Raw genomic sequence first — 50,293 nt, 5'->3', positions numbered from 1 at the left:
CGGGATGCCGATGGGCTCACCGGGCATGGAAATGCCGGGCATGAAGGCCCAGGCCTATGACGTGATCGCGTTCGGGCCGAGCGGCCGCAGGGTGTTCGCCCGCCATTGAAAAGGGGAGGCGCGAACGCCTCCCCTCCCAGCTTACTTCTTCTGCATGCCCGACATGTCGTGACCGGCGTGCTCGCCGTGCTTCATGTCCTTCATGTCGGCGCAGCAATCCTTCTTCGCGCCGTCCTTGTCCTTGCAGCAGTCGGCGCCATCCTTGCAGCACTCCTTCCCCGCGCAGCAGTCAGCGGCGGCAAAGGCCGTGGCGGGAACGAGCGTGAGCGCGATAGCCGCGCCGATGAACTTGATGGTCTTCATGTGTAATTTTCCTCAAATGCACTGATTGATCGGAATCCACGTCGATCAGGCGGTTCGAGGAGGTGGCGGTGCAGGACCGCCCGAGCGACCAACAAGGGCATGAGGCTCGGGTGCGGGCGGATCCGTCCGCACGGCGAGCTGCGGCGCGGGAGACGTGTGAACGTCGAGGGCCGTTGCGATGCAGGCTCCTACGCAGTCCACCGGAGGGGTCTTTTTTACGGGCGTGAGCGGCGCGCGATCGCAATCGGCCATTCCGGCATGCGCCTGCGAAGGCGGCGCAGCCTGCGCCATGGCCTCGCACATCGGGCCCATCCGCACGAGCAGCATCGCGCCCAGCAGGAGCAGCGCAAATGTGCGGACGAGGCGGCCGAAGCTCATGCAGCCCTTCTAGCTTGCGCCGGGCCGCCGCACCAGATCAGTGCGCGACGCCCAGCACCATCCAGATCGCCATGGCGACCATCATCACGTTCTCGGTGAGCGACAGGAAGCCCAACGGCACATTGCTGTCACCGCCCACGCACGCGCATTTCAGCTCGCGCTTGTCGACATACACGGCCTTGATGACCGAGACCGCTCCGATCGTCCCGATCACCAGCGCGATCGGCACCGACAGCCAGGTCAGCACGCCGGCCGCCATCAGCACGCCCGCTGCGCCTTCCGCGTAGGGGTAGGTGTAGGAATAGGGCACCCAGCGCTTCGCAAGCAGATCGTAGTTGAGGAACATGCTCGAAAAGCTCTCCACGTTCTGGAGCTTGAGCATGGCCAGCACGCACATGGAGAAGGCGATGAACCACTCACCCGCGCGTACCGTGAACGGTGTGCCGAGCACGGCATAGCTGGCCGCCAGCGCCATCAATGCCGTCATCGCGAACACAACCGCGACCGGCCGGTAGGTCACCGCCGTGGGGTCGGCCACGGTCTTACCGAAAAACCGGCGCAGATCGTCGTAGCCTCCTACCCGCTCGCCACCGATGAAGGTCTGGGGTGTCGTTTTGACCCCATGCTCGGCTTTGAACGCGTCGGTTTCCTCGCGCGTGCGTAGCCAATGGTCCTCGACCTCATAACCCTGCCGGCGCAGCAGATCCTTCGCCTTGATCCCGTAGGGACAGGTGTGGGTCGGCATCACCATCCGATAGATCGTCGCCTTCTTGGGCGCGAACGTCGCCATTCGTCTTCTCCGGCCTCTGTGCCCGACCTATATGGCATCCGTACTATAGTACGGAGTCAAGGCATGACCGGCATGACGATCGCAGGGCTCGCTCGAGAAGGCGATGTGGGCGTGGAAACGATCCGCTACTACCAGCGCCGAGGTCTTCTCGACACGCCCGACAGGCCGATAAACTCCGGGTCCGGGGGCGGTATCCGCCGCTATGGCCCGGAGGATGTTCGCCGGCTGCGCTTCATCCGATCGGCCCAGGGCGCCGGCTTCACGCTGGAGCAGATCGGCGAGCTGCTGGCGCTCGACGCGACCGACGATCGCGCACGCGCACGCGAGCTTGCCAGCGAGCGGATTACGGTGCTGGACGCCAAGATCGAGGAGCTTGAGCGGGTACGCGCGTCACTGCGGCATCTCGCACACGAGTGCGGAAACGGATCAGCGGGACCGTGCCCTATTCTGGCGGCTTTCGATCACGCTTGAGCGTCAGCTCGGGCGATGGCGATGCTCGACAGATCGGTTCTGACGTCGACTGGCACGCCGGCGTGCCTGCGCTCGGAATAGCGGTCGACGAGCTGGGTTGCATATGGGCGCAGCAGGACGGTGAAGCGCACCAGCTCCTCCATTACATCGACGATACGGTCGTAATAGCTCGACGGCTTCATGCGCCCAGCTTCGTCGAACTCCTTGTAGGCCATCGCCACCGATGATTGATTGGGGATCGTGAACATCCGCATCCAGCGGCCAAGCAGGCGTAGTGTGTTGACTGCGTTGAACGATTGCGATCCGCCCGACACCTGCATCACCGCGAGCGTGCGTCCCTGCGTCGGCCGCATCCCCTTCATCTCGAGCGGCAGATGATCGATCTGCGCCTTCATGATGCCCGTGATCTGGCCGTGCCGCTCAGGGCTGCACCAGACCTGCCCCTCCGACCACATTGATAGCTCGCGTAACTCGTGAACGGCCGGGTGATCGTCTCCCGCCACTTGGTCGGGCAGCGGCAGCGTGGAAGGATCGAAGATGCGCGTGTCTGCGCCAAACAGGTGCAGCAAGCGCGCCGCTTCTTCCGCGGCTAGGCGCGAGAAGGAGCGCTCACGCAGGCTGCCGTAGAGCAGCAGGATGCGGGGAGCGGGTTCGGTCGGCCCAAGATCCGCGGCGAGGCGATGACGGATAAACGCCGGATCGAGTGCCGGCAGAACATCCAAATCGGCAAGGGTACGAAGCGGCATCAGAGGGCTTTCACGAGGTAGGTCGCGGAGGCGGGGCAGAGCGAGGTGAACTCGCGCGTGGCGGCAATAGCGGACGGTGCCGAATGGCGATCGGCGGCCGCATAGCCGAGCATGCGGAAGAACGGGGCCGCGGTCGTGGTCAGTAGATGGAGTCGCTGTACGCCCAGTGTGCAAGCTTCTTGTTCGAGCGCGGCGACCAGCGCGCGGCCGATGCCGGCGCCCCGACGATCGGGAAGGATGAGGACGGAGCGGAGCAGACGGTCGGCTCCTTCGCCTTCCAGACCACCATAGCCAATTAGGCTATCCGCATCGAACCGGAAGAACACGCGGTCAGGCTCCGCGAGATCGGTGCTGGGCAAGCCCATGGCGTCGAGGTGCCGCGACAGCTCAGCAAGGTCGCTGGCTTGGAGAAGCCTGGCGATCGGCGTCATCATGCGCCGCGAGGCCCGAGCAGGATCAAACAGGTTCCGACAAGGCAGAGGGCGGCCCCGCCGACATCCCAGCGATCGGGACGGACGCCCTCGACACTCCACAGCCAGAGCAGGGAGGCGCAGATGTAGATGCCGCCATAAGCGGCATAGGCCCGCCCCGCGGCATCACTGTCGACGCGGGTCAGAAGCCAGGCGAAAAGGATTAGGGAGGCAACGCCGGGGACCAGCCAGAGGGGCGCCCTGCCCATTCGGAGCCACGCCCAGAATGCGAAGCATCCGGCAATCTCAGCAAGCGCCGCGCCGATGTAGATCAGGGCAGTCATTCGATGGTAATCCTCAACGCCAAGGCACCGAGCGTGACCAGCAGCACCGGCACGGTCAGCGTGACACCGATCCGGAAATAATAGCCCCATCCGATCCGCACGCCTTTCTGGCCGAGAACGTGAAGCCACAGGAGCGTCGCGAGCGATCCGATCGGCGTGAGCTTGGGACCGAGGTCGCAGCCGATCACGTTGGCGTAGATCATCGCCTCCTTGACCGTGCCCGTGGCATGGGCCGCATCGATCGACAGCGCGCCCACCAGCACGGTCGGCATGTTGTTCATCACCGAGGAGAAAACGGCTGCGATCACGCCTGTTCCCAAGGCGGCACTCCAGACACCGCCTTGTGCCGTCCGATCGAGGAGCGCAGCCAGATGATCGGTCAGGCCGGCGTTCCGCAGGCCATAGACCACCAGGTACATGCCGAGCGAGAAGATCACGACCTGCCACGGTGCGCCGCGCAGCACCTTCCGCGTCTCTATCACGTGCCCACGTCCGGCGATTACCAGCAGAAGGATCGCGCCGGCAGCGGCAACGGCGCTGACGGGCACGCCAAGCGGTTCGAGCAGGAAGAAGCCGGCAAGCAGCAAAGCGAGAACGATCCATCCGGCGCGGAAGGTCGCGGCGTCATGGATCGCTTCTCGGGGCGTACGTAGCGCCCCCACATCGTAAGCTCTTGGTATGTCACCTCGAAAGAACAGTAGCAGCGCGCCCAACGTGGCGGCGATCGACACTAGATCGACCGGCACCATCACGGACGCATAATCGCCGAAGCCGATGCCGAAGAAGTCGGCCGACACGATGTTGACGAGGTTCGACACGACCAACGGCAGACTGGCCGTGTCGGCGATGAACCCCGCCGCCATGACGAACGCCAGTGTCGCCCTGTCCTTGAAGCCTAGCGCCCGCAGCATCGCGATGACGATCGGCGTCAGGATCAGCGCCGCGCCATCATTGGCGAACAGCGCAGACACCGCCGCGCCGAGCAGCACGATCAGGACAAATAGTCGGTGACCATGCCCCCTGCCCCAGCGTGCGATATGCAGCGCCGCCCATTCGAAGAACCCGGCTTCATCGAGCAACAGGCTGATGACGATGATGGCAACGAACGCGGCGGTCGCGTTCCACACGATGTTCCACACCACCGGCACGTCGGACAGCGTGACGACGCCCGCTAGCAGCGCCACGACCGCCCCTCCCATGGCGCTCCACCCAATGCCGAGGCCCTTGGGTTGCCAAATGACGAGCGCGATTGTGGCGACGAAGATCAGGACGGCCAGGAGCATCAGACGACGCGCTGGCCCGAAGCGTCCACCACTTGCTCACCGTCTTCCTTGGCAAACGCGCCGAGCTGATCGCTTGGCAGCAGATCGAGGACGGCTTCAGAGGGGCGGCACAGCTTCACGCCGAGTGGCGAGACGACCAGAGGCCGGTTGATGAGGATCGGATGCGCCATCATCGCGTCCACCAGCGCGTCGTCGGACTTCGACGTGTCACCCAGGCCCAGCTCCGCATAGGGTGTGCCCTTCTCTCGCAGGAGCTCGCGGGGCGCTATGCCGGCGCGATCGATCAGCTCGACCAGCAGGGCACGCGAGGGCGGCGTCTTCAAATACTCGACCACATGCGGTTCGATGCCGGCATTGCGGATCATGGCGAGTGCGTTGCGGGACGTGCCGCACTCGGGATTGTGGTAAATGACGATATCGACAGGCACGAAGCGTCCTTTCAGCAGCAGGGGGCGAGTTCCGCGACGAGCGGCGCGCACAGCTCGGCATTGCCGGCGCAGCAGTCCTTGACGAGGAAGAGGGTGAGCGCACGTAGGCCGTCCAGGTCAGCGCAGTAGATGATGGATCGACTGCGACGTTCGGACCGCACGAGGCCCGCGCGCGCAAGGATGCCCAGATGTGCGGACATGGTATTCTGCGGCACATCAAGCTGACGGGCTATGTCGCCGGCTGCCATACCGTTCGGTTCATGCCGCACCAGCAGGCGGAAGACATCGAGGCGTGTCGCTTGCGCGAGCGCGCTCAAAGCGGAAATGGCCGAATCGTTTTCCATATATCCAACATAGTGGATATGACGAGAGCGAGGCAACGGGTCCGGAAAAACCAGGTCCGCAACACCTTCCGGCTCGGAACAGGATTATAGGCGCGGCTCGCGCGCCTCGCCTTTCCGAGGACCAGCAGCATGATTGATTTGGACGACCCCCAAGCGGTCAAGGAAGCGTCGCGCGCTAATCGCCGCCGGCGCTTTCGCAGCTCCGCAAAGCGGGCGCGGCCTATTCCACCACCTGACAGTTAATCCGCCTTGGAGGGCGCGCGGATCAGTGCGCCCACCGCGAGAAACGTGTCAAAACCGTCCGGTTATGACACCGGCTGTCGTTCGCCGGCTGGGAAGTGACGGTAGAAGGTCGAGCGGCCGACTTGCAGCAGTTTGGCAACCTTGGCGGGGCTGTCGCCCGCCGCAAGCAGCTTGCGCGCAGTGTCGAGCATGTCTGGCGTCATCACCGATTTGCGACCCCCGCCGGTGCCACCCTTGGCACGCGCTGCCGCTAGGCCGGCGAGGGTCCGTTCTTTTATCAGCTCGCGCTCCATTTCCGCGACCGAGGCAAGGATATGGAACAGCAGCCGGCCCGATGGCGTGGACGTGTCGAACCCATCCGTCAGCGACCGGAAATCGACCTTGCGCGCCGAGAGGTCGGCCGCCAGTTCGATCAGGCCTTGGATCGAGCGGCCCAACCGATCGAGCTTCCAGATGACCAGCGTGTCGCCGGCCCGCACGAAATTGAGGGCCTCGATCAGGCCGGGCCGGTTCAGCTTTGCGCCGCTCACCTTGTCGGTGAACAGCTTTTCGCACCCAGCTCTGGTCAGCGCATCGGTTTGCAGCGTCAGGTCCTGATCGGACGTCGAGACACGCGCATAACCAACCAGCATGAGTCCCGTTATCCCAACTCGAACAGCGAATTTCGGGACTCATATTTCGGGAACATATTTTGGGAAAGCTCCGGCGTTCATCGGGCGCATTTTTATGCCGGTCCGGTCCGTCCCGTTGGAGGTTCCTTTACGGGAACGCCGATCAGGCTCTGGTTAGCTCAGTTTTGCGCGTGATAGTCCAATGCTCCAGTCGTTTGTAGACGATCACCTTGTCGCCGATCAGATCTCCATGCCGGCGACAGAAGAGGTCGAGCTGATCGCGATCGCCGACCAGTTCGACACAGATCGTCAGATGCGGATCGGCAATTTCCGAGCCGTTCTCCCGGATCGGTTCGTGATTGCTGAAGCCGTAATGGGTATTTTGCGCGACGGCGTTGATGATGCCGTCCGCCTTCGCGGTGCGAATCAGCTCGCGATAGAGCGGCTTTGCCCCCCAGAAGCGACGCGGGCCGATCTTGTCGGACGGTTTCAGATAGATGCGCAGCATCCCGACTTCGCGGTGATGGACGGTGAAACGATTGGGCATGACGGGCTTTCGACAGGAAACAGGATCAGGCGCGCGTGCGCCGGCGAGAAGCGCGGTGCGTGCGGGCATCGCGCAGGGTCGCGTCGGGTGTGAGGTGTGCGGCAGGTACCTTTGGCACAGCGACGCGCTGCGACAGGTAGATGCCGTTGTGGCCTGAGCAGAGGTAGGCGACGAAGCACGCGACTGCGATCGGCACCGCATAGGCCGCGCCGAACAACTCGATCCCCATGAACGTGCAAGCCAGCGGTGTGTTGGCCGCGCCCGCGAACAGCGCGACGAAGCCGATCGCTGCGAATAGCCCCGACGGTACTCCGAACATCGGCGCGAGCGCATTGCCGAGCGCCGCGCCGATAAAGAACAGCGGCGTGACCTCGCCCCCCTTGAAGCCCGCGCTCAGGGTCACGACGGTAAAGAGCAGCTTCAGCGCCCAGCTCCACGAGTGCGTATCGGGACCAAAGAAGCTGGCGATGGTCAGGCTGTCCGGTGTCGCGGCGAGCGTACCCAGGCCAAGATAGTCGCGGGTTCCGAGCAGCCAGACCAGCGCAATCACGGCCAGCCCGCCGATAACGGGTCGTAGTGGGCCATAGGGGATCACGCGCTTCAACCATCCGCCCAGCGCGTGATTGGCCTCGGCAAAGGTCAGCCCGGTCAGACCGAAGGCAATGCCGGCGACACCGGCCTTGGCGACGAGCAGCGCGTCGACCGGCACCAGCGCATCGACATGGTAGACGCCGTGATGAATGCCCCAGGCAAGACAGGTCCAGTCACCGACCAGCGCCGCGACCAGGCATGGCACCAGCGCGCGATACTCGACCCGACCGATCGCCAGCACCTCCAGTGCAAAGACCGCGCCCGCAATCGGCGTCCCGAAGACCGCGCCGAACCCAGCCGCGATCCCGGTCATAAGGAGGGTGCGTGTCGCTTCCGCATCCAATCTGAGCGCGCGTCCAAACCCGCTGGCAAGACTGCCGCCCAACTGCACGGCGGTGCCTTCACGTCCCGCCGATCCCCCGAACAGATGTGTCACGACCGTGCCGAAGAAGATGAGCGGAGCCATGCGCAGCGGCACGCCGCCCCCCGGTTCGTGGATTTGCTCGACGATGAGGTTGTTGCCGCCTTCGACCGAGCGCCCTGTCAGATGGTAGAGCAGTCCGACCACGAACCCGCCGATCGGCAGCAGGTAGAGCAGCCAGGGAAAGGCGAAGCGAAGCCGGGTTACGGCGTCGAGGCTCCGCAGGAAGGCCGCGCAGAGCGTTCCCACCGCTGCGGCCATCGGGACCAGGATCAAAGCCCACCGCAGTACCGACGTGGCATGGGTGCGGCGATCGCGAATGAACGCTGCCATGTTGAACTGGTCATAGAGATTGCGAAATGTCGCGCGCACGATTCCTCCTTGCTGCCTTGCGGCGCCTGGTAGGAATCATCGGCCCTTGCGAGGGCGGTTCGACCGAATGGCCCGGCGGAAATCCATCGCCGTGCCTGCGCATATGCTGTCCGACCGCGACCCGGTCAACCAACCGCAGAAGCATGAGACTATCGTTTTGGTGAGGACCGATAAAATGGCTTTGGCCACGGAATAAACCCCGACGAGCATCGTCTACGCTTTCGAGACCGATGCGCTGGAGGCTTATGCGTAGACGAGATTGGATGCTGGGTCTGACGGCTTCGGCCCTACTTACCGGCGCAGTCGCGGCCGCCCCCGCCGATGGCTACGCTACCATGATGTCTGTCGCGATGGACCGGATGATGGCGGGCATGATGGTCAAGCCGTCCGGTGACGTCGACCGCGACTTCGTGGCGATGATGCTTCCGCATCATCAGGGTGCCATCGATATGGCGGTGGCGGAGCTGCGCTACGGCCATAACGAGCAGCTCAAGCGCATCGCGCAGGAAATCATCATCGATCAGCAGCAGGAGATCGCCGCCATGAAGCTGGCGATCGGCCAGCCGCTACCGCCTTCGACGCCAGCCCCGACGCAGGGCGGCGACCACCATAGCCCTATGGAGCACTGACATGATCCGGACCATCCTGCGCTCGGCCGCCTTGCTGATGAGCGCCGCACCGGGCCTCGCCATGGCCCAGCAGGCGCCGTGGAACGCTAAGGACATGCCCGTCAGCCACCGCGACCGCGTCTATGCGTCTGAACAATTCTCCAACACGGTGTCGGTGACCGACCCGGCCGACAACCGGCTGCTCGGCGTCATCAAACTCGGCGATCCCCAGCCGATGAACTTCTCCCCGCTCTACAAGGGACAGGTGCTGGTTCACGGCCTGGGCTTCTCGCCGGACGGGAAGACCTTGGCGGTCGTGTCGATCGGATCGAACGCCGTGTCGTGGATCGACACCGCCACCAACACCGTCAAGCACACGACCTATGTCGGGCGCAGTCCGCACGAGGCGTTCTTCACGCCGGACGGCAAGGAGGTGTGGGTCACGGTCCGCGGCGAGGATTATATCGCCGTGCTCGACCCCACGACGTACAAGGAGACGGGGCGCATCAAGACGCCCGGTGGTCCGGGCATGACGATCTTCTCTCCCGATGGCCGGTACGGCTATGTCTGCTCTTCGTTCAATCCGGTATTGGCTGTGTTCGATGTCGCGACCCACGCGCAGGTCGGACAGGTGGCGCAGCCAAGCCCCTTCTGCCCCAACATCGCCGCGACGCCGGACGGCAAGCAAGTGTGGTTTACGCTGAAGGACATCGGCAAGACGGTCGCATTCGATGCTCGGCCACCCTTCGCGATCCTGAAGGTGCTGGATACCGGGCCTATCACGAACCATGTCAATTTCGCCCGCACGGCCAAGGGGCAGTTCGCGTATGTGACGGTCGGCGGAGAGAATGTGGTCAAGGTGTTCCGCACGTCCGACTTCACGCCGGTGGCAACAATTCCGGTCGGCAAGATGCCGCACGGTGTTTGGCCATCGGGCGACGGCCGGCGCGTTTATGTCGGGCTAGAGAATTCCGATGAGCTGGCCGCGATCGACACTGCCGGCAACATGGTCGTCGCTACCGTGCCGGTCGGACAGGCACCGCAGGCGATCGCCTATGTGTCGAACGCAGTTCCGACAGGCCCCGGCACCGACAATCTCCAGCCGCTCGGCACAGCGGGCAAGGCGCTGCATCTGACCATGGGGCCGATTGGCGGCAAAGGTACGGCAAGCAGCATCACCCTCTTCGACCAGGGCATCATTCAGGTCGTGCAGAGTGCCGTTACCGGTTTGCAGCCCAAGAAGCCTTACATGCTCGTACTGACCGCCAATGCGGACGGCAGCGGCGCTGTAGAGCCGCTTGCGAACTTCATGAGCAACCCGGCAGGTGCGGCGATCGTCAACGCATCGGGTCCGATCCGCCAGATCGTTCAGGGCAGCACCGCGACACCCCGGCGCTTTCTGGCGGTTGCGGAGGTGGTGAACGGCGCGCCGGGGCGCATCGTGCAGGTGCAGCGCGACTGAGATGGACCCGCTTGCCGCCGCGATCGAACCGCTGATCCCCGGGCTGCGCCGCTATGCCCGGTCGTGGTTGCGCGACCGGGTGATGGCGGATGACGTGGTGCAGGATTGCCTGGAGCGCGCGGTCGGGCGCTGGCGACAGCGACGGGGTGCGGAGGTCCGCCCGTGGGTCTATGCGATCCTGCACAATTTGTTGGTCGATCATCAGCGGCAGCATAGCCGGCGAGGTACGGCGGTTCCGCTCCACCTCGTGGACGACGCCGCGCTCGGCCGCCCGGCCGATCAGGACACAGGCCTGCACCACCGCGACCTGCTGCGCGCGCTTGATGCGTTGCCTGAAGAACAGCGAACGGTGCTGCTCCTGGTCTCGGTCGAGGGCCTGCCCTATGCGGAGGTCGCTGCCGTAGTCGGCGTGCCGCTGGGCACGGTAATGTCGCGCATATCGCGGGGGCGCGACCGTCTGGCGACCCTCCTCCGGGAGGGTGAACGGCCGCGATTGAGGAGCGTGCAATGACCAGCCCGATCGGCGAGGACGATCTGGCCGCATGGATCGATGGCAGGCTGTCGCCCGAGCGGCAGCGCCTGGTCGACGCCTATCTTGAAGGCCAGCCGGACGTGCATGCCCGTGTGCGAGAGCAGGCGGAGCAGGCGCGAGCCCTTGCATCCCTGTTCGCCCCCGTCGCGGATGAACCGATCCCGGCGACGATGCGCGTGGCAGCGATCAGGGGACGGCAACGGCAACCGCGTTGGCAGCTCGCCATCGCCGCGTCACTTCTGCTGGCGTTGGGGTTTGGCGGTGGCTGGTCGAGCGCGCGGTGGAGCGGCGAACCCCGCGCGGGCATCGCGGCGCTGGCCAACGAGGCGAGTGATAATTTCCGTGTCTATGCCGCCGACCGGATACGACCGGCGGAGATCGGCCCCGACCAGCGCGCCATGCTGATCCGATGGACCTCCGCTCGATTGGGTGAGCGCGTCACGATCCCGGACCTCAGCACGGCCGGCTATCGCTATGGCGGGGGGCGACTGGTCGCGACGCCCCACGGCCCTGCGGCACTGCTCCTCTACGACGGACCGCAAGCGTCGAAACTTGCGGTGCTGACGAGGCCCATGCAGATCGACAAGACCGCGAGCATGACCAGCACGTCCAGCGGGACCATGGGCCGGGTCACATGGGCGGTCGACGGGATCGGCTATAGTGTGGTGGGCGAGCGACCCGCGGCCGAACTGCATCCGATCGCCGATGAAGTCCGGCGTCAGGCAGATGCCGCGCTTGTGTCCTGATAGCGCCTTGCCGCCTCCCGGCGCCGACGGGCACCGGGCGGTCCAGCGCGATCACGGCTTGCGCTCGACATCCTTCCTGTCGGTCTCGGCCGGCGTCAGACGGGCTCGCTCGCGGATGCGGCGTTCCAGCGGCGCGCCGACGAACAGGACGAGCATTGCAAGGCTCACCCCGCCGATGATGAGCGGCCACACCGCCAACCCTGCTGCCGCGCCGATCGTGGCTGTCACCCAGATGCACGCGGCGGTCGCCAATCCATGCACTTCCTGACCCTGGCCGACCCGCAGCACCGCACCGGCACCGATGAAGCCGACGCCGGACAGAATGCCCTGCATCGCCCGTCCTGCGGCATCGGCGTTCACGTTCGGCAAGCCACTATGCACGATCGCCTGAACGGCGATGCAACTCGCCAGACCGACCAGACCCAGCGTCCGCAGGCCCATGATCTGCCGGTTCTCACGCGAGCGTTCCCAGCCGAGCACCATCCCGGCCGCGGTCGCCACCACCAGCCGGCCAATCGCATCGATCCAGAAAGCGACGTCCGGTGCCGCTGATGCTTCGATCATTCGACCAGCACGTGAACGTGATGCCAGGCGGTGCACAGATAGCCGGCGAAGTTCCACATCGTATCCGGCCGCTCGGGCTGTCCCTGCCCGGTCTCGTCGAAGGCACGGGCGACAAGGTGCTGGCGTCCCTTGGCAAGTGTGGCGTCAAGGATCCAGCGCCGCCAGCCCCAGCGCGTCTCCGGATCGGCGAAGGTCGCCTGTTGCCAGTCGCGACCGCCGTTCACCGACACTTCGATCCGAGAAATACGGCGGTCATAGGCAATGGCATATCCCTCAATCCGCACCTCTCCGGCGGCCAAACTCTCGCCCGCACCGGGCGAGCAGATCGCGGCGTTGAGCGGCATGGCATTGATCGTCAGACCCTGGCTCCAGTCGACGGTGTCGCTCGTCACAGCGGCGGGGAAGAGCTTGTAGTCGTGCGCCTGGATCGGTGCCTCGGAGGGCGTTTCACGCACCTCGATCCGTGTCAGCCATTTGGCGCTGCGGACCCCGGCATAGCCAGGCACCACCATGCGGAGCGGGGCGCCATGTTCGGGCGTCAGCGGCTCGCCATTCATCGCCCAGGCGAGGAGTACGTCGGGCTCCCGCGCCTTGCTCATGGCGATCGATACCCCGAACAAGGCTTCTTCACCCTCCACGTCCACCTCGTCCGCGCCGGTGAACGCCACGAACAGCTCGGACGCATCCGGCGCGCCGACCGCATCGAGCACATCGGCCAAGCGTACGCCGGTCCACTCCGCATTGCCGATCGCGCCTACGTCCCACGGATCGCCGGAGGTGTTGGCGACCTGCTGGAGATCGGTACGCCGGTTGCCGGCGCACTGGAGAACCGCCGTTACCGTGCGCGTGGCAAACGTGCTCTTCAGTTCCTGCACCGAGAAGAAGCGGCTCGCCATGCCCCTCCCGCTCACCTCGATCCGATGATTGGCGGGCAGATCCGGCACTGGCCCGTGGCTGCGCACGTAGAACAGCGCCTGCGGCGTCAGGAACCGCTCGATCAACGCACCGGGCGTCGGCTCGGCATTGTAGGGATCAGAACTGCGCTCGATCATATCGGTCATGGACGATCAAACGTCGCGGGCACGCGTAACGCTTCAAGTCTTCGAGACCATCGCAGACGAAAGGCTGCCGACCATTCCGATATCCAGATTGGAATGACCATATCAAACGGTTGGTCGTATCGATCTAAGTACGCGATATATGCTGCATGACTTTGGAGCAGCTCAGAATATTCGTCGGTGTCGCGGAGCGCGAACACGTCACCAAGGCAGCGGAGGCGCTGAACGTCACGCAGTCTGCTGCCTCCGGGGCGGTTGCGGCCCTCGAAGCGCGCTACGGCGTTCCGCTGTTCCACCGCGTCGGGCGTGGCATCCAGCTTACCGAGGCAGGCCGCGGCTTTCTGGAGGAAGCGCGCGCGGTGCTGGGGCGGGCAGCGCATGCCGAGACGATGCTCGCGGACTATGCCGGGCTCGCGCGTGGTTCGTTGCGGATCGTCGCCAGCCAGACGATCGCGAGCTATTGGTTGCCGGCAAAGCTCGCCGCCTTCCACGAACGCCACCCACAGATCGCGGTCGAGCTGGCGATCGACAACACCGAAGGCGCGGCAGCGCAGGTGTTGAGCGGCGCGGCGGAACTCGGCTTTGTCGAGGGCGAGGTGGACGAACCGGCGCTTGCCCACTGGAATGTCGGGCATGACCCAATGGTGCTGGTCGGCCGCGAGGAAGCCGAACGCATCGACGAGGCCTGGCTGCGCACTACACGCTGGATCGTCCGTGAGCAGGGATCGGGTACGCGCTCGACTTTCGAGGACGTGCTGCGAACGCGCGGGTTTGATCCGGCTCAGCTGACGATAGCGATGACGCTGCCGTCCAACGAGGCGGTGCGCACCGCCGTTGAGGCCGGTGCCGGCGTTGCCGTCTTGTCGCGATTGGTCGTCGCGCGCGCGCTCAAGGCTGGCGATCTCGTCGAGCTGCCGCTCGGGCTGCCCGACCGCGCCTTTCACGCGCTGCGCCACAAGGAACGCTATCGCACCCGCGCGGCCGACGCGCTGACGGATCTCATCAAGGAGCAGGTCGCATGACTGCCGACACGCACTCCGTTCTCAGCGGCCTCAAGCCGCTCAGCCGGCTCGATCACCCCCGCGAGATGATCCGCCAGTTCACGCCCAACTGGTTCGCCGCGACGATGGGCACGGGCATCCTTGCCCTCGCGCTGCCGCAGGTGCCCGGCATCGGGCCTTCGCTTAAACCTGTCGGCGAGGTGTTGTGGTTCTTCAATATCGCGCTCTTCGCGCTGTTCGCCGGCCTCTATGGCGCGCGCTGGGTGATGTTCGGGCACGAGGCGCGGCGCATCTTCGGGCACAACACCGTGTCGATGTTCATCGGGACCATTCCGATGGGGCTGGCGACGATCATCAACGGCTGTCTCGCCTTCGGCATCGCGCGGTTCGGAAATGGCATCGTGCCGGTCGCGCATATCCTGTGGTGGATCGACGTCGCCATGTCGCTCGCCTGCGGCGTGCTGATCCCCTACCTGATGTTTACCCGCCACGAGCACAGCCTGGACGGCATGACCGCCGTATGGCTGCTGCCGGTCGTCGCTGCCGAAGTGGCGGGCGCCAGCGGCGGGCTGCTCGCGCCGCATCTAACCGATCCCCACGCGCAGATAGTGACGCTCGCGACCTCCTATGTGCTGTGGGCCTATTCGGTGCCGGTCGCGTTTGGCATCCTCGCCATCCTCATCCTGCGCATGGCACTCCACAAGTTGCCGCATGAAAGCATGGCGGCATCTTCCTGGCTGGCGCTGGGGCCGATCGGCACGGGTGCTCTGGGCATGCTGGTGCTCGGCGCGGATGCGCCGGCGATCCTCACCGCGCACGGGCTAGCCGGCGTCGGCACCGTCGCGCAGGGGATCGGCGTTGTCGCCGGGCTCTGCCTTTGGGGTTTCGGCCTGTGGTGGCTGGCGCTCGCGACGCTTATCACCATCCGCTACTGGCGCGCGGGCGTGCCGTTCAACCTCGGCTGGTGGGGCTACACCTTCCCGCTCGGCGTCTACACCGTCGCCACCTTCCGCCTCGGCACGACGCTGAACCTTATGTTTTTCGGTATCGTCGGCACGGTGCTGACGGTTGCGCTCGCGGCGATGTGGCTGCTGGTCGGTGCCAAGACGCTAGCCGGTGCATGGTGGGGCAACCTGTTCGTCTCGCCCTGCATCGCCACCCCGAACTGATCCGCCATGATGATCGGATCAGTCGGTCCGATCACTTGCAGAATGCCCCTTCGATCCGCCAGCGTGACTGGCCACAGGAGAGCCTTGTCATGGACAATTTCGACGCCGGGCTGGCGAGTGAGACCAGCCGTCGCCGCTTCCTCAGCCATGCCGCGCTCGGCACCGCCGGCCTTGCCGCCGCGCCGGCACTGGCGCAGCAGCTCGTCGACCTGAAGCTGCCCGGCGGCAATGCCGAGCGGCCGATGACCAGCGCCTTTCCCGGCAAGGGCAGCATGATCCTCCAGCGCGTCCATCCACCCTTGCTGGAGACGCCGATGGAGGTCTTCGACAAGTCGGTGTTCACGCCCAACGACCAGTTCTTCGTCCGCTGGCACTGGGCCGACATACCGACCTCGATCGACGTCGAAAGTTTCCGCCTCAACGTCTTCGGCCACGTCAATCGGCCGCTGTCGATCAGCCTCGCTCAGCTGCTGCGCCTTCCACGGGTCGAGATGGCGGCGGTGAACCAGTGCTCGGGCAACAGCCGCGGGCTGTTCCAGCCGCGCGTCGCCGGCGCGCAATGGGGCAATGGCGCGATGGGCAACGCCAAGTGGCTCGGCGTTCGCCTGCGCGACGTGCTCGACCTCGCCGGGGTCAAGGCAGGCGCGGTGCAGGTGCGCTTCGGCGCTCTCGATCAGCCGGTCGTGGCGGGCGCTCCTGACTTCGAGAAGGCACTCGACATCGACCATGCCCGCGACGGCGAGGTCATGATCGCCTTCGGCATGAACGGCGAGCAACTGCCGCTCCTCAACGGCTTTCCCTGCCGGCTGATCGTGCCGGGCTGGTACTCGACCTATTGGGTCAAGATGCTGAACGCGATCGAGGTACTGCCCGGCCCTGACGACCAGTATTGGATGGCCAAGGCCTACAAGATCCCCGCGACACCCGGCGCGAATGTCGCGCCCGGTGCCAAGGACTTCCCGACCGTACCGATCAATCGCATGATCCCGCGTAGCTGGATGACCAGCCTGCCCGATGGTCAGGCGATCGCCTATGAAGCGTCGATCCCGGTCGGCGGCATCGCAATGGGCGGCGATTGCGGCGTCGCCAAGGTCGATGTGTCGTCGGACGGTGGCCGCACCTGGTACAGGACGACGCTCGGAGCGGACGAGGGCAGGTACAGCTTCCGGCGCTGGGACGGGCGGGTGCCGCTGAGACGCGGGCCTAACCCCATCATGGTGCGCTGCTGGAACACCAACGGTGTCGCTCAGCCGATGAAGCCGATCTGGAATCCCGGCGGGTTCATGCGCGGCAACATTGAAACCACCACCATCATCGCGGCCTGAGGAGCGAGCAAATCATGAAGACTCCGTCTCCCGGCATGATGGCTGCTGGCCTGATCGGCCTGACCGGCATCATCCTCGTCTCGATCGGCGCGCCGAGCAGCCGCAAGGCGCCCGTTCCGATCTCCGAGATGTCTGAGCCGGCACCGGCCGCCAGCGTGTCAGCGCGCGGCTTCTCGCTTGCCTCGACCAGCGTCGACCTGCCGGCCGACGACGCGACCTACCCCGACGGTCCGCACGCCGACGTCATCAATGCCAATTGCACCTCGTGCCACTCAGCCAGCATGGCGCTGACCCAGCCTGCGCTATCGGCGGATCAGTGGAAGGCGACCGTCACCAAGATGCGTGAGGTGTATAAGGCGCCAGTGGCCGAGAAGGACGTCGATGCGATCGTTGCTTATCTCACCGCTATGCCGAGCCAGAAGGTGGCACCCGCGACCGGCAAGGCGCAGGACCCGGACCCCAAAGTGGCTCCTGATGTCTCAGGTGGAACCGGCTAACCGATCTACTTCCATAATCCCGAAATACCATCCCAATCGGGACAGGCGGGCCAGAGAGCGTAGGTTTCTTAACAGCCCCCGTCGTTCTCCGCGGCTTGGGTGGTGTTAATCGGACCCCCCTCTGGGAGCCGCTGGGTGGTGTTAACCGGGCTCCCCTTACCTCCGAAGCTTCGGTGTTAATCGGACCCTTTTGCAGGGATAATTGGTCGCCGCCTTTTGGGGGGTATGCCCCCCGCCCGCTCCTCACTTCGCTCGCCCTTCATGCTGCGCGCGACTTCCCACCCAGCATCGTTCAGGACTGACCATTATCGTCCGGTTGCGGCCGGTCCGCGCGACCTCGCATTTGCATGGGTTTGCAGGTGTCAGAACCGCGTGTCGAATATGTCAGCTTGCGACAGCCTGAGGTAAAAAAGGTCTACCTTAGCAATCAGCATCACGCCGCTTCTTGTTTTTCTACATCGATCGATGTAGAAAAATCGGAAACGAGGGGTGTGCGATGCTCAAGACCATGATCCATGACAGGCCGGAAGAGGTCGATGCGGCGCTGGCGCGTCTCGGGTTGACGGCATCGCCGTTGATGCGGGCGGTTCGCGCAGGTTATTTGTCCCGAATTTCCCGTACGGCGAATGATGCACCGATCGCGGCTGGCTTCTATCATTGGAACGAGACGCTTCGGACGTTGCGTGACGAGCTGGTCGTGTTGGGATGGACGCGGGTGGATGAGCAGATGTTCTCCACCATCCTGAGTCCGGACGGCCGCATCGCCATCTCCGTGTCGTCCGGCGATGAGGCGACAGGTAGCGCACGTGGATTTCCTCGCACCAAGCGGGACAAGGGGCCGCGCACAGCTGATGTGATCCACGCTAACGTGGAGCAACTCGACCTTTTTGAAACGACCCCAGAACCGGCTCCTAAGGAGGAGGCAGAATGCCTCACCTATGTCCTGCTGTTTCATGCCGACGCTACGGAACTTCGAGCCGAGCTGTCGTTGCCGGTGAGCATGGACGAAAAGGATCATATCGATAGCTGGCGCGAGCGTATTATTTTAGGCTCCCAGCCACTCGACCCCGAAGGCGCTAGGATGCCGGCACCGGACTTTGGTCCGGACATCGACATCGACGTTCAGCGTCGCGCGTGAGGCAATGTTTTCCCCTTCGCGTCTTAGAGTGGCCCGCAAACGGCGCGGGCTGAACAAAACCCAATTGGCTGAACGTATCGGCGTCGATCTGCGCAGCGTCACAGGATATGAGCGCGGCGATTACGAACCAAGCGGTGACACGCTCGGCCGTATCGCTGTGGCACTGCGCTTTCCGGCCGCTTTCTTTGCCGGTGCCGATTTGCATGAGCCGACCAACCGCACTGCGAGCTTTCGCTCTATGGCGCGCATGGCAGCGTCGCGTCGTGAAGCCGCTCTGGCTTCTGGCGCTTTGGCGTTCCTATTAAACGATTGGATTGAAGCGCGTTTCGCGTTGCCGCAACCTGATCTGCTTGATCTTCGGGAAGAGGACCCGGAGACGGCCGCCATGGTCTTGCGTCAGCATTGGTTGCTCGGCGAGAAGCCAATCCGCAACGTCGTCCATCTGCTCGAATCCAAAGGGGTTCGAGTCTATTCGATGGCAGAGGATACGGCGGAGGTAGATGCATTCTCCCTCTGGCGGGAGGCGACGCCATTCGTGTTCCTGAACACTCAAAAGTCGGCGGAACGCAGCCGGTTCGATGCTGCGCATGAGCTTGGGCATCTCGTTCTTCATCGGCATGACGAACCAAGAGGTCGTGAGGCCGAGCAAGAGGCTAACCGATTTGCATCGGCATTTCTCATGCCTCGCGGGAGTGTCCTGGCGCACGCACCGATGATGCCGACGCTGGAGACACTTATACGCTTAAAGCATCACTGGATCGTATCCGTGGGAGCCTTGGCCTATCGGTTGCAGGCGCTTGGGCTTCTATCGGAGTGGAATTATCGCGGACTGTGCATCGATATGGGTCAGCGCGGTTACCGCACGGCGGAACCTGAAGGTGCTCAGCGAGAAATGTCTTTGGTGATCCCGAAAATCTTCGCGGCGTTGCGCGAGGATGGGATGACGAAAGCGGATGTTGCAGCGGCTCTTCATATCGAGCCGGACGAACTTGACCGCCTCGTCTTTGGGCTGGCGGTGATGGGATTGCATAGTGATGCGGTGCCATCAACGACCGCACCACGCACACCTAAGCTTCAACTGGTACGCTGACAGACAAACAGCTAGACACCATAATTAGACCTACACGGAACCGCATATGTCCTTAGGACATATGCGGTTCCGTGTGGCATGTGTCAAGAGAGATGTGGCGGCGAGGGGAGAGCGCAAAACCGTTGACTGCTAGTAGCGATATCCCTATGTCCTTAGGACATAGGGATATCGCTACGGTATGAATTTCAATGATGGCCTCGATAAAGCCCTGCTCGAGCATGATGCGCCGATCGTCACCGATTACGAGTTTTTTACCCTCGGCCGGAAGCTGTTTGAGGCCAAAGAGTGGGCCGGTGAGCCGTTAAAGCGGCTACCCGCTGGCTGGGACCAGACCCGTGCGCGGAACTCTCTCCGCCGCCTTGAAGCTCGTAAGTCCCTAACGGCAGATGCCGACTTTCACTCTGGCGTTTGGCGTGTGGTTCAGTCCACGCGGAATGGGTCGGCTGAAGAGGTGGCCTGTATCGTTGATCCCTTCTGCTACGTTTCTCACCTTTCGGCGATGCAGCGCTACGGCCTGACTGATCGTAGCCCCGAGGCGTTGCACCTCACGACGCCGGCAAGACCCGTTTGGAACATGCTGCGCGATCGGAAGATGGTTGAGGATTTTGGCGGCCCACCTGACGAGGGGCATCCCCTGCTACTGCGCTTGGGGTTCAAGGGTGAATTGCGTCGTCGACCAGTTATCCTGCACCAATCTAGCCACCCTGCAACGCCTGTAAAAATTCGCGGGGAGCAGACACGAATCACATCTATTGGACGCACCTTTGGAGACATGCTCTCTGAGCCGGCGCTGTGTGGCGGTATCCGCCATGTGATCAACATTTGGGAGCAGGAGGCCGAACAATGGGCGGACCAGATCATCGATGAGGTCGAAAAATTCGATTCCAAAATGGTGAAGGTCCGCGCAGGTTACTTGCTATCCGAGGTACTGGAGGTTGAAGATAGCCGGATCGACGGCTGGGAGCAGTTCGCCCAGCGTGGGGGGTCAAGGAAACTCGACCCGGACGCACCATATGCTCCGACCTATTCCGAACGATGGATGATTTCTCTGAATGTCTGAAATTGACGAGGCTCCCGAGGGAGAGCGAACCGAGATTGTTGATGTCGACGTGCGCGCTTGGGTGGAAGCTGCAAAGACCGACCTGGTTCGCTATCGTGACCGGCAGGTGACGGAAGTCGTCCTGGCCGCGATCGGCGTCGCGCCGAACCTGAAAGAAACCCTGGTGCTGAAAGGCGGGGCGGTCATGGCGCTTGCCTTCAAAAGCGAGCGGGTGACGGGGGATGTGGATTTCAGCGCGGACGCTGATCCCGAGACTTTTGCCCAGCTCATCGTCGAGGAGCTGAACGCACTTTTGCCGAGAACGGCGATCAGCCTCGGTTATGTCGATCTGCTATGTCGTGTGCAGGCGGTCAAAAAGATGCCGCGAGCTAAGAACTTCGAGCAATATGACTTTCCAGCATTGCTTGTGCGGATCGGCTCGGCGGTGCGGGGATCAGGAGAGGAAAAATGGCTCGACGCTGGCCAGGCTACTCGCGTTTTGGATATGGAGATCAGCTTCCGCGATCAGGTCTATGCCTTTCAAGAACTGAGCCTCACGGATGCCGGCGTTGCTGTGCGCGCGTTCACTTTGCATGAGCTGATCGCCGAGAAGTTCCGGGCCTTGCTCCAGCAGCCCATTCGGAATCGATACCGGCGTCAGGATGTCTATGACATCGCATTCCTTGCTGAGACTAATCCGCTGACCGACAGTGATCGGGCAAAGATACTCACGACGTTCGTGGATAAATGCCGTACCCGTAGCATCGAGCCTACCATAACGTCGATCGACGATCCGGAAATTACAAAGCGGGCGCAGGCTGATTGGGATACGCTCAAGCTGGAATTGTCGGACCTGCCTGCGTTCGATGAACGGTTCGCCATTGTCCGAGAACTCTATGTGTCCCTACCGTGGTAATCGCCATTAAAATTCTGGGGTGAAGAGATCGGGGCGTAAAGGCGAAATGGACCAAAGCGCACCAGACGATCTCCGGCGCATATGGAGGCAGAACCAAATTCCGGTCATTGTCCGCAAAGGCAAAGGCTACAGGCTCATTGTCAAATTGCCGCACTCCAGCAGAACCTTTGAGGACCGGCGCTTAGCACGTGCTTTCCTGCAAGTAGTCCGTCCAACGGGCCGGAGTCCGGATTGGCTCGAACGTTATAAAGGGTGGGAAGTGGCGCAAGATTGGTTCAGCGATCTCGTGAATCACATTCTTGGCAAATATTCGAAGCTCTACATCATCCAGCCCTATCGTGAGCAGGAGAAGTGCGCGTCGCAATGCATGAACGCGCAAGGGCACGAATGCCAATGTTCATGCATGGGTGCATATCATGGTGCCGGGGGGCCGGGCGCCGGGTGGTTCGAGGTGTCGGAGACATTTGCGACCCGGTGGGGCGAGTCATATCTCGCATGTCGGTTGATGGAACGAACGCCCGGTTCGCAGCCCCTTTGATCGGGCAGTCACGAGCCACCTTTCCTCACCGGCTATATATGATAATGTCCTTTATCGGATGTAGGAGGTACTTTTGCTATGATGGACGAAGCCGCCAAATTGATGGTCGATACGGCCATGGCGCTGCGGACGCCCGGGCGACCAATGCAAGGCAAGATCCGGGACCTCGATAACCTGACGGACGAGGAACTGCGTGCACTGATCAGTAACGTCGCCGGTTTCGCTAACACGGCCGGCGTGACCCTCAAGGGGGTTCATGCAGGAGGCGACCTCTATATGCGGTTGGGCGGTACAAATACCATCTACGCCAATGCCCGAAGCGAAGCAGGGGTTTTCGTGGTGCAGACAGACAATATTGGTGAGTTGGTATTCCTTTTCGAATGACAACGCAGCTTGCGCGCCTCGGGCCTACCCTCACCCTCCCTACCCTGGTCGCATCGGCCGAGGCACATGCGCAGCGGCGCTTCCTTGAGTTTTTCGCCGTGGCGATCCGTAACGCTCATACGCGCAAGGCCTACATGCGTGCCGCCAGCGACTTCCTGGTTTGGTGCGATGCTCGTCAGGTGCGGGCGCTGGCCGATATTGAGCCGCTACACGTCGCTGCATGGATCGAGGAACTAAGGAGTGCAGTGAGCGCGCCGACCGTCAAACAGAAGCTCGCTGGCATTCGGCATTTGTTTGACTGGCTGGTGATTGGCCAGGTCGTGCCGGTGAACCCGGCCGGATCGGTGCGTGGGCCGAGCCATAGTGTGAAGCGGGGCAAGACGCCGGTGCTGGCGCCTGAGGAGGCGCGCCGACTGCTCGATAGCATCGACGTGACCACGCCGGCGGGGCTGCGTGATCGAGCGTTGATCGCGTTGATGGTGTTCAGCTTCGCGCGGATTGGCGCTGCGCTCGGGATGCGGGTCGAAGACGCCTATGTGCAGGATCGGCGCCTTTGGGTGCGGCTGCACGAGAAGGGCGGCAAGCGGCATGAGATGCCTTGCCACCACAGCTTGGAGGCATACCTGTACGCCTATATCGACGGGTGCGAGCTTGGCGACGATCGCAAGGGACCGCTGTTCCGGACGATCGCGCGGGGCACGGGTCAGCTAAGCACAACCCCCCTGCCCCAAGCCAATGCGTTCCAGATGGTGAGGCGTCGCGCTTCTATCGCCGGGATCAGGACCGCGATCGGCAACCACTCGTTTCGGGCCACTGGGATAACCGCCTACCTAAAGAATGGGGGCACGTTAGAGAAGGCCGCTGCCATGGCGAACCATGCCTCTACCCGGACAACCCAGCTCTACGATCGGCGGCACGATGCGGTCAGCCTGGACGAGGTGGAGCGCGTACTGATTTAACACCCGCGAGTTGCTCCGTCGCCGCGCGGCGGGATTGAAGTAGGGCGCGGAGGCCAGTGACTGGCCCCGCTCGCTTTCAGTGGCAGGCCTGTCCTCCCTGGGTTGTGCTAATCTGCTATCCTGCATAATATCAAAAAGACATAATTGAAGGTGTGCACACGTGCAGATAATCACGCTTGCAGCTCAGAAGGGCGGCGTTGGCAAAACGACGCTAGCGGTCAATCTCGCGGTTGCGGCCCAAGCGGCCGGGATCAAAACGGCCTTGTTCGATCTTGATCCGCAGGAGAGCGCGACCGCATGGAGCGAACGGCGGACGGCCGAACTGCCCCATGTCGAACCAATCAGTGCGCGCAGGCTCAACCAGGCGATCGACGCGGCTGAGGCCAACGGTTTCGCTCTTACCATCATCGACACGCCGCCAGCTGCCGGTTCAGAGGCCGCGGCAGCGGCGCAGCGTGCTGACCTCGTCGTCATTCCGTGCCGCCCCTCGCTGATCGACTTGGACGCGATCAAGCGGACTGCGCAGCTTATCACCAGCACCGGGAGAATGGGTGTGGTCGTGCTGAACGCGGCTCCTCCAACGGCAACTACGCTGCTGGATGATGCTCGGACACTTGCCGAAGCGACCGGATTGCGTGTGGCACGCGCGGTATTGCGGGAGCGGAGTGCCTACCGAGCAGCATGGCCTTACGGTCTCGGCGTCATCGAGCATGAGCCCAAGGGTAAGGCAGCGCAAGAAGTTGCAGCCTTGCAAAAACACATATTTGATGATCTGATGCCTTGCACACCTGCAAATGTGAAGGCTTGAACATGGCAAAGCGGACTTCCTTGCTAGCCCCAGCGATGACACCCCAATCGCGTCCCGAGGCCGAGCAGGAGAATGTGTCCGCTCCCTCGGCACCGCCGGTGAACGCAACGCGATCAAGCGGCAAGCGACCTGGCAAGTACCACCTAGGAGCCTACTTTGATCCGGCCGATCCCACGGCCGAAGCCTTCAGGGTGCTGGCGGCGAGAACCAGGCGCAGCCACCAGGACCTTCTTGCCGAAGCGATCAGTGAGCTAGTCGCGAAGTATGAGGCCGATAAGCAGTTCGGTCGTTCTTGATAATGTGCACACCTGCATAAATGCAGAACGGCAGGATTGATGCTAAGTGACCAAACGTCAAAACCCTAACCCCGAGTTCGACCTTTTCATCCCGTTGATGGGCGATCTTCCGCTCAAGGATCAGCGGGAGACTATGGAACGACCGTTCTTCTCGCTCCAGAAGCGTAAGCGAGTGAAGCCGATCGAGTACAGCAGCCCGGACGGCGAGACGTGGGTGAAGATCGAGGCGATCCCGGCCTACGGCATGGCGACCATCTGGGATGCCGACATCCTCATATGGGCAGCCTCCACTCTTAATCGGATGCGGGAGCAGGGAGTAAACGACCTTCCTCGGACCCTCAAAACCACATCCTACGACCTGCTTCGAGCGATCAAGCGCGATACCAGCGGCCGAGCCTATCAGGAATTGCAAGCGGCGCTGCAACGGCTCCAGACGACCTCCATATCCACTTCGATCCGCGCTCCGAAGCGGCGTACCAAGGCCGGCTTCAACTGGCTCGACAAATGGACGCTGGAGGTGGACCCTGAGACGGACCAGCCCCGGGGCATGACCATTACCCTGTCCGATTGGGTCTATGAGGGCATCATGGGAGAGAGATCGCTTCTCACCATGCACCAGGACTACTTCCTGCTCACTGGCGGATTGGAACGCGCCCTGTACCGGATCGCGCGCAAACACGCCGGTAACCAGAAGGGCGGGTGGACATGCCGGGTGGAGGTGCTGCGCGACAAGACCGGCAGCGACAGCAAGCCTAAGGAGTTCAACCGGATGCTCCGTAAGGTGGTGGAGGCCGACCAACTCCCCGATTATGCGATGGAGCTGACGACGACGATAGATGGTAGCCCTGCTGTGCTGTTCCGTCTTCGGGGGGAGGCAGAGGCGTTGGCGTTGACAGCCAGGTTGGAGGCCGAACAGGAACGGCGGCATCGCTTCGACGCCGATCGCCGCCGCGCGACCGAGGTGGACGACCTTATGGATAGGCTCGCCGGCGGACGCTGACTATCGTGGTTTCACACACCGTCGTGAGCAGGGCACGATCCGAACCGTCTCGGAGGGAACGGTAGGAGTGCGGAATTGACAGTAATCGCGGTGCCAATAGCCAATTGATTATCGTGGGATCACACACCCAAGCATCGTGGGATCACACACCGAGCTATCGTGGGATCACACACCGAATCACGTGGGATCACACACCGGACCTATCTGGAAAGCCGCAGAAGTCCTCGCTTTTTTGGCTCATTTTTGAGCCTTAACCTTCTTAACGATTCCTATTTAACAGAATCATTTAACCGCGACACACCGCTCAACCAACGAAAGAAGGGCATGCGGAATTGGCCTACAGGCCAATGCACCTTTAATGCGTGCCGGCTAACGCCGTCACAGAGGCGGCCTATCGGCCGCAGGCTTTCCGGGAAAAGCCAAGCCGATTCGGCGGTGTGTGACTGTCAGCGTCGCGCAGATTGAGGGGCGGGAGGGGCGCTATCCCGACGCCTATCGTCTGGTTTTCCGGTGTGTGGGATCATGTCGGATCATAGAGCCCGGCGAACTCGCGCTCCGCATAGTAACGGATTTTACCGACGACGAGCGGATGCTGCCCCTGCCGCAGCAGCAGGTGATCATCGGAATTCATCCGCATGATTTCATCGGGCGTCGCCAATCGGCGGGCCGCGACGTGGCCGCTGGCGCTTTCCGAACGGGTACCGTCGCTGAAGATGCTCGCCGGGCCTGACGTGCCGAACGTCTCATATTCGATGGTGGTGTCGCCGATCGTGCGCGACAGCATGTCGGCGGTGGCAAGGTCGTTGACCCCGAACGTCTGGATCACGCCGGCATTCGACATGAACGTGCCCGCGCGCTCGCCGTAGGTCGCCTTGAGCTGGTGCATGTCCTGAAGGATCGGCCAGAGCTGCATCCCGTAACCCGCCATCAAGCCCATCGCGCGCTCTACAGGATCGAGGCGGCCAAGCGCGGCGAACTCATCGAGCATGAACAGGACCGGGCGTTCCGGCCGGGCAGGGGAGCGTGCCATGTCGGTGACCGCCTGGCTTACTAGCAGCCGCAGCCAGCGCGCATAGGTATCGAGCCGATCGGGCGGCAGGCACAGGAATACGGTGCCCGGCCGCTCTTTCAGGTCCGCGAACCGGAAGTCGGATGCCGACGTGCTGTCCACGATGCGCGGGCTGTCGAGAAAGTGGGTGTGCCGCTGGGCGGACGACAGCACGCCGGCCGCCTCGCGATCGGACTTGCCGAGTTGGCGGTTGGCGGCACGCGCGATCAGGCCGTGCGCGCCGGCGCTGGCCTGCATGTCGGTGAGCAGCGCGGCGAAGCCGGCGGGATCGCGAGTGAGCTTGTCGCGAACCGTCGCCAGCGTGGCGAGGGCAGGGAGCTCGTGGATGACGGTGTGTAGGATGATGCCGGCGATCAGCGCCTTGGCTTCCTCGTTCCAATGCGCCTCGCCCGACTGTCCCGGCGCGTCGTGGACCAGCGCGTCGGCGATCGTCTGTGCATCTTCCGCGAGGTCCGGGCTGGCGGCGTCGAGCCACGCCAGGGGGTTATAGCGGGCCGCAGGACGCCCGGAGACGCCGAAGGGGTCCAGACACCACACATCGCCCTTCCTGGCCCGTGTGCGGGCCGTGACGCGGGCATTCTCGCCCTTGGGGTCGATGCAGATCACCGAGCGGTCGAGAAGCAGCAGGTTAGGGATGATCGTGCCGACACCCTTGCCCGAGCGGGTGGGGGCCATCGTCAGCAGATGGGCCGGACCGTCATAGCGAAGCAGCTTGTTGTTACGGCCCGACCGTCCAATGACGAGATCGCCCGAGCCTTCCAGCTTCGCCAGGTCGCGCCCATCGCCGAAGCGGGCCGAACCCATCAGCGTGTTGCGGGCGCGCCCACGACGATTGAACTTCCAGATGCCGAACAGGACCAGGCCGGTGAGCAGGAACGGCACATCGGTCGCGATTTCGCCAACACCGAAAATGCCTTTGAGCCAGCTATTGCTCGCCATCAGGACGATGAAGCCGATCAGCAGCGCCCAGAGCGGGCCGATCCGCGCCGGCATCAGTGGCTCGCGCCGGCGGGAGTGATCGCCAGCGCGGGATCGGCATCGGGATGGCCGAGCAGTCTGAGAAGGATTTGGGTGGCGAGGGCAGGGGGCACCCGTTCGTCGCGCATCATGTCGAACAGTGCGTCATCCTCAGGCGTCAGCGCCATGCCTTCGATCGCGAGGTTGGCGCGGGCGTCCTCGTCGTCCTCGCGCCACATCGTGTCCTCGGCCGGGCTGCCGCGCACATAGTCGAGCGCGCGGACTTCGCTTCGCAGCGTGTCGAGGTCGATCGTTATCATTCGCCCGTCTCCCGGTCAGCTTCTTCCGCGTCGAACGCCCGCCTGCCGCGGCGCTTCCACAATGCCAGCGTGTCGCCAGCCTCGCTCCTGGCCTTGCCGACCAACTCCAGCAGCGCACCGTAGATCGTCGCGCGATCGTCGTCGGCCAGATCGACCAGCCCGGCCTTCTGGACGAGGCCACCCAGCTCGATCAGGTGGCGGGTGCGCTCGCGGCGTTGCACGACCCAGCCCCTGCTATCCGTTCGCCGTTGCCCCGCTTCCGTCCGCAGCGTCGCCGCGCGGTTCAGTCGCAGCGCCCGATCCGTCGATTGCAGCAGCGCCGCCACCCTTGCGCCCGCGCCGTTGAAAGAAGGCAGCGCCCTTCGCGCGCCATGCCTCCTTCGCGCTCGCATCCTTTGATCCGATCGCGTCGAGCAGCACGCCCGCGAGTGTTTCAGCATCGAGAGCGTCAGCACCCGTTGCGGTGACCAGCGTCCCGAGCTGTTCGATCCGCTTCGCCTTGAGCGCTTTGGCCTTGTCGCCGAGTGCCTTCAGCTCCGCATCGTAATCGCGCACCCTACGCATCGCGATCATCCTCATCGGGTTCATCCGGCGCGGCAGGAATATCCGACCACAGCAGCCCCGATGTTCCGTTTGCATCGACGCCGGGCGGAGCTTCCCCGTTCCACAGAATGCGCCAACCGTAGACCACGCCATCGTCGCTGGCATTCTCGTCCAGATCAAAGGGGTAGTCATCAAGCGTGTCGACGCTGATCCCGAGCGCTTGAGCGACATACGCATCGCGGCGTCGCTCCATCGCTTCCTCGTAGGCACGGCTCATCATGCTCTCCTTGTTCAGGCAGTTTGGCAGAGCAGACGGGGAGCGCAAGCCAAAAGCAGAAGAAGTCAGTCAGGAGATGCGTAGCAGATCGTGAGTGCGCGCTTATACGTCGTTGCCGACGTGCGCTCCAAAGTGCATGGTACTGGACGCAATGGCGATCTATCATTTCAGCGCCAAAATTATCAGTCGTGCAAACGGCTCCAGCGCCGTCGCATCCGCCGCCTATCGCTCTGCCTCCGAGTTACATGACGAGCGGCTTGGGCGGAATCACAACTTCTCGAACAAGGCCGGCGTCATCCACTCCGAGGTGATGTTGCCGCAGGGTGCACCGGAGCGTTTAAACGACCGCACCGTGCTCTGGAACGAAGTGGAGGCAGGGGAGAAGCGCAAGGATGCTCAGCTCGCCCGCGAGGTGGAGTTCTCGATCCCGCGTGAGATGAATGAAAAGCAGGGCGTCGCGCTCACCCGCGATTTCGTCGCCGAGCAGTTCGTGAAGCGCGGGATGGTCGCGGACCTCAACGTGCATTGGGACAAGGCGAGGGACGGCAGTCCGAAGCCGCACGCGCATGTCATGCTGTCGATGCGCGACGTGGGGCCGGACGGCTTTGGTCAGAAGAACCGCGACTGGAACAGCGGAGAGCTATTGCAAGGCTGGCGCGAGGCATGGGCGGCCCACGTCAACGAGCGCATGGCCGAGCTGGGGCTTGAGGCGCGGATCGATCATCGCAGCCATGCCGACCGCGGCATCGAGCTGGAGCCGCAGCATAAGATCGGCCCGGCCGGCATGCGCCGGCTCGACCGCGGCGAGGATGCCGAGCGTGCTGACGATCACCGGCGGATCGCGCGCGAGAACGGCGAGAAGATCGCGGCCGATCCGCGCATCGCGCTCGACGGCATCACCCGGCAGCAGGCGACGTTCACTACCCGCGACCTGGCCGCATTCGCGTTCCGGCATTCGGACGGCAAGGAGCAGTTCGACCAAGTGATGGCGGCGGTTCGCGCCAGCCCCGAGCTGGTGGCGCTGGGCAGGGACGGGCGTGACCAGGAGCGGTTCACCTCCCGTGACATGATCGCGACCGAGGCGCGGCTGGAGAAGGCCAGCGACGAGCTGGCGCGGCGCCAAGATCATGGCGTGTCCCACCGGCAGCGAGCCGGGGCGCTGGAGGCGGCCGAGGCGCGGGGTCTCACGCTGTCCGACGAGCAGCGCGACGCCTTCGATCATATCACCGGCCGTGACGGTCTGGCGTCGGTCGTGGGCTATGCCGGGACCGGCAAGTCCGCGATGCTGGGCGTCGCGCGCGAGGCGTGGGAGCGCGAGGGCTACCAGGTGCGCGGCGCGGCGCTGTCGGGAATCGCGGCCGAGAACCTGGAGGGCGGCTCCGGCATCACCTCCCGCACCATCGCCAGCCTTGAGCATGGCTGGGCGCAGGGACGCGACCAGCTCGGGCCCAAGGACGTGCTGGTGGTCGACGAGGCGGGCATGATCGGCACGCGCCAAATGGAGCGGGTGATGTCCCATGCCCGTGACGCCGGGGCCAAGGTGGTGCTGGTGGGCGACCCCGAGCAGCTTCAGGCGATCGAGGCGGGCGCAGCGTTCCGGTCGATCACCGAGCGGCACGGCGCGGCCGAGATTACCGAGATTCGCCGGCAGCGGGAGGACTGGCAGAAGGAAGCAACGCGGGCGCTCGCCACGGGACGGACGGCCGAGGCGCTGAATGCCTATGCCGCGCATGGCATGGTCCATGCCGCCGACACGCGCGAGGCGGCGCGGGCCGAGCTGGTGGAGGGGTGGGATCGTCAACGCCAGGCCGATCCCGACCGTTCACGGATCATCCTTACCCATACCAATGCCGAGGTGCGCGAGCTGAACGAGGAAGCGCGCGGCCGGCTTCGAGCTGGTGGCGAACTTGGCGAGGACGTGGCGTTCACGACAGACCGGGGCACCCGCGACTTCGCGGCGGGCGACCGCTTGATGTTCCTTCGGAACGAGCGGTCGCTGGGGGTCAAGAACGGCACGCTAGGCACTATCGAGCGAGCCGATCCTGGGAGCATGACGGTGCGTCTGGACGGTGGGCGTCAGGTTCAATTCGACGCGAAGGCTTATGCGGCATTCGATCACGGCTATGCAGCTACGTTCGGCAAGTCGCAGGGCGTGTCGGTAGATGACGCCCATGCGCTCGCAACACCGGGCATGGATCGTCACAGCAGCTATGTCGGCATGACGCGTCACCGCGACCGCGTGCACCTCCATTATGGTCGGGATGACTTCGCCGATCAAGGCCGTCTCGCCCTCTTGCTATCTCGCGATCGGGCAAAGGATATGGCCGGCGACTATGGTCCCGAGCGTAGTCACCAGGATCATGCCCGGGCCTTTGCCGACCGGCGCGAGATCCGGTTGCCGGAACTCGCGCGTCCGATGGTCGACAAGACGCGTGGTGGGGCAGGGGAGCGGTATCAAAGGTCGACGGCAAGTCCGCAGGGCGACCAGCGCCCGACCCGCGAAGGAGTGGTGCGGAGCTGGGCGGCCGAACACGGACGCGAGCTGGCGGACGTACAGGCACGCGCGCAACGCGCGCAGGTGCGGGCGGATGGAATGTACCGGCGACATGAGGCGGTGAGAGGTGATCATGCTCGTAAGCAGCCGCTGCCGCCCAAAGGACTGATGGCAACCTTGCGGCGTCCGTCCTACGAGGCAGCACGCGCGAGTTGGGAGAAGGCCGCGCGCGGGTTGCAGCAGCGATCCACGCAGCTCGCGAAGCGACTAGGTCAGATCAAGGAGTATCTCGGTCCCGTGACCGGGCAGCGGCGTCACCGCGGCGATGAGCTGGCGCGTGCCAGGGTTGAGCGCGCGCATCCTCACCTCAACAAGCTCTACGAAGCAGTCATGCGCGAGCGCCGCGCCGAGCGTGTCCGCCAGCAAGAGCAGGAACGCGAGCGGATCAAACAGCGAGACAAGGATCGGAGTGGTGATGGTCGGGGCCGTGGGCGATAGTCCATCTTGCGTGCCTACTAGCCACGACCGTTGCGAGGGGTGCCAGCTTCAGGTTGGCTATCTCACTGTTAGCAACCGGGCCTAAGAACTTGCGCGGCGATCGGCCGGGTGAGGTCCAAACCATCCCTGAGCATCAATCGGCCGCGTAGCGCACCAGCACCTCGAACGACCACCGATCGACCCGTTACGGGATTTCGGACGCTGATCGGAATCGTTGGCGGCATCATCGGGTAGCAAGCCTTCATGATTTGAGCCCACCAAGTAGCAGCTTGGTGGGCTCTGGTCGTGATCGGCTTTCGCTTCTCGATGATACAAGGTCCGGGCTGTTGCGCAAGGACACGAAATCAGGCGCGGCACCTTTGCTCAGGTCCTCAAAAGCACGAATTACATCGGGCCGCTCAGGAGGTAGCGCCTTGCCGCCTATGGCGTCTCGCGAGGCGTTCGTGCTTTTGAGGACCGAAGCTGGAAACGGTCATCGAAAGCACGAAGATTGACGATTTTCAGGCTGAGTTAGCGTGCGTTGAGAGCGCCCATCTCACGATTTTCGTGCTTTCGATGACCGTTGGTGTGCCACGTGGCGCATTCGGCCCTTTGAGGAGCCTTGTCCCAACAGAGAGCGACCCCTATCAAATCGGTACATGCGGCATCCAACGGATTGTCCGTTTCCCGATCAGGGAACTAGCACCGGGACCGCCTTTCAAGGCGGTCCTCGGTTTTGTAAGCGAACTGTTTCTTCAAAAGCCGCAGAAGACGCGCTATGTTGAAGGCAACATGGCCGTCCCCGCTGTTGCCTTCGGCATCAAGGGACGGCCTTCTTAGACCAGCGCTCCTGCACAGGAGGTGTGCCACGTGGCACACTAAGTCGGGTCGACACGCACCCTGATTTAGACCGGCGCGCCTCGATCGGCGCATGAGCCCAGCGTCGCCCGTTAGAAACGCTCAGTGTGAGCGGGCCTCCGCGCTCGGACCCAAGGCTTCGATGATCCTGCACTCGGCCACAGTGTTGCGGCTACAGGAGTCGATCAGCGCATCCAGCTCGCTCGCGAGCGCCGTCAGGTCAGCGATCTTTCGCGTGATGGCATCACGATGTTGGTTGGCGATCACGTCCACGGCCATACAGGATTGTTCGCGTCGATCGGCGAGCCCCATCAACTCCCGGACCTGGTCGATCGAGAAGCCGAGATCGCGCGCTCTACGGATGAAGGACAGGCGCCGCAGATGCTCGCCCTCGTAGGTCCGGTAATTTCCGGCCGACCGCGCTGGCGCCGCCAGCAAGCCGATCTGCTCGTAATAGCGGATCGTCTCGACCTTTGTGCCCGTCGCCGAAGCCAGCTTCCCGATCGTCAGTTTATCAGACACAGCGCTTGACCCTCTAGCGACTAGAGGGTGCATATAGGCTGCCAGATCGATTCTATCGAGGTGGCGAAATGGCCTGCACGAGCTGCGCGTCCGACAAGGCGGGCACCCTCAATGACCCGAAGTGGCGGCGCGCGTTGTGGATCGCGCTCGCGATCAATGGCGGCATGTTCGCGATCGAGATCGTCGCGGGGATCACGGGCGGGTCGAAGGCGCTCCAGGCCGACGCGCTCGACTTCTTCGGTGACGCTGCCAATTACGCGATCAGCCTGGGTGTCGCTGGGATGGCGATAGCCTGGCGCGCGCGTGCGGCGATGCTGAAGGGAGCGACGCTTGCCCTGCTTGGGCTCTATGTCCTGCTCGCGGCGGGGTGGGGCGCGCTCCACGGCGCTGTGCCCCATGCCGAGGTCATGGGCGTTGTGGGGATTGCGGCGCTGATCGCGAATGTCGTGGTCGCGGTGATGTTGTACCGCTTCCGGAGCGGTGACGCGAACATGCGTTCGGTGTGGATCTGCTCGCGCAACGATGCGATCGGCAATATCGCCGTGGTGCTGGCTGCAGGCGGCGTCTTCGGTCTGAACAGCGCGTGGCCCGATCTAGTGGTGGCCGCGTTGATGGCCGTGCTCGGTCTGTCGGGCGGATTCCAGATCATGCGACAGGCGCGGGCCGAACTGCGATACGCTTCCACGCCTGCCCCTTCCACTTACAGGCAGCCGTTACATGGCGTTCGCTAAGCTGCTAAGGCGAAGGCCGATGCATCGGCTTTCCGCCTTGTTCCTCTGTCTCATGCTCGTGCTGTCGCTTGGGCTGGGATCGGTCGCGCATGCGACCGAGGCGGTGGGCTGCGTCGATACCACCGCTGCCAGCTCGCTCGAACATAGTGACGGCGACGCCGACCAGGTGCCGGCTGATGCCGATAAGGCCTATCCGCACCATCATGGCGGTTGCCATGGCCATCATATCGGGGTTCCGTTCGAGGCCAAGCTCGTTGCCTCAGTGACCGGGCTCTCTGTCGCTCCTCCAGCGTGGAACCACGCCCCGATGGCACCGGTGCCTTCGGACCCAGCTCTGCGACCTCCCCAAGCCTGACAAGCGCCTAATCCGCCGGGAGCTTCCCGCGCGGCAATCCAAGTTCGTCAGGAGTTCGTCACCATGTCCCGTTTCATCGCGGCCTTATTGGCCGTGGCGTCGTGCGCGTCGATCGCGCACGCGCAATCATCCGAGCCGGCATCGCCCAGTCCCCCGCTCACGCTTGAGCGGGCGCTGGCGCTCGCCGGCGCAACCGCGCCCAGTCTCGAAGCCGCCACAGCAGGGGTCAGGGCGGCCGAGGCCGGCCGGACCGTCGCCGGCTATCGCCCCAACCCCTCGATCGTTGCCGAGACCGAAAACATCGCCGGCAGCGGCCAGTATCGGGGCCTGCGCAGTGCGGAGACGACCGCTGGCCTGGCACTTCCGATCGAGTTGGGCGGCAAAAGGTCGGCGCGGATCGCGGTCGCCGAGGCGATCGGCAACCGGGCACGGATCGGCACGGCGCTGGCCGAGGCCGATCTCCGGCTCGCCGTCACGCAGCTCTACATTCAGGCAGCAGCGGCCGAACGCCGCCTCGTCACAGCCCGCGAACAGGCCGGCATCGCCCGGGAGGCGCTCCGCGCAGCCGGTGTCCGCGTGCAGGCGGGGCGTGCATCACCGCTCGAACAGCAGCGTGCCGATGTGCTGCGTATCAATGCAGAGACGGCCGTGGAACGTGCCCAGCGGCTTGCCGAGGTGGCGCGGGACAATCTCGCTCGTCGGATCGGCCAGCCCGTGACCGGGCCGCTCGACCTCGCATGGTATGATCGTGTTGAGGGCTTTGGACCGGCACGGCCGATCGAACCCGGTGGTACGCTGGCACTGGCGGCCGCCCGTGCCGACGCGACGACGGCCGAGGCACAGGTCCGGCTCGCCCGATCGCAGCGCATTCCCGATGTGACGTTGAGCGCCAGCGCACGACGGCTCGAGGCTACCAACGACGTCGCCGCGGTGTTCGGGGTCTCCATCCCATTTCCCGTCTTCAACAACGGCAAAGCCGCCATCGCCCAGGCGCGCGCGCAGAGCGACCAGGCGCAGGCCCTGCGGCGTGCCGCCGAGCTGGACGCGGCGCAGGACATCGCGAACGCCCAGGCGGAGGTGGCCAACGCCGCCACGTCCGCACGCAATGCGAGCGGTCCGGTGCTGGCGTCGGCTGCCGAGGCTGCGCGCATTGCCCGGATCGGCTACCGCGAGGGCAAGTTCGGCCAGCTCGACTTGCTCGATGCCGAGCGGACCCTGTCCGAGACGCGCACCGCCGCGATCGACGCGCTCGCCACTTATCATGACGCAAAGGCACGCCTGGAACGGCTCGTTGCCGCCGCGCCCTCTCCTGAGGAAAACAATCAATGACGAAGAACATCATGCGGGCGCTGGCGCCCGTGACGCTGGCCCTCATCCTTGCGGGATGCGGCGGGACCGGCAGCGGCGGTGAAGCCGGGGAGAAGGCCGGAGCCGAGAAGGCCGAAGGTGCCGAGGCCAGCGAGGCCAAGGAAGGTCCAAAGCATGCCGTCATCCTCTCCGCGCAGCAGATCGCGGACGCCGGGATCGAGGTCACGCGGCCAACGGTCGGCGGGGAAGCTGGTGCGATCGAGCTTTCGGCAACGATCGAAGGCGATCCGCAAGGCGTGCAGGTGGTATCGGCATCGGTGGGCGGGCGGCTCGTCTCGCTGACCCGCAATCTCGGCCAGCCTGTCGGTCGCGGCGATCCGCTCGCCGTTATCGAGAGCCGCGAAGCGGCGTCGCTCAAAGCAGAGGTGGAGGCCGCTCGCGCGCGTGCCGCCCTCGCGCAAACGAACCTTCGTCGTGAGCAGCGCCTGTTCGCCGAGCGCGTCTCGCCGGAACAGGATCTTGTCGCGGCGCGGACCGCCGCGACCGAAGCCAGCATCGCGCTTCGCCTGGCGCAGCAGCAATTGTCCGCGACCGGCAGCGGGGGCGGTGCGCTCAACCGCATCGCAGTGCGCTCACCAATCGCCGGTCAGGTCATCGCGCGCTCGGCTACGCTCGGGCAGACCGTTGCAGCCGACGCCGAGCTTTTCCGGGTCGCCAACCTTTCCAAGGTCACGGTTGCGACCTCGCTGGTGCCCACTGATGCGGGCCGGGTGAAGCCTGGTGCCCGCGTCGAGGTAACAGCGGCGGGGCGCCGTCAGGAAGGACGCGTCACGTTCGTCTCGCCCATACTGGACGAGACGACGCGCTTGGTGCCGGTGATCGTCACCCTCGACAATGGCGGCAGCACCTGGCGCGTTGGCGAGACGGTCAATGTTTCCATCCTGGTGCCGGCAACCGGCGACCGTACAGTCGCCGTGCCGTCGGCCGCGGTCCAGATGATCGAGGACAAGTCGTTCGTCTTTGTGCGGACCCCGACGGGGTTCCGGGCGACCCCGGTGACATTGGGCCGCACCAACGGCGGCCAGGTCGTCGTGACGTCCGGGCTAACCGGTTCGGAGCGGATCGCCTCCACCAACAGCTTCACGCTCAAAGCCGAACTCGGCAAGGGCGACGGCGGGGACGAGGACTGAACCATGATCGGTCGCATCGTCACCCTCTCCGTCGAGAAGCGTTGGCTAGTCCTGCTTCTCACCGTCGCCGCTGCGCTGCTCGGGATAGGCGCGTTGCGCCAACTCCCGATCGACGCCGTTCCCGACATCACCAATAACCAGGTGCAAATCAACGTCGTCGCCCCTGCCCTTTCCCCCGACCAGATCGAGAAACAGGTCGCGTTCACGGTCGAAACCGCGCTCGCCGGCATCCCTGGCCTCGAATATACCCGTTCACTCAGCCGCAACGGCTTCGCCCAGGTCACGGCCGTCTTCACCGAGAAGACCGATATCTACTTCGCCCGTCAGCAGGTGGCGGAGCGGCTGCGGACTGCGGAGGAAGACCTTCCCGAGGGCGTAAACCCTGAAATGGGGCCGATCGCGACCGGGCTCGGCGACATCTTCATGTGGACGGTCGAGTACCGTGAACTGGATCAGGTCCATCACCGCAACGGTGAGCCCGGTCTGCAACGCGACGGCAGCTACATCACGCCGGAAGGCGATCACCTCGTCAGCGAGGCCGACAAGGCCACCTACCTGCGCACTGTCCAGGACTGGATCGTCACGCCGCAGCTCAAGAGCACGGAGGGACTGGCGGGGGTCGACTCCCTTGGCGGGTACACCAAGGAATATCTCGTCGTCCCCGACGTGCAGCGCATGGCCGCAATGCGGCTGACGCTGCAGGATCTCACCACGGCGCTGGAGCGGAACAACACCAGCGCCGGCGCCGGTGTCGTCAACCGTAACGGCGAAGGGCTCTCTGTCCGCTCCGACGGGCGCGTGCGCAACGCCGACGAGCTTGCCCGAACCGTCGTCGCCACCCGCGAGGGTGTGCCGATCCTGCTCAACCAGATCGCAACCGTTCGGACCGGCCAGGCTCTGCGCATGGGCTCCGCGTCCGAAAACGGCCATGAGGTGGTCGTCGGGACCGCCGTCATGCGGATCGGCGAGAACAGCCGTACCGTCTCGACCGGGGTCGCCGAACGGCTGACCCAGATCGGCCGCTCGCTGCCGGTCGACGTTGTCGTGAAACCGGTGATGAACCGCACCGAGCTGGTGAACTCCACCATATCGACGGTCGCCCGCAATCTCGCCGAAGGCGCGCTGTTGGTCATCGTCGTCCTGTTCGCCTTGCTCGGCAACTTCCGGGCGGCGCTGATCGCGGCTCTCGTCATCCCGATCACGATGCTGCTCACCAGCATCGGCATGTTGGAGGCGGGCGTTTCGGCCAATCTGATGAGCCTCGGCGCGCTCGACTTCGGCCTGATCGTGGACGGTGCCGTCATCATCGTCGAGAACGCATTGCGGCGCCTTGCCGAAGCCCAGCATGGCCGGGACGGCGAGCTGACGATGGAACAGCGGCTCGGGCTGGTCGCCGCGTCCGCCCGCGAGATGATCCGTCCGTCCGTTTACGGGCAGGCGATCATCATCCTGGTCTATGCGCCCTTGCTGACCTTCACCGGTGTCGAGGGGAAGATGTTCGAGCCAATGGCGCTCACCGTCATCATCGCACTCGTGTTCGCCTTCATCCTGTCGCTGACCTTTGTACCCGCGGCGATCGCCATTTGGCTCAGCAAGCGGGTGGAGGAGAAGGAAAGCCGGGCCGTGACGTTCCTTCGACAGCGCTACGAGCCGGGGCTCGATGGGGCGATGCGTCGCCCGACGCTCACCATCGGCATTGCGATCGGCGCTTTGGCGCTCGCCGGTGTCGCCTTCACCACCTTGGGGCAGGAGTTCCTGCCGCAGCTCGACGAGGGCAATATCCTCGTCCAGGCCGTGCGGATTCCGGGCACGTCGGTCGACCAAAGCCAGGCGATGCAGTTCCAGGTCGAGAAGGCATTGGCCAAGGTGCCGGAGGTCCGCTTCGCCTTCTCGCGCACGGGCACCTCCGAGATCGCATCGGACCCGATGCCAGCGAACGCCACGGACACCTTCGTTATCCTGAAGCCGAAGGCGCAGTGGCCCGATCCAGGTCTCTCCAAGGAAGAGCTTGTGGAGCGTCTGGAGAAGCGTCTCTCCACCCTCCCCGGCAACGCCTACGAGATCACCCAGCCGATCCAGATGCGGTTCAACGAGCTGATCGCGGGCGTGCGCGGCGACATCGCCATCAAGGTGTTCGGCGACGATTTTGGCGAGATGAATGCGACCGCGGACCGGATCGCCGGTATCCTTCGCCGGACCCGGGGTGCCGCAGACGTGCGGGTCGAACAGACCGAGGGCCTGCCGATGCTCGACATCCGGCCGAACCGCACCGCCATGTCGCGCGTCGGCGTAACCGCCGGCGACGTGCAAGACACGGTTGCCGCAGCCATCGGTGGCCGGCAGGCCGGCATGATCTTTGAGGGGGATCGCCGCTTCCCCGTCATGATCCGAATGGCCGAAAGCTCGCGCTCGGACCTCACGGCGGTCGCTCAGGTGCCGGTACCGACTGCCGGTGGTGGCTTCGTACCGCTGTCGACCGTCGCCGATATCGCTGTCGTCGATGGTCCCAACCAGATCAGCCGGGAGAACGGAAAGCGGCGCGTGGTGGTGCAGGCGAACGTCCGTGACCGCGACGTGGCGGGCGTCGTTGCCGATGCCCGGGCGGCAATCGACGCTCAGGTGAAGCTGCCGGCAGGGACGTACCTCGAATGGGGAGGCCAGTTCGAGAACCTTGCGTCCGCTCGGGACCGGCTCGCTATCGTGGTGCCGATCTGTTTCGTGGTCATCATGCTGCTGCTCTACGGGGCGCTCGGCTCCGTTCGGGATGCGCTGATTGTGTTCACCGGCGTCCCTCTGGCGCTGGTGGGAGGGGTGCTCGCGCTTGTGCTGCGCGGGATGCCCTTCTCCATTTCCGCGGCCGTCGGCTTCATTGCGCTATCCGGCATCGCAGTTCTCAACGGGTTGGTCATGGTGACGTCCATCCATGACCTGATGCGCGACGGCATGGATCGCGCGGCTGCGGCGCATCGAGGCGCGCTGGCCCGGCTCAGGCCTGTCGCGATGACTGCGCTTGTGGCTTCACTCGGTTTCGTACCGATGGCGCTGGGACATGGAGCGGGCGCCGAGGTGCAAAAACCGCTCGCAACCGTGGTTATTGGCGGCCTCATATCCGCGACGCTGCTCACATTGTTCGTGCTGCCGACGCTCTATGCCCGTTTCGGTAGCCGAGAGCTGCCGGTCCCGGAAAGCGATCGGCAAACTGCCGCTCCTGACGAGAAGGTGCCGGCATGAGCGAAGAGAGCTTCGACCTCGACACGGCCGAGAAGCGCCGGACGCTTTGGATAGTCCTGTTGCTCAATCTGGGCCTGGCGGCAGGCTTCGGGGTGTCCGGCGTCATGGCGGATTCCAGCGCCCTGATCGCAAACGGCTTGGACAACGCCTCCGATGGCATCGTCTACATCATCAGCTTGCTTGCCCTCTCGCGCTCACAGGCGTGGAAGCGGGGGGCCGCGGTGACATCGGGCATCCTGCTGCTGCTCTTTGCCGCGGGTGTGCTGCTCGATGCCGGGCGGCGCTATTTCTCGGGAAGCGAGCCGCTCGGCCCCACTATGATCGGGATGGCGATCATCGCGGCGGTCGTTAACGGGCTTTGCTTGTGGCTGTTGAAGCGATTGCGCGAGCCCGATGTAAATATGCGCGCTGCGACAACCTTCAGCCTCAACGACTTCGTGTCCAATGGGGGCATCATTCTAGCCGGCGCGATCGTCGTTTGGACGGGCCAGAACTGGCCTGACCTTATCGTCGGCGTCGCTGTTGCCGCTATCGCGGTGAAAGGCGGCCTCGAAATCCTGCGAGACGCTCGCTCGGACGCGGGCACGAAAGGAGCCAATCAATGAGCGCAGGCCATGACCATGGGGGGCATGCCCACGACCACACCGCTGGCGCGAATGCCCAGATGCTGAGCTGGGCGCTGGCGCTCACGACCGCCTATCTGGTTGCCGAGGTTGTTGGTGCGTTCGTCTTCAACAGCCTCGCGCTTCTATCTGACGCAGCGCATATGCTGACAGACGTGGCAGCACTGGTGATTGCGCTGCTCGCGATCCGGTTCGGACAGAAGCCGGCCGACGACAAGCGGACGTTCGGCTATAAGCGGTTCGAGATCCTGGCCGCTGCTTTCAACGCCCTGCTGCTCTTCGGTGTGGCGATCTACGTGCTGGTGGAGGCGGTGCAGCGCTTCCGCCAGCCCGAGGCGGTCCAGTCGACCGGGATGATGATCGTCGCCGCGATCGGCCTGGTGGTGAACCTCATATCGATGAAGCTGCTCACGTCGGGCAAGGACGCGAGTATGAACGTCAAGGGCGCCTACCTCGAGGTATGGGCCGACATGATCGGCTCGGTGGGCGTGATCGCCGGGGCGCTGGCCATCCGGTTTACCGGATGGACGTGGGTCGATCCAATCGTGGCGGTCGGGATCGGCTTATGGGTGCTGCCCCGAACATGGGTGCTGCTCCGGGACACGACCAACGTGTTGCTCGAGGGCGTTCCTGGAGGGATCAAGCTGCCCGAGTTGCGTGCCGGCATCGCCGGCCTGTCCGGCGTGGCTGGCGTCCACGACCTCCATGTCTGGTCGATGGCCTCGGACGACATCAACTGCACCGCACACGTCACGCTTGCCGAAGGTGCCGATGCCGATGCGGTCAGGAAGAGGGTCGCGGACATGCTCGATAGCCGGTTTGGGATCGAGCATTGTACGATCCAGACCGAGGCAGCGGCCGAGCCGTGCGAGGACACCGGACACCTGCACCCGTGAACGCGCGGTGGCCATGAGAAAGCCGCGGCGCTGGACGGAAGAAGCCGACGCAGAGCTTCGCCAGCGGATCGCCGCGAAACAGCCATTGGCGACGATCGCGAGGGAGATGGATAGAACGATGGATGGCGTTCGGGGGAGGGCGGCTGCGCTGCGGGTCGCCCTTCCGTCTCCTACGCGGCCCTGGCGTGAAACAGTGAAGCGGGGGCCTGCGCCGAAGCCGATGAAGGATCAGGCTAAAGGTGACGAATGAAGGCATCCGGCTGAGGGACGAGCCGGCGCCGCACGTACTCCTCCATGAGTGGGGGCTCACGTGGAGATCACCGATGCACGATCATATGAGCGCCGAGATGCAGGCTTGCATGGACGCCTGTCACCACTGTCACGTCACCTGCCTTTCGATGACCACGCAGCATTGCCTTCAGGTGGGCGGCGCACATGCCGCGCCCGACCACATCAAGATCATGCTCGACTGCGCGCAGATTTGCGGCACCTCACTCGACTTCATGGCCCGCGGGTCCGACCAGCATAAGCTCGTATGCGGCATCTGCGCTCAGATCTGCCGGGCTTGCGCGGAGAGCTGCCGGGGGCTCGACGGCATGGAAGAGTGCGTCGCCGCGTGCGAGCGTTGTGCCGACGCATGCGAGAAGATGGCCGCCTGATCGGTGACGGGCGGGTGGCGATCGGCCGCCCGCTCCTCACATCGCCGTTGCGGGGGGCTCGAGCATCCCCAGCCAGGCGACCAGCGCCAGGATCGTGACGGCACAGCTCGCCTCGATCGCAAGGCTGCGCCGCAGAGCACCAAGCGCGGCCCGATGATCGCCCGCGGCAATCGAGCGCTCGAAAGCCGGCGTCAGCCGGAAACGATTGAGGGAGGCCAGCCCGAGCATCGCGCCAAACAGTACCAGCTTGGCGAGGAGGAGCTGGCCGTAAAGGGTGGTCAGAAGTCTCGGTAAATTGCCGGCACCGACCAGCAGCCAGCCATTAACCAGGCCCGTCACAACGATCGTGCCGACCACGAGCGTGCCGACCAGACCGAAGCCGTGCAGCGCCCGGTGGGTCAGTCTGAGATGGGCGACGTCGACGCGAACTGCCGGCCGCACCACGAGCAGCGTCAACCCGAGCAGTGCACCGACCCAGGCTCCGGCCGCCAACAGGTGCAGAATATCGGCCAGCAGATGGATCCAGCCCGTCGCGCCCTCATCCATCGCGCCATGGCCTGTCCAGGCGAGCGTCGCGAGCGCAATGCCCGCCGCGAGCGCCACCATGCCGAGCGGCGCGGTACGTCCTGCCGCGATCAGCGCGGCGATCACGGCCACAATCAGCGCGACCATGCGCGCTTTCCACGCCGTGCCCGTCGCGGAGCCGGTGATCAGCATTCCGATCGCTTCCCGATCGATCGGCCACGGCGGCGCTCCAGCTATTGCCGCGGCGAGCAGGACGAGCGCAATGCCTGAAAACAGAAGGCCGAGCAGCCCGGTCCCCACCAGCCAGGGGCGCAAGGCGAGTGCGTCTGCGCGCTCCCCGGCCTTGAGCCCGTAGAGGCTGAACGCCGACAGGCCGAACAGCCCGCTCAACGTCGCATAAAGCGCGAAGCGGACCCCGATCAGCGGCCAGTCGGCATCCACCTTACTTCACCGCGAAGGCGAAGTTGCCCGACACCCGATGCGTGTCGGCCGAGACGACGTGCCATGCGACGCTGTAGCGGCCCGCGCCGAGCGGCGACTTGGGCACCACGACCAGCGTTCGGCCATCGGGTGCAACCTGGGTGGTGGTTGCAACCTTCATCGGTGGGTGCGTGGTGCCGCCATGGCCCGTCATCATCAAGTCCGCACCGGAGAATTTCGGCATCAGCTTCTCGCTGAACTGCAAAGCGACACGCGCGGGCTTGGCAACGGTCGCGTTGGGCGCGGGTGAGGCCACAACGAGCTTCGGGTGAGCCTGCGCCGCACTGGCGAGGCTCAGGAGAGTGAGGGCGGCAGGAAGGGCGAGACTACGCATGGGGTACTCCGACGAGGTTCGTGCACCCTTCTACGCGGCGCGCTGCCCGACCCCTCACCGGCGGTTGAGGGATGATGGGCAGCGATGCGTATCCGATGATAGAGGGGCGGAGTGGAAAGCATGGACGATCTAGACAGAGCATTGGCGCGACTAGCGGGCGCACCCGCCCCGGCCGCTTTGGAGGGTATCGAGGACCAAGTCCTCAGACGAATCGGCAGCCGCCCCGCCGTGCGCGGAGCCGGGCTCGGGATCGGTGTGATAACCGCCGCGGCGCTCGTTATCGGGATCGTCGGTGCCGAGCTGCCCGCGACGGCAAGCCCTGTTGTCTCGCTCGCGCCGCTCGGCGGAGCCTCCCCCCTTGCCCCTTCCGCGTTGCTGATCGGCGAGCCATGACCTCGACCAAGCGGGTTGTCCTGTGCGCCTTGCTCGCCTTCCTGGCAGCGATCGGCGGTGTCTTTATCGGGCGCGCACTGCTGCCGCAGCCCAAGCAACCCGGTGCGGCGCTTCACGAGGTGCTGCATCATAAGCTCGCGCTTGATGGCGACCAGCAGGCCCGATTGAAGGTGCTCGAAGACCGGTTCGCGGTGCAACGCCGCGCCCTCGAGCTGGAGATGCGTGCCGCCAATGCCCGCCTTGCCGAGGCGATCGAGGCCGAGCATGGCAATGGTCCGCGGGTGGCCGCTGCGGTCGACCAAAGCCATGCCGCGATGGGCGAGCTGCAGAAGGCGACGCTGGCGCACATCTTCGCCATGCGTCAGCTCCTCCGGCCCGATCAGACCTCTCAATTCGATGACGCGGTGGTGAAGGCGCTCACCGACGGCCAGGGGTGAGCCTCGATTGGACCGCGTTGTCGGATGGCGAACTGGCGACGCTCAGCATCGCCGGCCGACAAGCCGCTTTCGCCGAGATCGTGCGACGCTATCGGCAGCCGATGTTCCGGCTTTCGCGCGCATTCCTCGGCGATGCCGACGACGCGCTGGACGTGACCCAGGAAGCGTTCGTGGCCGCACATCAGGCCTTGTCGCGCTACGATCCCAACCGCTCGATGCAGGCGTGGCTCACGACCATCGCCGTCAACAAATGCCGCGATTGGGCGCGCAAGCGTGCCGTGCGCCGGTTTCTGTCGTTCGCGCTGCCGAACGACGAACAGGTCCAGAGCATCGTCGACGAACAGGTGCCGATCGACGACGCAGCCGGCGATCGGCAGGAACTCGATCGTGTGACCCGCGCCATCTCGACCTTGCCCGCGAACCTGAAGGAGCCTTTGGTACTTCGGACGATCGAAGGCCTGAGCCAGGCCGAGACGGCCGAGGTGCTGGGGATCAGCCAGAAGGCGGTCGAAACCCGCCTGTATCGCGCGCGGGCGCGGCTGCTCGAAAAACTCGGGAACCGCTGAGGGCTGGACGGATCGGCCGCGTAGAAGAAGCGACGGCCCTTTCACGGCCCCATTCTTAGGAGCTTGCATGTCGCGCGTTCTCGACCGCCGCCAGGTGCTGCGCGGTGCCAGTCTGGCAGGAGGCGGCCTCGCCTTGTCGGCCTATATGCCGGCATGGGCACAGCCCGTCTCCGCCGGCATCGCCAAGCCGTTGCCCACGGTGTCGGGCGAGGACATCACGCTCAAGGTCGCGCATCAGATGATGATGATCGACGGGCGGCAGAGCCACGCCATCGGCATCAACGGCACCGTGCCCGCGCCGCTCATCCGCTTGCGCGAGGGACAGAACGTCCGCCTCCACGTCGTCAACGAGCTCGACGAGGAAACCTCGATCCACTGGCATGGGCTGCTGCTGCCCTTTCAGATGGACGGGGTGCCGGGGATCGCCTTCCCCGGCATTCCGGCGCGCTCGACCTTCACCTACGAGTTCCCGATCATCCAAAGCGGGACCTACTGGTATCACAGCCATTCCGGGCTTCAGGAGCAGGAGGGACACTACGGCCCGATCCTGATCGATCCGAAGAATCCCGATCCCGTGCAGTTCGATCGCGAGCATGTGATCGTGCTGTCCGACCACAGCTTCCATCACCCGCACTACCTCTTTGATCGGCTGAAGAAGGAGTCGGGCTACTTCAACCGCCAGCGCCAGACCCTGGCCGGGCTTCTCGCCGGCAAGGATCAGTCGCTGAAAGAGCGGTTGGAGTGGGGCAAGATGCGGATGGATCCCGCCGACGTCGCCGACGTCACGGGGTCGGTCTACACTTACCTGGTCAACGGCTACGGCCCCAAGGACAATTGGACCGCGCTGTTCCGGCCCGGCGAGCGGGTACGGCTGCGCTTCATCAACGCCTCGTCGATGACCACCTTCAACGTCCGCATTCCGGGCCTGCCGATGACGATCGTCGCGGCCGACGGCTTGAACGTGCGCCCGGTTGAGATCGACGAGTTCCAGTTCGGCCCGGCCGAGACCTACGACGCGATCGTCACCCCGCCCGACCTGCGCGCCTATACGCTGGTCGGTGAGAGCGTCGATCGCTCCGGCATGGCCCGCGCGACGCTCGCCCCGCGTGAGGGGATGGCGGCCGAGGTGCCCCCGCTCCGCAAGCGCCCGCTCGCGACCATGAAGGACATGGGCATGGGCGGCATGGATCATGGCACGATGGACCACGGCGCTATGAATCATGGTGCTATGGGCGGCGCCGCGGGATCGATGTCCGGCATGGACCATGCTGCGATGGGGCATGGCGCGGGCACCGGCGCGATGCCGGGTATGGATCATTCCCAAATGAACCACGGCGCGGCCGGCACCGCGGCAGGCGGCATGGCAGGCATGGACCACGGCCAGGCTCAGGGCGGCGCCATGGCCGGTATGGACCATGGCTCCGGCACGATGCCGGCGATGAACGGCGATCAGATGGGCGGGATGGACATGGGCGGCATGAGCCATTCCATGCGCGATTTCAGCAATGCCCCTGAGGTGAAGAAGGGACCGGGCGTGCAGACCATCTCGCCGATGCCGGTCGATCGCACCGGAGATCCCGGGCAGGGGCTGGAGAATGTCGGGCACCGCGTTCTCACCTATCGCGACCTGATGGCGCTCGACCGCAACCCGGACACACGCGCACCGGAGCGGGAGATCAAGCTCCACCTCACCGGCAACATGGAGCGCTACATGTGGGGCTTCGACGGCGAAAAGCTGTCGGAGAACCCCGATCCGATCACGCTGCTTCACGGCGAGCGCGTACGGGTGACGCTCATCAACGACACGATGATGGGACATCCGATCCACATCCATGGCCACTTCTTCGACCTGGTGACCGGCAAGGGCGCCTACGCGCCCCGAAAGCATACGGTGCTGGTGCAGCCGGGAGGCACGGTGAGCTGGGACGTGACCGGCGAGGAAGGCGACTGGGCCTTCCACTGCCACATGCTCTACCACATGCACGCGGGCATGATGCGTGTCGTCCAGGTCCGCAAGGCCGGGGAGGCCACGGCGTGATCCGGGCGCTCCTCCTCGCCGGTATGGCGCCGCTCGCCCTTGCGACACCCGCATTGGCGCAGACCATGGACCATTCCATGCACAACATGCCGGGCATGACGATGCCGGCAAAGCCGGCCGCCAAGCCGAAGGCGAAAGCCGCGGCCAAGTCCGCGACTAAGCGTAAGGCCCCCGTCCGACGCACCGCGCCGCGGCGCGCGCAACCGGCGAAGACGCAGGCTGCCGACCCTCATGCCGGGCATGACATGAGCGGAATGCAGCGAATGGATATGAGCGGTCAGCAGCCCACCCAGAACCCGCACGCCGGGCACGATATGTCCGCTATGCCGGGCATGGCAGCATCGACAGATGCGGGCCAGGACCCACATGCCGGCCACGACATGAGCACGATGCCGGGCATGGCGATGCCCGGCGATCAGCCCGCTGCCAAGGTCGGAACCGACCTTCCCCCCGGCAACAAGCCCGCTCCCGCTCCGGCCGGGGACCACCTCGCCGATCGTTTCTGGGGCGCGGACGCCATGGCCAGCTCGCGCGAGAACGATCTACGCCGCGAGCATGGCGGAATGACCGTCTATCAGATCCTCTTCAATCTCGCCGAATATCAGGCTCGCAAGGGTGGCGACGGCTATCGCTGGGATGGCGAGGCCTGGATCGGGGGCGACATCAATCGCTTTACGCTAAAGAGCGAGGGCGAAGGCACGTTCGGCAAGCCGCTCGAACAGGCCGAGGTGCAGGCGCTCTACAGCCGCGCGCTCGATCCATACTGGAACCTTCAGGCGGGCGTTCGCTACGACTTCAAGCCCAACCCCTCGCGCACCTACGCGACGGTAGGGATCGAGGGGCTGGCCCCCGGTTGGTTCGAGGTGGAGGGCGCATTGTTCCTCTCCGACAAGGGCGACGTGCTTGGCCGTGCGGAGGGCTATTACGACCAGCGCATCACCAACTGGTTCGTGCTCCAGCCTAGGGTGGAGGCCAATTTCTCCGCGCAGGACGTGCCCGAAACCGGCACCGGCTCCGGGCTCACGGACCTCGAGGCCGGGCTTCGGCTTCGCTACGAGGGCCGGCGCGAGTTCGCGCCCTACATCGGCGTGTCCTGGGAGCGGCAGTTCGGGGACACCGCGCGCTTCACTCGCGCACGCGGTGACAAAACGGGCGGCTTTAGCTTCGTCGCGGGCGTGAGGACCTGGTTCTGAGCCCGCGGCTCCGCCTCCATGTTGGGGCAAGCAAGGTTCACCGCTGGCTTGCGCTCCTGATCGGAGCGCAGGCGATCGTCTGGTTCACAAGCGGGCTAGTCATGAGCTTGCTGCCGATCGACACGGTGCATGGCGATCACCGGATCGATCGGAACGTCGAACCGGCCCTGATTGCCACCCAGGACTTCGCGCCCGTCCCTGCCCTTCTCGCATCGGCAGGGGCGCCGGTGCGTCAGCTTCAGCACCGGATGCTGCTGGGTCGGCCAATCGTCGAAGCCCAACTCGGCGACGGCAAGGTGCGCTTGCTGGACGCCCGGACCGCGAAGCCTCTGGCCCCGGTCGATGGCGCCGCTGCAGCGCTGATCGCGAGGCAGGCGTATCGCGGCGATGCCGGTTCGGCGCCGGTCGTTGAACGGATCGAGCGCCCGAGCACCGAGTACCGCGGCGCCCTCCCCGCCTGGCGTGCTTCTTTCCCCGATGCCGACGGGACCCGCATTTACGTCGCGGCTGAAACGGGGCGGCTGACATCGGTGCGAACCGGCACGTGGCGGCTCTATGACTTCTTCTGGGGTCTCCACATCATGGATTGGACCGAGCACGAACGGTTCAACACGCCATGGCTCAACGCCTTTGCAGCGGGCGGGCTCGTGTTCGCCGTTGCCGGCGCGATCCTGCTCTTCATGCGTTGGCCCCGCCGACGGCGCAGAAAAGCTCAAGGGGTCCGCTAGAGAGCCGCGTATCCTCGTGTGGGTGGGGCCGCACAGGAGAGCGCATGATGAACCACGACGACCCCAGCTCCAAACAGGGCGGCAATATGGGGATGAGCTACGGGCGCTTCGCCGCGATGATCGCGACGTCGACGGTCGTGATGTTCGGGCTCATGTACCTTAACACCTACGCACTGAGCCATGTCGAATACAGCCAGACCCGGACGTGGATGGCGATCGTCATGGGCGCCACCATGGCGCTCATCATGATCGGCTTCATGTGGGGCATGTACCCCGACCGGCGGGCCAATCTCGGCATCGTGGCAGCCTCGATCGCGGTATTCGCCGGCGCCTTGTGGCTCGTCCGTAGCCAGGAGACGGTCGGAGACGTTGCTTATATGAAGGCGATGATCCCGCATCACTCAATCGCGATCATGACCAGCGAGCGCGCGCACATCAAAGACCCCGAGGTACGCAAGCTGGCGGACGGGATCATTGATGCTCAGGTCCGCGAGATCGCGCAGATGAAGCGCTACATCGCCCGGCTCGAGGCGCACCCCACGCCCGACAATGCGCCCGACCTCCCCTCCTATCGCGACAAGCAGGTGCCTCCCCCGCCCCCCGAAACCGACGAGAGCGTCGGCGTCAACACGCTTCAGCCGATCCGCTGAGCAACATCGCTTGAGGGCTAATCGGTTTGAGCCCGTATCCCTGTTGAGCGGGGGTTTTGACGCAGGAGCGACACGATGAAGAAAATGATGATTATGGCCGTCGCGACCGCCCTCGGCGCGGCTCCCGCGGTCGCCCAGATGCAGGGCATGGACCATTCCGGCATGAACCATGGGCAGATGATGCGGCCGACGCCGGCGAACCCGTACCCGCAGGCCGAGATGGACATGCATCAGAAGATGATGTCGGCGATGGGTGCCGATGCCACCGAGACGTGGGTCCGCAAGATGGTCGAGCACCACCGTGGCGGCATCGCCATGTCGCGTATCGTGCTTCGCGAGACCAAGGACCCCAAGGTTCGCCAGATGGCCACCAAGACGATCGCAGAGCAGACCCGCGAGATCGGCGAGTTGAACGCCTGGCTGCGGGCGCATGGCAAGAGCGCCCAGTAATCGACTATCGTCCCTCCCCCCGTCACCGTGCGGGGGATGGCCACCCGGGAACTCAGATATGGATCGCTTTCGCCTTCTCGCCGCCGCGCTGGCGTGCGCTACCCCTGCGGGGGCTCTCGCCGCGGGTCCCGTCCTGATGCATCGCGACCCGGGTTGCCCCTGTTGCGAGAAATGGGCGCAGCAGGTGAAGGAGCAGTTCGGCCGCGCCGTCCGCGTCGTCGACGATGCGAACCGGCCGGCGTTCATGAAGGCACGCGGCGTGCCTCAAGACCTCGCCTCCTGTCACACTGCCATTATCGACGGCATGACCTTCGAAGGGCACGTTCCGATTGCCGACATGAAGCGCGCCTTGGCCACGCATCCGAAGGGCGTCACCGGCCTCGCGGTCGCCGGGATGCCGATGGGCTCACCGGGCATGGAAATGCCGGGCATGAAGGCCCAGGCCTATGACGTGATCGCGTTCGGGCCGAGCGGCCGCAGGGTGTTCGCCCGCCATTGAAAAGGGGAGGCGCGAACG

The 50,293-nt window shown here is 64.5% G+C and carries 58 protein-coding genes and 1 riboswitch; of the genes, 36 read left to right on the top strand and 22 right to left on the bottom strand.

What is annotated here, in order from left to right:
- Positions 1 to 141: 141 nt before the first annotated feature.
- Genes ACTZQ5_RS13490 through ACTZQ5_RS13480 form a run of 3 tightly spaced genes read right to left on the bottom strand, consistent with a single transcriptional unit; the run spans position 142 to position 1,531 of the window.
- Positions 142 to 363 (bottom strand): hypothetical protein, encoded by a 222-nt coding sequence (locus ACTZQ5_RS13490; RefSeq protein WP_066779340.1) that lies wholly within the window; start codon positions 361 to 363, stop codon positions 142 to 144.
- Between the two features lie 45 nt (positions 364 to 408).
- Positions 409 to 741: a hypothetical protein gene (locus ACTZQ5_RS13485; protein WP_066779338.1), complete on the bottom strand. Its 333-nt coding sequence runs from the start codon at positions 739 to 741 to the stop codon at positions 409 to 411.
- Between the two features lie 37 nt (positions 742 to 778).
- Positions 779 to 1,531 (bottom strand): MauE/DoxX family redox-associated membrane protein, encoded by a 753-nt coding sequence (locus tag ACTZQ5_RS13480; RefSeq protein ID WP_066779336.1) that lies wholly within the window; start codon positions 1,529 to 1,531, stop codon positions 779 to 781.
- 63 nt (positions 1,532 to 1,594) lie between these two features.
- Between ACTZQ5_RS13480 and ACTZQ5_RS13475 the strand changes: the two genes are divergently transcribed.
- Positions 1,595 to 2,002 carry a MerR family transcriptional regulator gene (locus ACTZQ5_RS13475; protein WP_066779335.1) on the top strand — a complete coding sequence of 136 codons (408 nt, stop codon included), beginning with the start codon at positions 1,595 to 1,597 and terminating at the stop codon, positions 2,000 to 2,002.
- Here ACTZQ5_RS13475 and arsH read toward each other — a convergent pair.
- The 9 genes from arsH to ACTZQ5_RS13430 all read right to left on the bottom strand — a co-directional run bounded on the left by arsH (position 1,993) and on the right by ACTZQ5_RS13430 (position 8,342).
- Positions 1,993 to 2,748: an arsenical resistance protein ArsH gene (gene arsH, locus ACTZQ5_RS13470; RefSeq protein WP_066779332.1), complete on the bottom strand. Its 756-nt coding sequence runs from the start codon at positions 2,746 to 2,748 to the stop codon at positions 1,993 to 1,995. The two genes, ACTZQ5_RS13475 and arsH, sit on opposite strands and share 10 nt — an antisense overlap.
- Positions 2,748 to 3,182 (bottom strand): arsenic resistance N-acetyltransferase ArsN2, encoded by a 435-nt coding sequence (gene arsN2, locus ACTZQ5_RS13465; RefSeq protein ID WP_219994274.1) that lies wholly within the window; start codon positions 3,180 to 3,182, stop codon positions 2,748 to 2,750. The genes arsH and arsN2 overlap by 1 nt, the downstream gene beginning before the upstream one ends.
- Entirely contained in the window at positions 3,179 to 3,502 is a 324-nt protein-coding gene (locus ACTZQ5_RS13460; RefSeq protein ID WP_088368453.1) for a YnfA family protein, read from the bottom strand. Before ACTZQ5_RS13460 ends, arsN2 begins: the two co-directional genes overlap by 4 nt.
- Complete coding sequence (locus ACTZQ5_RS13455; RefSeq protein ID WP_088368452.1) at positions 3,499 to 4,785, bottom strand: arsenic transporter; 1,287 nt, start codon at positions 4,783 to 4,785, stop codon at positions 3,499 to 3,501. The genes ACTZQ5_RS13460 and ACTZQ5_RS13455 overlap by 4 nt, the downstream gene beginning before the upstream one ends.
- Entirely contained in the window at positions 4,785 to 5,213 is a 429-nt protein-coding gene (gene arsC / locus ACTZQ5_RS13450) for an arsenate reductase (glutaredoxin) (protein WP_088368451.1), read from the bottom strand. The genes ACTZQ5_RS13455 and arsC overlap by 1 nt, the downstream gene beginning before the upstream one ends.
- A gap of 11 nt (positions 5,214 to 5,224) precedes the next feature.
- The gene (locus tag ACTZQ5_RS13445) at positions 5,225 to 5,557 is read right to left on the bottom strand and encodes an ArsR/SmtB family transcription factor (protein WP_066779324.1); all 333 of its coding nucleotides are present in this window, start codon (positions 5,555 to 5,557) and stop codon (positions 5,225 to 5,227) included.
- A gap of 305 nt (positions 5,558 to 5,862) precedes the next feature.
- The gene (locus ACTZQ5_RS13440; RefSeq protein ID WP_110150398.1) at positions 5,863 to 6,432 is read right to left on the bottom strand and encodes a recombinase family protein; all 570 of its coding nucleotides are present in this window, start codon (positions 6,430 to 6,432) and stop codon (positions 5,863 to 5,865) included.
- Positions 6,433 to 6,574: 142 nt separating this feature from the next.
- Positions 6,575 to 7,027 carry a DUF190 domain-containing protein gene (locus ACTZQ5_RS13435; protein ID WP_204200589.1) on the bottom strand — a complete coding sequence of 151 codons (453 nt, stop codon included), beginning with the start codon at positions 7,025 to 7,027 and terminating at the stop codon, positions 6,575 to 6,577.
- A complete protein-coding gene (locus tag ACTZQ5_RS13430) occupies positions 6,984 to 8,342 on the bottom strand; it encodes a voltage-gated chloride channel family protein (RefSeq protein WP_042489218.1) in 1,359 nt (452 codons plus the stop codon). The genes ACTZQ5_RS13435 and ACTZQ5_RS13430 overlap by 44 nt, the downstream gene beginning before the upstream one ends.
- A 23-nt stretch (positions 8,343 to 8,365) precedes the next feature.
- Positions 8,366 to 8,442, bottom strand: a riboswitch (Fluoride riboswitch).
- 163 nt (positions 8,443 to 8,605) lie between these two features.
- Here ACTZQ5_RS13430 and ACTZQ5_RS13425 point away from each other — a divergent pair.
- The 4 genes from ACTZQ5_RS13425 to ACTZQ5_RS13410 are packed head-to-tail and all read left to right on the top strand — an operon-like array spanning position 8,606 to position 11,690.
- Entirely contained in the window at positions 8,606 to 8,971 is a 366-nt protein-coding gene (locus tag ACTZQ5_RS13425) for a DUF305 domain-containing protein (protein WP_219994278.1), read from the top strand.
- A 37-nt stretch (positions 8,972 to 9,008) separates the two neighbouring features.
- A complete protein-coding gene (locus ACTZQ5_RS13420) occupies positions 9,009 to 10,412 on the top strand; it encodes a YVTN family beta-propeller repeat protein (protein WP_443585662.1) in 1,404 nt (467 codons plus the stop codon).
- 1 nt (position 10,413) lies between these two features.
- Positions 10,414 to 10,923 (top strand): RNA polymerase sigma factor, encoded by a 510-nt coding sequence (locus ACTZQ5_RS13415; protein ID WP_007406239.1) that lies wholly within the window; start codon positions 10,414 to 10,416, stop codon positions 10,921 to 10,923.
- The gene (locus ACTZQ5_RS13410) at positions 10,920 to 11,690 is read left to right on the top strand and encodes an anti-sigma factor family protein (protein ID WP_007406229.1); all 771 of its coding nucleotides are present in this window, start codon (positions 10,920 to 10,922) and stop codon (positions 11,688 to 11,690) included. The genes ACTZQ5_RS13415 and ACTZQ5_RS13410 overlap by 4 nt, the downstream gene beginning before the upstream one ends.
- A 51-nt stretch (positions 11,691 to 11,741) precedes the next feature.
- On the opposite strand, the gene ACTZQ5_RS13405 is transcribed toward ACTZQ5_RS13410, so the two are convergent.
- Both ACTZQ5_RS13405 and ACTZQ5_RS13400 read right to left on the bottom strand, forming a co-directional pair.
- A complete protein-coding gene (locus ACTZQ5_RS13405) occupies positions 11,742 to 12,290 on the bottom strand; it encodes an MgtC/SapB family protein (RefSeq protein WP_179510735.1) in 549 nt (182 codons plus the stop codon).
- A complete protein-coding gene (locus ACTZQ5_RS13400) occupies positions 12,251 to 13,255 on the bottom strand; it encodes a sulfite oxidase (protein ID WP_443585661.1) in 1,005 nt (334 codons plus the stop codon). Before ACTZQ5_RS13400 ends, ACTZQ5_RS13405 begins: the two co-directional genes overlap by 40 nt.
- Before the next feature lie 206 nt (positions 13,256 to 13,461).
- Between ACTZQ5_RS13400 and ACTZQ5_RS13395 the strand changes: the two genes are divergently transcribed.
- The 13 genes from ACTZQ5_RS13395 (at position 13,462) to ACTZQ5_RS13335 (ending at position 25,472) form a co-directional block, all read left to right on the top strand.
- A complete protein-coding gene (locus ACTZQ5_RS13395; RefSeq protein ID WP_007406272.1) occupies positions 13,462 to 14,334 on the top strand; it encodes a LysR family transcriptional regulator in 873 nt (290 codons plus the stop codon).
- Complete coding sequence (locus ACTZQ5_RS13390) at positions 14,331 to 15,482, top strand: TDT family transporter (RefSeq protein ID WP_443585660.1); 1,152 nt, start codon at positions 14,331 to 14,333, stop codon at positions 15,480 to 15,482. Before ACTZQ5_RS13395 ends, ACTZQ5_RS13390 begins: the two co-directional genes overlap by 4 nt.
- Positions 15,483 to 15,571: 89 nt before the next feature.
- Positions 15,572 to 16,807 (top strand): molybdopterin-dependent oxidoreductase, encoded by a 1,236-nt coding sequence (locus ACTZQ5_RS13385; protein ID WP_007406293.1) that lies wholly within the window; start codon positions 15,572 to 15,574, stop codon positions 16,805 to 16,807.
- Positions 16,808 to 16,845: 38 nt separating this feature from the next.
- On the top strand, positions 16,846 to 17,304 hold the full coding sequence (locus ACTZQ5_RS13380; protein ID WP_271300945.1) for a c-type cytochrome: 459 nt from the start codon (positions 16,846 to 16,848) through the stop codon (positions 17,302 to 17,304).
- 496 nt (positions 17,305 to 17,800) lie between these two features.
- Positions 17,801 to 18,442: a hypothetical protein gene (locus ACTZQ5_RS13375; RefSeq protein WP_110150401.1), complete on the top strand. Its 642-nt coding sequence runs from the start codon at positions 17,801 to 17,803 to the stop codon at positions 18,440 to 18,442.
- A 4-nt stretch (positions 18,443 to 18,446) separates the two neighbouring features.
- On the top strand, positions 18,447 to 19,532 hold the full coding sequence (locus ACTZQ5_RS13370) for a helix-turn-helix domain-containing protein (protein ID WP_110150402.1): 1,086 nt from the start codon (positions 18,447 to 18,449) through the stop codon (positions 19,530 to 19,532).
- A gap of 178 nt (positions 19,533 to 19,710) precedes the next feature.
- Positions 19,711 to 20,592, top strand: a complete 882-nt coding sequence (locus tag ACTZQ5_RS13365; protein ID WP_110150403.1) for a type IV toxin-antitoxin system AbiEi family antitoxin domain-containing protein — start codon at positions 19,711 to 19,713, stop codon at positions 20,590 to 20,592.
- Positions 20,585 to 21,487 carry a nucleotidyl transferase AbiEii/AbiGii toxin family protein gene (locus ACTZQ5_RS13360; protein WP_110150404.1) on the top strand — a complete coding sequence of 301 codons (903 nt, stop codon included), beginning with the start codon at positions 20,585 to 20,587 and terminating at the stop codon, positions 21,485 to 21,487. The genes ACTZQ5_RS13365 and ACTZQ5_RS13360 overlap by 8 nt, the downstream gene beginning before the upstream one ends.
- A gap of 616 nt (positions 21,488 to 22,103) precedes the next feature.
- Complete coding sequence (locus ACTZQ5_RS13355; protein WP_110150406.1) at positions 22,104 to 22,409, top strand: profilin; 306 nt, start codon at positions 22,104 to 22,106, stop codon at positions 22,407 to 22,409.
- Complete coding sequence (locus ACTZQ5_RS13350) at positions 22,406 to 23,368, top strand: tyrosine-type recombinase/integrase (protein WP_110150407.1); 963 nt, start codon at positions 22,406 to 22,408, stop codon at positions 23,366 to 23,368. Before ACTZQ5_RS13355 ends, ACTZQ5_RS13350 begins: the two co-directional genes overlap by 4 nt.
- A 160-nt stretch (positions 23,369 to 23,528) precedes the next feature.
- Positions 23,529 to 24,176, top strand: a complete 648-nt coding sequence (locus tag ACTZQ5_RS13345; RefSeq protein WP_110150408.1) for an AAA family ATPase — start codon at positions 23,529 to 23,531, stop codon at positions 24,174 to 24,176.
- 2 nt (positions 24,177 to 24,178) lie between these two features.
- Entirely contained in the window at positions 24,179 to 24,472 is a 294-nt protein-coding gene (locus ACTZQ5_RS13340) for a ribbon-helix-helix domain-containing protein (protein WP_373369182.1), read from the top strand.
- Between the two features lie 46 nt (positions 24,473 to 24,518).
- Entirely contained in the window at positions 24,519 to 25,472 is a 954-nt protein-coding gene (locus ACTZQ5_RS13335) for a replication initiator protein A (RefSeq protein WP_110150409.1), read from the top strand.
- Positions 25,473 to 25,992: 520 nt separating this feature from the next.
- On the opposite strand, the gene ACTZQ5_RS13330 is transcribed toward ACTZQ5_RS13335, so the two are convergent.
- From ACTZQ5_RS13330 to ACTZQ5_RS13310, 5 genes are read right to left on the bottom strand one after another with little or no spacing between them, the layout of a single operon-like run.
- Positions 25,993 to 27,534 carry a type IV secretory system conjugative DNA transfer family protein gene (locus ACTZQ5_RS13330; RefSeq protein ID WP_443585659.1) on the bottom strand — a complete coding sequence of 514 codons (1,542 nt, stop codon included), beginning with the start codon at positions 27,532 to 27,534 and terminating at the stop codon, positions 25,993 to 25,995.
- Positions 27,534 to 27,818: a hypothetical protein gene (locus ACTZQ5_RS13325; protein WP_110150410.1), complete on the bottom strand. Its 285-nt coding sequence runs from the start codon at positions 27,816 to 27,818 to the stop codon at positions 27,534 to 27,536. Before ACTZQ5_RS13325 ends, ACTZQ5_RS13330 begins: the two co-directional genes overlap by 1 nt.
- A complete protein-coding gene (locus tag ACTZQ5_RS13320; protein WP_110150411.1) occupies positions 27,815 to 28,039 on the bottom strand; it encodes a conjugal transfer protein TraD in 225 nt (74 codons plus the stop codon). Before ACTZQ5_RS13320 ends, ACTZQ5_RS13325 begins: the two co-directional genes overlap by 4 nt.
- Positions 28,040 to 28,052: 13 nt before the next feature.
- On the bottom strand, positions 28,053 to 28,382 hold the full coding sequence (locus ACTZQ5_RS13315; protein ID WP_110150414.1) for a conjugal transfer protein TraD: 330 nt from the start codon (positions 28,380 to 28,382) through the stop codon (positions 28,053 to 28,055).
- Entirely contained in the window at positions 28,375 to 28,638 is a 264-nt protein-coding gene (locus ACTZQ5_RS13310; RefSeq protein ID WP_146233546.1) for a hypothetical protein, read from the bottom strand. Before ACTZQ5_RS13310 ends, ACTZQ5_RS13315 begins: the two co-directional genes overlap by 8 nt.
- Before the next feature lie 151 nt (positions 28,639 to 28,789).
- Between ACTZQ5_RS13310 and traA the strand changes: the two genes are divergently transcribed.
- Positions 28,790 to 31,630, top strand: a complete 2,841-nt coding sequence (traA, locus tag ACTZQ5_RS13305) for a Ti-type conjugative transfer relaxase TraA (protein ID WP_082746203.1) — start codon at positions 28,790 to 28,792, stop codon at positions 31,628 to 31,630.
- Positions 31,631 to 32,569: 939 nt separating this feature from the next.
- On the opposite strand, the gene ACTZQ5_RS13300 is transcribed toward traA, so the two are convergent.
- On the bottom strand, positions 32,570 to 32,989 hold the full coding sequence (locus ACTZQ5_RS13300; RefSeq protein ID WP_219994280.1) for a MerR family transcriptional regulator: 420 nt from the start codon (positions 32,987 to 32,989) through the stop codon (positions 32,570 to 32,572).
- A 68-nt stretch (positions 32,990 to 33,057) separates the two neighbouring features.
- On the opposite strand from ACTZQ5_RS13300, the gene ACTZQ5_RS13295 reads away from it, so the two are divergent.
- From ACTZQ5_RS13295 to ACTZQ5_RS13260, 8 genes are all read left to right on the top strand, one after another.
- Complete coding sequence (locus tag ACTZQ5_RS13295) at positions 33,058 to 33,720, top strand: cation efflux transmembrane domain-containing protein (protein WP_088368466.1); 663 nt, start codon at positions 33,058 to 33,060, stop codon at positions 33,718 to 33,720.
- A gap of 19 nt (positions 33,721 to 33,739) precedes the next feature.
- Complete coding sequence (locus tag ACTZQ5_RS13290) at positions 33,740 to 34,075, top strand: hypothetical protein (RefSeq protein ID WP_143559681.1); 336 nt, start codon at positions 33,740 to 33,742, stop codon at positions 34,073 to 34,075.
- A 63-nt stretch (positions 34,076 to 34,138) separates the two neighbouring features.
- A complete protein-coding gene (locus ACTZQ5_RS13285; RefSeq protein WP_088368464.1) occupies positions 34,139 to 35,404 on the top strand; it encodes a TolC family protein in 1,266 nt (421 codons plus the stop codon).
- Positions 35,401 to 36,573, top strand: coding sequence for an efflux RND transporter periplasmic adaptor subunit (locus tag ACTZQ5_RS13280; protein WP_443585658.1), 1,173 nt, complete (start codon positions 35,401 to 35,403; stop codon positions 36,571 to 36,573). Before ACTZQ5_RS13285 ends, ACTZQ5_RS13280 begins: the two co-directional genes overlap by 4 nt.
- A 3-nt stretch (positions 36,574 to 36,576) precedes the next feature.
- Complete coding sequence (locus ACTZQ5_RS13275) at positions 36,577 to 39,804, top strand: efflux RND transporter permease subunit (protein WP_088368462.1); 3,228 nt, start codon at positions 36,577 to 36,579, stop codon at positions 39,802 to 39,804.
- Positions 39,801 to 40,409, top strand: coding sequence for a cation diffusion facilitator family transporter (locus ACTZQ5_RS13270; protein WP_088368461.1), 609 nt, complete (start codon positions 39,801 to 39,803; stop codon positions 40,407 to 40,409). Before ACTZQ5_RS13275 ends, ACTZQ5_RS13270 begins: the two co-directional genes overlap by 4 nt.
- Positions 40,406 to 41,323 carry a cation diffusion facilitator family transporter gene (locus ACTZQ5_RS13265; protein WP_088368460.1) on the top strand — a complete coding sequence of 306 codons (918 nt, stop codon included), beginning with the start codon at positions 40,406 to 40,408 and terminating at the stop codon, positions 41,321 to 41,323. The genes ACTZQ5_RS13270 and ACTZQ5_RS13265 overlap by 4 nt, the downstream gene beginning before the upstream one ends.
- Before the next feature lie 323 nt (positions 41,324 to 41,646).
- Positions 41,647 to 41,982, top strand: a complete 336-nt coding sequence (locus ACTZQ5_RS13260) for a four-helix bundle copper-binding protein (RefSeq protein WP_088368488.1) — start codon at positions 41,647 to 41,649, stop codon at positions 41,980 to 41,982.
- A gap of 36 nt (positions 41,983 to 42,018) precedes the next feature.
- Here the strand turns inward: ACTZQ5_RS13260 and copD are convergent, their stop codons facing one another.
- Both copD and copC read right to left on the bottom strand, forming a co-directional pair.
- Entirely contained in the window at positions 42,019 to 42,948 is a 930-nt protein-coding gene (copD, locus tag ACTZQ5_RS13255; protein ID WP_088368459.1) for a copper homeostasis membrane protein CopD, read from the bottom strand.
- 1 nt (position 42,949) lies between these two features.
- Positions 42,950 to 43,321 (bottom strand): copper homeostasis periplasmic binding protein CopC, encoded by a 372-nt coding sequence (gene copC, locus ACTZQ5_RS13250; RefSeq protein WP_088368458.1) that lies wholly within the window; start codon positions 43,319 to 43,321, stop codon positions 42,950 to 42,952.
- A 120-nt stretch (positions 43,322 to 43,441) separates the two neighbouring features.
- Here copC and ACTZQ5_RS13245 point away from each other — a divergent pair, with 120 nt between their 5' ends.
- The 9 genes from ACTZQ5_RS13245 (at position 43,442) to ACTZQ5_RS13205 (ending at position 50,275) form a co-directional block, all read left to right on the top strand.
- Positions 43,442 to 43,714 (top strand): hypothetical protein, encoded by a 273-nt coding sequence (locus tag ACTZQ5_RS13245; protein WP_443585657.1) that lies wholly within the window; start codon positions 43,442 to 43,444, stop codon positions 43,712 to 43,714.
- On the top strand, positions 43,711 to 44,151 hold the full coding sequence (locus tag ACTZQ5_RS13240) for a periplasmic heavy metal sensor (RefSeq protein ID WP_041043253.1): 441 nt from the start codon (positions 43,711 to 43,713) through the stop codon (positions 44,149 to 44,151). The genes ACTZQ5_RS13245 and ACTZQ5_RS13240 overlap by 4 nt, the downstream gene beginning before the upstream one ends.
- On the top strand, positions 44,148 to 44,717 hold the full coding sequence (locus ACTZQ5_RS13235) for an RNA polymerase sigma factor (RefSeq protein ID WP_088368457.1): 570 nt from the start codon (positions 44,148 to 44,150) through the stop codon (positions 44,715 to 44,717). Before ACTZQ5_RS13240 ends, ACTZQ5_RS13235 begins: the two co-directional genes overlap by 4 nt.
- Positions 44,718 to 44,784: 67 nt before the next feature.
- Positions 44,785 to 46,755: a copper resistance system multicopper oxidase gene (locus ACTZQ5_RS13230; RefSeq protein WP_088368456.1), complete on the top strand. Its 1,971-nt coding sequence runs from the start codon at positions 44,785 to 44,787 to the stop codon at positions 46,753 to 46,755.
- A 23-nt stretch (positions 46,756 to 46,778) separates the two neighbouring features.
- Entirely contained in the window at positions 46,779 to 47,948 is a 1,170-nt protein-coding gene (locus ACTZQ5_RS13225) for a copper resistance protein B (protein WP_181401849.1), read from the top strand.
- Entirely contained in the window at positions 47,939 to 48,676 is a 738-nt protein-coding gene (locus ACTZQ5_RS13220; RefSeq protein WP_088368454.1) for a PepSY domain-containing protein, read from the top strand. Before ACTZQ5_RS13225 ends, ACTZQ5_RS13220 begins: the two co-directional genes overlap by 10 nt.
- 47 nt (positions 48,677 to 48,723) lie before the next feature.
- A complete protein-coding gene (locus ACTZQ5_RS13215) occupies positions 48,724 to 49,326 on the top strand; it encodes a DUF305 domain-containing protein (protein WP_211280110.1) in 603 nt (200 codons plus the stop codon).
- Between the two features lie 93 nt (positions 49,327 to 49,419).
- Complete coding sequence (locus ACTZQ5_RS13210; protein WP_041043301.1) at positions 49,420 to 49,776, top strand: DUF305 domain-containing protein; 357 nt, start codon at positions 49,420 to 49,422, stop codon at positions 49,774 to 49,776.
- Between the two features lie 58 nt (positions 49,777 to 49,834).
- Positions 49,835 to 50,275, top strand: a complete 441-nt coding sequence (locus ACTZQ5_RS13205) for a DUF411 domain-containing protein (protein WP_058733718.1) — start codon at positions 49,835 to 49,837, stop codon at positions 50,273 to 50,275.
- The last annotated feature ends 18 nt before the right edge of the window (positions 50,276 to 50,293 follow it).

The organism is Sphingomonas cellulosilytica (genome assembly GCF_052321755.1).
GTDB lineage: Bacteria > Pseudomonadota > Alphaproteobacteria > Sphingomonadales > Sphingomonadaceae > Sphingomonas.
This window is presented reverse-complemented; position numbering and strand designations above follow the sequence as displayed.

Coding starts and splice junctions, on each gene's coding strand:
- ACTZQ5_RS13395 (WP_007406272.1), top strand. CDS start 13,462: ATGACTTTGGAGCAGCTCAGAATATTCGTCGGTGTCGCGGAGCGCGAA.
- ACTZQ5_RS13350 (WP_110150407.1), top strand. CDS start 22,406: ATGACAACGCAGCTTGCGCGCCTCGGGCCTACCCTCACCCTCCCTACC.
- ACTZQ5_RS13315 (WP_110150414.1), bottom strand. CDS start 28,382: ATGCGTAGGGTGCGCGATTACGATGCGGAGCTGAAGGCACTCGGCGAC.
- ACTZQ5_RS13340 (WP_373369182.1), top strand. CDS start 24,179: ATGGCAAAGCGGACTTCCTTGCTAGCCCCAGCGATGACACCCCAATCG.
- ACTZQ5_RS13475 (WP_066779335.1), top strand. CDS start 1,595: ATGACCGGCATGACGATCGCAGGGCTCGCTCGAGAAGGCGATGTGGGC.
- ACTZQ5_RS13245 (WP_443585657.1), top strand. CDS start 43,442: ATGGACGATCTAGACAGAGCATTGGCGCGACTAGCGGGCGCACCCGCC.
- ACTZQ5_RS13360 (WP_110150404.1), top strand. CDS start 20,585: ATGTCTGAAATTGACGAGGCTCCCGAGGGAGAGCGAACCGAGATTGTT.
- ACTZQ5_RS13215 (WP_211280110.1), top strand. CDS start 48,724: ATGAACCACGACGACCCCAGCTCCAAACAGGGCGGCAATATGGGGATG.
- ACTZQ5_RS13265 (WP_088368460.1), top strand. CDS start 40,406: ATGAGCGCAGGCCATGACCATGGGGGGCATGCCCACGACCACACCGCT.
- ACTZQ5_RS13275 (WP_088368462.1), top strand. CDS start 36,577: ATGATCGGTCGCATCGTCACCCTCTCCGTCGAGAAGCGTTGGCTAGTC.
- ACTZQ5_RS13225 (WP_181401849.1), top strand. CDS start 46,779: ATGGCGCCGCTCGCCCTTGCGACACCCGCATTGGCGCAGACCATGGAC.
- ACTZQ5_RS13370 (WP_110150402.1), top strand. CDS start 18,447: ATGTTTTCCCCTTCGCGTCTTAGAGTGGCCCGCAAACGGCGCGGGCTG.
- arsN2 (WP_219994274.1), bottom strand. CDS start 3,182: ATGATGACGCCGATCGCCAGGCTTCTCCAAGCCAGCGACCTTGCTGAG.
- ACTZQ5_RS13365 (WP_110150403.1), top strand. CDS start 19,711: ATGAATTTCAATGATGGCCTCGATAAAGCCCTGCTCGAGCATGATGCG.
- ACTZQ5_RS13355 (WP_110150406.1), top strand. CDS start 22,104: ATGATGGACGAAGCCGCCAAATTGATGGTCGATACGGCCATGGCGCTG.
- ACTZQ5_RS13260 (WP_088368488.1), top strand. CDS start 41,647: ATGCACGATCATATGAGCGCCGAGATGCAGGCTTGCATGGACGCCTGT.
- ACTZQ5_RS13325 (WP_110150410.1), bottom strand. CDS start 27,818: ATGATAACGATCGACCTCGACACGCTGCGAAGCGAAGTCCGCGCGCTC.
- ACTZQ5_RS13240 (WP_041043253.1), top strand. CDS start 43,711: ATGACCTCGACCAAGCGGGTTGTCCTGTGCGCCTTGCTCGCCTTCCTG.
- traA (WP_082746203.1), top strand. CDS start 28,790: ATGGCGATCTATCATTTCAGCGCCAAAATTATCAGTCGTGCAAACGGC.
- ACTZQ5_RS13420 (WP_443585662.1), top strand. CDS start 9,009: ATGAGCGCCGCACCGGGCCTCGCCATGGCCCAGCAGGCGCCGTGGAAC.
- ACTZQ5_RS13270 (WP_088368461.1), top strand. CDS start 39,801: ATGAGCGAAGAGAGCTTCGACCTCGACACGGCCGAGAAGCGCCGGACG.
- ACTZQ5_RS13415 (WP_007406239.1), top strand. CDS start 10,414: ATGGACCCGCTTGCCGCCGCGATCGAACCGCTGATCCCCGGGCTGCGC.
- ACTZQ5_RS13310 (WP_146233546.1), bottom strand. CDS start 28,638: ATGAGCCGTGCCTACGAGGAAGCGATGGAGCGACGCCGCGATGCGTAT.
- ACTZQ5_RS13295 (WP_088368466.1), top strand. CDS start 33,058: ATGGCCTGCACGAGCTGCGCGTCCGACAAGGCGGGCACCCTCAATGAC.
- ACTZQ5_RS13375 (WP_110150401.1), top strand. CDS start 17,801: ATGCTCAAGACCATGATCCATGACAGGCCGGAAGAGGTCGATGCGGCG.
- arsH (WP_066779332.1), bottom strand. CDS start 2,748: ATGCCGCTTCGTACCCTTGCCGATTTGGATGTTCTGCCGGCACTCGAT.
- ACTZQ5_RS13280 (WP_443585658.1), top strand. CDS start 35,401: ATGACGAAGAACATCATGCGGGCGCTGGCGCCCGTGACGCTGGCCCTC.
- ACTZQ5_RS13285 (WP_088368464.1), top strand. CDS start 34,139: ATGTCCCGTTTCATCGCGGCCTTATTGGCCGTGGCGTCGTGCGCGTCG.
- copC (WP_088368458.1), bottom strand. CDS start 43,321: ATGCGTAGTCTCGCCCTTCCTGCCGCCCTCACTCTCCTGAGCCTCGCC.
- ACTZQ5_RS13290 (WP_143559681.1), top strand. CDS start 33,740: ATGCATCGGCTTTCCGCCTTGTTCCTCTGTCTCATGCTCGTGCTGTCG.
- ACTZQ5_RS13390 (WP_443585660.1), top strand. CDS start 14,331: ATGACTGCCGACACGCACTCCGTTCTCAGCGGCCTCAAGCCGCTCAGC.
- ACTZQ5_RS13455 (WP_088368452.1), bottom strand. CDS start 4,785: ATGCTCCTGGCCGTCCTGATCTTCGTCGCCACAATCGCGCTCGTCATT.
- ACTZQ5_RS13380 (WP_271300945.1), top strand. CDS start 16,846: ATGGCTGCTGGCCTGATCGGCCTGACCGGCATCATCCTCGTCTCGATC.
- ACTZQ5_RS13445 (WP_066779324.1), bottom strand. CDS start 5,557: ATGGAAAACGATTCGGCCATTTCCGCTTTGAGCGCGCTCGCGCAAGCG.
- ACTZQ5_RS13485 (WP_066779338.1), bottom strand. CDS start 741: ATGAGCTTCGGCCGCCTCGTCCGCACATTTGCGCTGCTCCTGCTGGGC.
- ACTZQ5_RS13410 (WP_007406229.1), top strand. CDS start 10,920: ATGACCAGCCCGATCGGCGAGGACGATCTGGCCGCATGGATCGATGGC.
- ACTZQ5_RS13385 (WP_007406293.1), top strand. CDS start 15,572: ATGGACAATTTCGACGCCGGGCTGGCGAGTGAGACCAGCCGTCGCCGC.
- ACTZQ5_RS13490 (WP_066779340.1), bottom strand. CDS start 363: ATGAAGACCATCAAGTTCATCGGCGCGGCTATCGCGCTCACGCTCGTT.
- ACTZQ5_RS13330 (WP_443585659.1), bottom strand. CDS start 27,534: ATGCCGGCGCGGATCGGCCCGCTCTGGGCGCTGCTGATCGGCTTCATC.
- ACTZQ5_RS13435 (WP_204200589.1), bottom strand. CDS start 7,027: ATGCCCGCACGCACCGCGCTTCTCGCCGGCGCACGCGCGCCTGATCCT.
- ACTZQ5_RS13230 (WP_088368456.1), top strand. CDS start 44,785: ATGTCGCGCGTTCTCGACCGCCGCCAGGTGCTGCGCGGTGCCAGTCTG.
- ACTZQ5_RS13460 (WP_088368453.1), bottom strand. CDS start 3,502: ATGACTGCCCTGATCTACATCGGCGCGGCGCTTGCTGAGATTGCCGGA.
- ACTZQ5_RS13440 (WP_110150398.1), bottom strand. CDS start 6,432: ATGCTGGTTGGTTATGCGCGTGTCTCGACGTCCGATCAGGACCTGACG.
- ACTZQ5_RS13425 (WP_219994278.1), top strand. CDS start 8,606: ATGCTGGGTCTGACGGCTTCGGCCCTACTTACCGGCGCAGTCGCGGCC.
- ACTZQ5_RS13205 (WP_058733718.1), top strand. CDS start 49,835: ATGGATCGCTTTCGCCTTCTCGCCGCCGCGCTGGCGTGCGCTACCCCT.
- ACTZQ5_RS13210 (WP_041043301.1), top strand. CDS start 49,420: ATGGCCGTCGCGACCGCCCTCGGCGCGGCTCCCGCGGTCGCCCAGATG.
- ACTZQ5_RS13480 (WP_066779336.1), bottom strand. CDS start 1,531: ATGGCGACGTTCGCGCCCAAGAAGGCGACGATCTATCGGATGGTGATG.